The 56,867-nt window shown below is 71.1% G+C and carries 48 protein-coding genes and 3 pseudogenes (2 of these 51 running past the window's edge); 20 read left to right on the forward strand and 31 right to left on the reverse strand.

The annotated features are described in order from the left end of the window. A protein-coding gene (locus F0344_RS27190; protein WP_185301264.1) for a glycoside hydrolase family 13 protein crosses the window boundary here: on the forward strand, position 1 shows a 1-nt sliver of it. Its footprint begins 1,676 nt before the window's first position; just 1 of its 1,677 coding nucleotides falls inside the window; the start codon falls outside the window, past its left edge; the stop codon is cut by the window's left edge — 1 of its three bases falls inside, at position 1. Continuing rightward, positions 1 to 1,044: the 3' portion of a LacI family DNA-binding transcriptional regulator gene (locus F0344_RS27195; protein ID WP_185301265.1), read on the forward strand. The gene continues 15 nt to the left of window position 1, outside the view; 1,044 of the gene's 1,059 nt are visible here — the last part of the coding sequence; the start codon falls outside the window, past its left edge; its stop codon occupies positions 1,042 to 1,044. The genes F0344_RS27190 and F0344_RS27195 overlap by 16 nt, the downstream gene beginning before the upstream one ends. A gap of 419 nt (positions 1,045 to 1,463) precedes the next feature. Continuing rightward, positions 1,464 to 3,185, forward strand: coding sequence for a carbohydrate-binding module family 20 domain-containing protein (locus tag F0344_RS27200; protein ID WP_185301266.1), 1,722 nt, complete (start codon positions 1,464 to 1,466; stop codon positions 3,183 to 3,185). 160 nt (positions 3,186 to 3,345) lie between these two features. Beyond that, the gene (pulA, locus tag F0344_RS27205) at positions 3,346 to 8,604 is read left to right on the forward strand and encodes a pullulanase-type alpha-1,6-glucosidase (protein WP_185302923.1); all 5,259 of its coding nucleotides are present in this window, start codon (positions 3,346 to 3,348) and stop codon (positions 8,602 to 8,604) included. Positions 8,605 to 8,740: 136 nt separating this feature from the next. Continuing rightward, positions 8,741 to 9,091, forward strand: a complete 351-nt coding sequence (locus tag F0344_RS27210; RefSeq protein ID WP_185301267.1) for a 5-carboxymethyl-2-hydroxymuconate Delta-isomerase — start codon at positions 8,741 to 8,743, stop codon at positions 9,089 to 9,091. 158 nt (positions 9,092 to 9,249) lie between these two features. Here F0344_RS27210 and F0344_RS27215 read toward each other — a convergent pair whose 3' ends face one another. The 4 genes from F0344_RS27215 to F0344_RS27230 form a co-directional block, all read right to left on the reverse strand. Next, entirely contained in the window at positions 9,250 to 9,972 is a 723-nt protein-coding gene (locus F0344_RS27215) for a TetR/AcrR family transcriptional regulator (RefSeq protein WP_185301268.1), read from the reverse strand. Positions 9,973 to 10,007: 35 nt separating this feature from the next. Then, on the reverse strand, positions 10,008 to 11,084 hold the full coding sequence (locus F0344_RS27220; RefSeq protein WP_185301269.1) for a PDR/VanB family oxidoreductase: 1,077 nt from the start codon (positions 11,082 to 11,084) through the stop codon (positions 10,008 to 10,010). Positions 11,085 to 11,087: 3 nt separating this feature from the next. After that, the gene (locus F0344_RS27225) at positions 11,088 to 11,993 is read right to left on the reverse strand and encodes a metal-dependent hydrolase (protein WP_185301270.1); all 906 of its coding nucleotides are present in this window, start codon (positions 11,991 to 11,993) and stop codon (positions 11,088 to 11,090) included. Positions 11,994 to 12,071: 78 nt separating this feature from the next. Next, positions 12,072 to 14,048, reverse strand: a complete 1,977-nt coding sequence (locus F0344_RS27230; protein ID WP_185301271.1) for a hypothetical protein — start codon at positions 14,046 to 14,048, stop codon at positions 12,072 to 12,074. Positions 14,049 to 14,212: 164 nt separating this feature from the next. Between F0344_RS27230 and F0344_RS27235 the strand changes: the two genes are divergently transcribed. Then, on the forward strand, positions 14,213 to 14,686 hold the full coding sequence (locus tag F0344_RS27235) for a hypothetical protein (RefSeq protein ID WP_185301272.1): 474 nt from the start codon (positions 14,213 to 14,215) through the stop codon (positions 14,684 to 14,686). A gap of 34 nt (positions 14,687 to 14,720) precedes the next feature. On the opposite strand, the gene F0344_RS27240 is transcribed toward F0344_RS27235, so the two are convergent. Both F0344_RS27240 and F0344_RS27245 read right to left on the reverse strand, forming a co-directional pair. Further along, positions 14,721 to 16,169: a DUF1996 domain-containing protein gene (locus tag F0344_RS27240; RefSeq protein ID WP_185301273.1), complete on the reverse strand. Its 1,449-nt coding sequence runs from the start codon at positions 16,167 to 16,169 to the stop codon at positions 14,721 to 14,723. 121 nt (positions 16,170 to 16,290) lie between these two features. After that, the gene (locus tag F0344_RS27245) at positions 16,291 to 16,842 is read right to left on the reverse strand and encodes a carboxymuconolactone decarboxylase family protein (RefSeq protein ID WP_258050305.1); all 552 of its coding nucleotides are present in this window, start codon (positions 16,840 to 16,842) and stop codon (positions 16,291 to 16,293) included. 84 nt (positions 16,843 to 16,926) lie between these two features. On the opposite strand from F0344_RS27245, the gene F0344_RS27250 reads away from it, so the two are divergent. After that, complete coding sequence (locus tag F0344_RS27250) at positions 16,927 to 17,400, forward strand: MarR family winged helix-turn-helix transcriptional regulator (RefSeq protein ID WP_185301274.1); 474 nt, start codon at positions 16,927 to 16,929, stop codon at positions 17,398 to 17,400. Positions 17,401 to 17,588: 188 nt separating this feature from the next. On the opposite strand, the gene F0344_RS27255 is transcribed toward F0344_RS27250, so the two are convergent. From F0344_RS27255 to F0344_RS27265, 4 genes and pseudogenes are all read right to left on the reverse strand, one after another. After that, on the reverse strand, positions 17,589 to 18,143 hold the full coding sequence (locus F0344_RS27255; protein WP_185301275.1) for a winged helix-turn-helix domain-containing protein: 555 nt from the start codon (positions 18,141 to 18,143) through the stop codon (positions 17,589 to 17,591). A 354-nt stretch (positions 18,144 to 18,497) separates the two neighbouring features. Next, positions 18,498 to 19,532 carry a glutamine synthetase gene (glnII, locus tag F0344_RS27260; RefSeq protein ID WP_185301276.1) on the reverse strand — a complete coding sequence of 345 codons (1,035 nt, stop codon included), beginning with the start codon at positions 19,530 to 19,532 and terminating at the stop codon, positions 18,498 to 18,500. A gap of 195 nt (positions 19,533 to 19,727) precedes the next feature. Next, positions 19,728 to 20,047, reverse strand: a pseudogene (locus tag F0344_RS36175) (ARPP-2 domain-containing protein); the annotation flags it as partial. Between the two features lie 36 nt (positions 20,048 to 20,083). After that, positions 20,084 to 20,309: pseudogene (locus F0344_RS27265) on the reverse strand (hypothetical protein); the annotation flags it as partial. A gap of 172 nt (positions 20,310 to 20,481) precedes the next feature. On the opposite strand from F0344_RS27265, the gene F0344_RS27270 reads away from it, so the two are divergent. Then, positions 20,482 to 21,411, forward strand: a complete 930-nt coding sequence (locus F0344_RS27270) for a Gfo/Idh/MocA family protein (protein ID WP_185301277.1) — start codon at positions 20,482 to 20,484, stop codon at positions 21,409 to 21,411. A 99-nt stretch (positions 21,412 to 21,510) separates the two neighbouring features. Here the strand turns inward: F0344_RS27270 and pdxR are convergent, their stop codons facing one another. Next, on the reverse strand, positions 21,511 to 22,914 hold the full coding sequence (gene pdxR / locus F0344_RS27275) for a MocR-like pyridoxine biosynthesis transcription factor PdxR (protein ID WP_185301278.1): 1,404 nt from the start codon (positions 22,912 to 22,914) through the stop codon (positions 21,511 to 21,513). Positions 22,915 to 22,961: 47 nt separating this feature from the next. Here pdxR and F0344_RS27280 point away from each other — a divergent pair, with 47 nt between their 5' ends. Then, on the forward strand, positions 22,962 to 23,459 hold the full coding sequence (locus F0344_RS27280; RefSeq protein ID WP_185301279.1) for a carboxymuconolactone decarboxylase family protein: 498 nt from the start codon (positions 22,962 to 22,964) through the stop codon (positions 23,457 to 23,459). Between the two features lie 73 nt (positions 23,460 to 23,532). On the opposite strand, the gene F0344_RS27285 is transcribed toward F0344_RS27280, so the two are convergent. Continuing rightward, a complete protein-coding gene (locus tag F0344_RS27285) occupies positions 23,533 to 23,892 on the reverse strand; it encodes an arsenate reductase family protein (protein WP_185301280.1) in 360 nt (119 codons plus the stop codon). 119 nt (positions 23,893 to 24,011) lie between these two features. Here F0344_RS27285 and F0344_RS27290 point away from each other — a divergent pair, with 119 nt between their 5' ends. The 5 genes from F0344_RS27290 (at position 24,012) to F0344_RS27310 (ending at position 28,994) form a co-directional block, all read left to right on the forward strand. Beyond that, entirely contained in the window at positions 24,012 to 24,293 is a 282-nt protein-coding gene (locus tag F0344_RS27290) for a hypothetical protein (RefSeq protein WP_185301281.1), read from the forward strand. A gap of 437 nt (positions 24,294 to 24,730) precedes the next feature. Then, positions 24,731 to 25,594 (forward strand): HalD/BesD family halogenase, encoded by an 864-nt coding sequence (locus F0344_RS27295; protein WP_185301282.1) that lies wholly within the window; start codon positions 24,731 to 24,733, stop codon positions 25,592 to 25,594. 59 nt (positions 25,595 to 25,653) lie between these two features. Continuing rightward, positions 25,654 to 26,454, forward strand: coding sequence for a class I SAM-dependent methyltransferase (locus tag F0344_RS27300; RefSeq protein ID WP_185301283.1), 801 nt, complete (start codon positions 25,654 to 25,656; stop codon positions 26,452 to 26,454). A gap of 39 nt (positions 26,455 to 26,493) precedes the next feature. Beyond that, the gene (locus F0344_RS27305; RefSeq protein ID WP_185301284.1) at positions 26,494 to 28,302 is read left to right on the forward strand and encodes a choline/carnitine O-acyltransferase; all 1,809 of its coding nucleotides are present in this window, start codon (positions 26,494 to 26,496) and stop codon (positions 28,300 to 28,302) included. A gap of 446 nt (positions 28,303 to 28,748) precedes the next feature. Then, positions 28,749 to 28,994, forward strand: coding sequence for a hypothetical protein (locus tag F0344_RS27310; protein ID WP_258050306.1), 246 nt, complete (start codon positions 28,749 to 28,751; stop codon positions 28,992 to 28,994). A gap of 95 nt (positions 28,995 to 29,089) precedes the next feature. Here the strand turns inward: F0344_RS27310 and F0344_RS27315 are convergent, their stop codons facing one another. Beyond that, positions 29,090 to 29,452: an MmpS family transport accessory protein gene (locus F0344_RS27315; RefSeq protein ID WP_185301285.1), complete on the reverse strand. Its 363-nt coding sequence runs from the start codon at positions 29,450 to 29,452 to the stop codon at positions 29,090 to 29,092. 262 nt (positions 29,453 to 29,714) lie between these two features. Here F0344_RS27315 and F0344_RS27320 point away from each other — a divergent pair, with 262 nt between their 5' ends. Then, positions 29,715 to 30,272 (forward strand): hypothetical protein, encoded by a 558-nt coding sequence (locus F0344_RS27320; protein ID WP_258050141.1) that lies wholly within the window; start codon positions 29,715 to 29,717, stop codon positions 30,270 to 30,272. Here F0344_RS27320 and F0344_RS27325 read toward each other — a convergent pair. Further along, complete coding sequence (locus F0344_RS27325; RefSeq protein WP_185301286.1) at positions 30,220 to 30,561, reverse strand: hypothetical protein; 342 nt, start codon at positions 30,559 to 30,561, stop codon at positions 30,220 to 30,222. The genes F0344_RS27320 and F0344_RS27325 overlap by 53 nt on opposite strands. Positions 30,562 to 30,644: 83 nt before the next feature. Next, the gene (glnA, locus tag F0344_RS27330; RefSeq protein ID WP_185301287.1) at positions 30,645 to 32,054 is read right to left on the reverse strand and encodes a type I glutamate--ammonia ligase; all 1,410 of its coding nucleotides are present in this window, start codon (positions 32,052 to 32,054) and stop codon (positions 30,645 to 30,647) included. Between the two features lie 282 nt (positions 32,055 to 32,336). Here glnA and F0344_RS27335 point away from each other — a divergent pair, with 282 nt between their 5' ends. Continuing rightward, a complete protein-coding gene (locus tag F0344_RS27335) occupies positions 32,337 to 32,744 on the forward strand; it encodes an RDD family protein (protein WP_185302926.1) in 408 nt (135 codons plus the stop codon). Positions 32,745 to 32,961: 217 nt separating this feature from the next. Here F0344_RS27335 and F0344_RS27340 read toward each other — a convergent pair whose 3' ends face one another. The 4 genes from F0344_RS27340 to lipB all read right to left on the reverse strand — a co-directional run bounded on the left by F0344_RS27340 (position 32,962) and on the right by lipB (position 36,133). Further along, entirely contained in the window at positions 32,962 to 33,669 is a 708-nt protein-coding gene (locus F0344_RS27340; protein ID WP_185301288.1) for a DUF4191 domain-containing protein, read from the reverse strand. A 19-nt stretch (positions 33,670 to 33,688) separates the two neighbouring features. Then, positions 33,689 to 33,889: an SCO2195 family GlnR-regulated protein gene (locus tag F0344_RS27345; RefSeq protein WP_185301289.1), complete on the reverse strand. Its 201-nt coding sequence runs from the start codon at positions 33,887 to 33,889 to the stop codon at positions 33,689 to 33,691. 272 nt (positions 33,890 to 34,161) lie between these two features. Then, the gene (lipA, locus tag F0344_RS27350) at positions 34,162 to 35,142 is read right to left on the reverse strand and encodes a lipoyl synthase (protein WP_185301290.1); all 981 of its coding nucleotides are present in this window, start codon (positions 35,140 to 35,142) and stop codon (positions 34,162 to 34,164) included. Positions 35,143 to 35,281: 139 nt separating this feature from the next. Beyond that, positions 35,282 to 36,133: a lipoyl(octanoyl) transferase LipB gene (gene lipB / locus F0344_RS27355; RefSeq protein ID WP_185301291.1), complete on the reverse strand. Its 852-nt coding sequence runs from the start codon at positions 36,131 to 36,133 to the stop codon at positions 35,282 to 35,284. 268 nt (positions 36,134 to 36,401) lie between these two features. Between lipB and F0344_RS27360 the strand changes: the two genes are divergently transcribed. Next, on the forward strand, positions 36,402 to 38,282 hold the full coding sequence (locus F0344_RS27360) for a regulator (protein WP_185301292.1): 1,881 nt from the start codon (positions 36,402 to 36,404) through the stop codon (positions 38,280 to 38,282). Positions 38,283 to 38,433: 151 nt separating this feature from the next. Here the strand turns inward: F0344_RS27360 and F0344_RS27365 are convergent, their stop codons facing one another. Then, entirely contained in the window at positions 38,434 to 39,741 is a 1,308-nt protein-coding gene (locus tag F0344_RS27365) for an NAD(P)/FAD-dependent oxidoreductase (RefSeq protein ID WP_185301293.1), read from the reverse strand. Between the two features lie 154 nt (positions 39,742 to 39,895). Next, positions 39,896 to 40,795, reverse strand: coding sequence for a TIGR01777 family oxidoreductase (locus F0344_RS27370; RefSeq protein ID WP_185301294.1), 900 nt, complete (start codon positions 40,793 to 40,795; stop codon positions 39,896 to 39,898). 114 nt (positions 40,796 to 40,909) lie between these two features. On the opposite strand from F0344_RS27370, the gene F0344_RS27375 reads away from it, so the two are divergent. After that, a complete protein-coding gene (locus F0344_RS27375; protein WP_185301295.1) occupies positions 40,910 to 41,428 on the forward strand; it encodes a GNAT family N-acetyltransferase in 519 nt (172 codons plus the stop codon). Between the two features lie 112 nt (positions 41,429 to 41,540). On the opposite strand, the gene F0344_RS27380 is transcribed toward F0344_RS27375, so the two are convergent. The 7 genes and pseudogenes from F0344_RS27380 to F0344_RS27410 form a co-directional block, all read right to left on the reverse strand. Beyond that, positions 41,541 to 42,062, reverse strand: coding sequence for a DUF4240 domain-containing protein (locus F0344_RS27380; protein ID WP_185302927.1), 522 nt, complete (start codon positions 42,060 to 42,062; stop codon positions 41,541 to 41,543). Positions 42,063 to 42,124: 62 nt separating this feature from the next. Then, positions 42,125 to 42,533: pseudogene (locus F0344_RS27385) on the reverse strand (helix-turn-helix transcriptional regulator); the annotation flags it as partial. Positions 42,534 to 42,618: 85 nt separating this feature from the next. After that, positions 42,619 to 45,324, reverse strand: a complete 2,706-nt coding sequence (aceE, locus tag F0344_RS27390) for a pyruvate dehydrogenase (acetyl-transferring), homodimeric type (RefSeq protein ID WP_185301296.1) — start codon at positions 45,322 to 45,324, stop codon at positions 42,619 to 42,621. A gap of 257 nt (positions 45,325 to 45,581) precedes the next feature. Then, a complete protein-coding gene (locus tag F0344_RS27395; RefSeq protein ID WP_185301297.1) occupies positions 45,582 to 46,205 on the reverse strand; it encodes a GntR family transcriptional regulator in 624 nt (207 codons plus the stop codon). A 148-nt stretch (positions 46,206 to 46,353) separates the two neighbouring features. After that, a complete protein-coding gene (sucB, locus tag F0344_RS27400) occupies positions 46,354 to 48,231 on the reverse strand; it encodes a 2-oxoglutarate dehydrogenase, E2 component, dihydrolipoamide succinyltransferase (RefSeq protein WP_185301298.1) in 1,878 nt (625 codons plus the stop codon). A 60-nt stretch (positions 48,232 to 48,291) separates the two neighbouring features. Next, entirely contained in the window at positions 48,292 to 49,680 is a 1,389-nt protein-coding gene (gene lpdA / locus F0344_RS27405; protein ID WP_185301299.1) for a dihydrolipoyl dehydrogenase, read from the reverse strand. Positions 49,681 to 49,979: 299 nt separating this feature from the next. Further along, positions 49,980 to 51,533 (reverse strand): leucyl aminopeptidase, encoded by a 1,554-nt coding sequence (locus F0344_RS27410; protein WP_185301300.1) that lies wholly within the window; start codon positions 51,531 to 51,533, stop codon positions 49,980 to 49,982. Between the two features lie 250 nt (positions 51,534 to 51,783). Between F0344_RS27410 and F0344_RS27415 the strand changes: the two genes are divergently transcribed. Further along, complete coding sequence (locus tag F0344_RS27415) at positions 51,784 to 52,662, forward strand: endo alpha-1,4 polygalactosaminidase (RefSeq protein ID WP_185301301.1); 879 nt, start codon at positions 51,784 to 51,786, stop codon at positions 52,660 to 52,662. Between the two features lie 24 nt (positions 52,663 to 52,686). Here F0344_RS27415 and F0344_RS27420 read toward each other — a convergent pair whose 3' ends face one another. Beyond that, positions 52,687 to 53,463 carry an adenosylcobinamide-GDP ribazoletransferase gene (locus F0344_RS27420; protein ID WP_185301302.1) on the reverse strand — a complete coding sequence of 259 codons (777 nt, stop codon included), beginning with the start codon at positions 53,461 to 53,463 and terminating at the stop codon, positions 52,687 to 52,689. A gap of 88 nt (positions 53,464 to 53,551) precedes the next feature. On the opposite strand from F0344_RS27420, the gene F0344_RS27425 reads away from it, so the two are divergent. Continuing rightward, positions 53,552 to 54,313, forward strand: a complete 762-nt coding sequence (locus F0344_RS27425; protein WP_185301303.1) for a hypothetical protein — start codon at positions 53,552 to 53,554, stop codon at positions 54,311 to 54,313. Between the two features lie 16 nt (positions 54,314 to 54,329). On the opposite strand, the gene cobT is transcribed toward F0344_RS27425, so the two are convergent. Both cobT and F0344_RS27435 read right to left on the reverse strand, forming a co-directional pair. After that, positions 54,330 to 55,481 (reverse strand): nicotinate-nucleotide--dimethylbenzimidazole phosphoribosyltransferase, encoded by a 1,152-nt coding sequence (cobT, locus tag F0344_RS27430; protein WP_185301304.1) that lies wholly within the window; start codon positions 55,479 to 55,481, stop codon positions 54,330 to 54,332. 111 nt (positions 55,482 to 55,592) lie between these two features. Continuing rightward, the gene (locus F0344_RS27435) at positions 55,593 to 56,795 is read right to left on the reverse strand and encodes a bifunctional adenosylcobinamide kinase/adenosylcobinamide-phosphate guanylyltransferase (RefSeq protein WP_185301305.1); all 1,203 of its coding nucleotides are present in this window, start codon (positions 56,793 to 56,795) and stop codon (positions 55,593 to 55,595) included. Positions 56,796 to 56,867 lie beyond the last annotated feature (72 nt).

Below are 56,867 nucleotides of genomic sequence, written 5' to 3' on the forward strand. Positions count from 1 at the left end.
ACCGTCCCCGCACCCCGGACCGGCGGAGCGCTCCGGCTCGCCGACATCGCCGGCCAGGCGGCGGTCAGCGAGGCGACCGTCAGCCGGGTGCTCAACGGGAAGCCGGGCGTCGCGGACACCACGCGTCAGCGGGTGCTCGCGGCGCTCGACATCCTCGGCTACGAACGTCCCGTACGGCTGCGACGGCGCAGCGCCGGACTGATCGGACTGGTGACTCCCGAACTCACCAACCCGATCTTCCCGGCGTTCGCGCAGTCCGTCGAACAGGTCCTGGCCGGGCATGGCTACACCCCGGTGCTCTGCACCCAGCTGCCCGGCGGTGCCACGGAGGACGAGCTCGTCGAGCAGCTCGTCGAGCGGGGCGTCGGCGGCATCGTCTTCCTGTCCGGGCTCCATGCCGACCTGTCGGCGGACCCGGCGCGGTACGCCGCACTGGCCGACCGCGGGGTGCCCTTCGTCCTGATCAACGGCTACAACGAACGGATCAGCGCCCCGTTCGTCTCGCCCGACGACGCCGCGGCCGTGCGGATGGCAGTCGGCCATCTCGCCGCGCTCGGCCACCGCAGGGTCGGCCTGGCGATCGGTCCGCAGCGCTATGTGCCCTCCCGCCGCAAGCGGGACGGTTTCATCGAGTCGGCGGTCTCGCTGCTCGGGCTGTCCCCGGCCGAGGCCGAACTCCTGGTCTGCTCCACGCTGTTCGGCGTGGAGGGCGGCCAGGTGGCGGCGGGTGCCCTGCTCGACCGGGGCTGCACCGCCATCGTCTGCGGCAGCGACCTGATGGCCCTCGGGGTGGTGCGTGCCGCCCGGGGGAGAGGGCTCGACGTGCCGCGCGACGTCTCGGTCGTCGGCTACGACGACTCGCAGCTGATCGCGTTCACCGACCCGCCGCTGACGACCGTGCGCCAGCCCGTACAGGCCATGGCGGCGGCGGCGGTGGGGGCCCTGCTGGAGGAGATCGGCGGGAGCCCGGTGCAGCGCACGGAGTACGTGTTCCAGCCGGAGCTGGTCGTACGAGGGTCCACCGCGGCGGCCCGTACGGTCTGACCGGGGGCGGAACGCGGCGGCAACGCACAGGAGAGGCACCGGAGTCGGCCCGGGACGGGCCAGCGGGGAGTGAACGACTCCAGGTGCCTCTCGCTGTCGTGACCGGCCCGGCCGGCCGGGCGCGTGGGGCCCGGCGCCGAAGCGACCGAAACCCCCGGCCGACCGGACCGGAGTCGCGTTGAACCTAACAGGGTCGCAATATCTTGCGAAAGAGCTTGCAGGAAGAAATCCGCACGGTTTCGCGGATGTTAGCGGGGGATGTCCAAAGGGTTGACCGGCGCGGGGTGGGCTCGTACGGTCTGCTCCGCGGCAAGGTTTGCATTTTTGCAGCAAGAACCTTCATGAGCCTTGAGGGCACGGCGCGTTGCCACGTGAGGCTGCCGTCACCCCCGCGTTTCCCCCACAGCAGGAGGAAAGACATGGCACGCAGATCCCTCTCTGCCGCACTCGCCCTTGTGGCAGGTGCCGCTGTTCTGGCCGTCCCCACCGGCCTCGGAACGGCAGGAACCGCCCAGGCCGCAGGCCCCGGCGACAAGGACGTCACCGCCGTGATGTTCGAGTGGAAGTTCGCCTCCGTGGCCAAGGCGTGCACGGACTCCCTCGGCCCGGCGGGCTACGGCTTCGTTCAGGTCTCACCGCCCCAGGAGCACATCCAGGGCGGCCAGTGGTGGACCTCCTACCAGCCGGTCAGCTACAAGATCGCCGGCCGTCTCGGCGACCGCGCGGCCTTCTCCTCCATGGTCGCCGCCTGCCACGGCGCCGGCGTCAAGGTCATCGCCGACAGCGTCATCAACCACATGTCGGCGGGCTCCGGCACCGGCACCGGCGGCAGCTCGTACACGAAGTACGACTACCCGGGCGTCTACTCCGTCAGCGACATGAACGACTGCCAGTCCCCGATCAACAACTACGGGGACCGCGGCAACGTCCAGAACTGCGAACTGGTCGGCCTGGCCGACCTGGACACGGGTGAGAACTACGTACGCGGCCGGATAGCCACCTACCTCAACGACCTCCTCTCCCTCGGGGTCGACGGCTTCCGGATCGACGCGGCCAAGCACATGCCCGCCACCGACCTGGCCGACATCAAGTCCCGGCTGAGCAACCCGGGCGTCTACTGGAAGCACGAGGCGATCCACGGTGCGGGCGAGGCCGTGTCGCCCTCGGAGTACCTCGGCAGCGGAGACGTGCAGGAATTCCGTTACGGCCGCAGCCTCAAGCAGGTCTTCACCAGCGAGAACCTCGCCAACCTGAAGAACTTCGGCGAGGGCTGGGGCTTCATGGAGTCCGGCAGGTCGGCCGTCTTCGTGGACAACCACGACACCGAGCGCGGTGGTGACACGCTGAACTACAAGAACGGCTCCGCGTACACGCTGGCCAGTGTCTTCATGCTGGCCTACCCCTACGGCTCCCCGGACGTCCACTCCGGCTACGAGTTCAGCAACCACGACGCGGGCCCGCCCAACGGTGGCCAGGTGAACGCCTGCTACGCCGACGGCTGGAAGTGCCAGCACTCCTGGCGCGAGATCTCCTCCATGGTGGGCTTCCGCAACGCGGCCCGCGGCGCGGCCGTCTCCAACTGGTGGGACAACGGCGGCGACCGGATCGCGTTCGGCCGGGGCGCCAAGGCGTACGTCGCCCTCAACCACGAGGGCTCCGCCCTGACCCGCACGTTCCAGACCTCACTGCCCGCCGGTGACTACTGCGACGTCCAGTCCGGAAAGGCCGTCACGGTGAACGGCTCCGGCCAGTTCACGGCCACGCTCGGCGCCGGCACGGCGCTCGCCCTGCACGTCAACGCCCGCACGTGCACCGGCGGTGGCGGCACCGGCCCCGGAACCGGGACATCCGGCGCCTCCTTCGGCGTCAACGCCACCACACAGCCCGGCCAGAACATCTACGTCACCGGCAACCAGGCCGCCCTGGGCAGCTGGAACACGGCCAACGCGCCGAAGCTCGACCCGGCCACGTACCCCGTCTGGAAGCTCGACGTGAGCCTGCCCGCGGGGACCGCGTTCGAGTACAAGTACGTCCGCAAGGACGCGAGCGGCAACGTGACCTGGGAGAGCGGCGCCAACCGCACGGCGACGGTACCCGCCAGCGGCAAGGTCACGCTGACCGCCGACGTCTGGCGCGCCTGACCTCTCCCGGACCCGAGTGCGCGCCCGGAGCCAGGGTGCGCACTCGGGGCGGCTCCGCGGACGCCATGGACGTCCCGACTCCCCGAACAACCAAGGAGACCCTTCCGTGTCCCGTACCACCCTCAGACGGGGAGCTGTCGCCGCACTGTGCGTGGCGCTCATGCCCGTCGTGCCTGCGGCGTCCGCGACCGCCGCGGCCAGGCCGCCCGCCCCGCCGTCGGACGCGAAGCTGGCCGCCGCCCCGGCCCGGCACGACCTGACCCGTGAGCAGTTCTACTTCGTCCTGCCCGACCGCTTCGCCAACGGTGACGCCTCCAACGACCGCGGCGGGCTCACCGGCTCCCGGCTGGAGACCGGGTACGACCCCACCGACAAGGGTTTCTACCAGGGCGGTGACCTGAAGGGCCTCACCGACCGGCTCGACTACATCCAGGGCCTCGGCACCACCGCCATCTGGCTCGCCCCGATCTTCAAGAACCGCCCGGTGCAAGGCACCGGCGAGAACGCCTCGGCCGGCTACCACGGCTACTGGATAACCGACTTCACCCAGGTCGACCCGCACTTCGGCACCAACGCCGACCTGTCGAGGCTCATCGACAAGGCCCACGGCAAGGGCATGAAGGTCTTCTTCGACGTCATCACCAACCACACCGCCGACACCGTCGACTACGCCGAGAAGGCGTACGGGTACAAGCCCAAGGGCGCCTTCCCGTACCTCGACAAGGACGGCCGCCCGTTCGACGACACGGCGGGCATGGAGGAGGTCGACCAGGACTCCTTCCCCTACACACCGAAGAGCACCGGCACCAAGGTCCCCTCCTGGCTCAACGACCCCACGATGTACCACAACCGCGGTGACTCGACCTATGCCGGTGAGTCCACCGAGTACGGCGACTTCTCCGGGCTCGACGACCTGTGGACCGAGCGCCCCGAGGTCGTCTCGGGCATGGCGGAGATCTACCGGAAGTGGGTCCGCGACTTCGACATCGACGGCTTCCGCATCGACACGGTCAAGCACGTCGACCTGGACTTCTGGACCGAGTGGGCGACCGCCCTCGACGCCTACGCGGCGAAGCGCGGCCGGGACGACTTCTTCATGTTCGGCGAGGTCTACTCCGCGGACACCGCGATCACCTCGCCGTACGTCACCCGGGGCCGGCTGGACTCCACGCTCGACTTCCCCTTCCAGGAAGCGGCACGCCAGTACGCTTCCCAGAGCGCGCCGGCCAACAAGCTCGCCGCGGTCTACGGTGACGACTACCGCTACACCACCGACAAGGCCAACGCCTACGAGCAGGTCACCTTTCTCGGCAACCACGACATGGGCCGCATCGGTACGTTCCTCAAGCAGGACAACCCGGGAGCGGACGACGCCGAACTGCTGAAGCGGGCCCGCCTCGCCAACGAGCTGATGTTCCTCGGCCGCGGCAACCCGGTGATCTACTACGGCGACGAGCAGGGCTACACCGGCGCCGGCGGCGACAAGGACGCCCGGCAGACCCTCTTCGCCTCGGAGACCGCCGACTACCTGGACGACGACCAGCTCGGCACGGACCGTACGCACGCCTCCGACGCGTACGACACCCAGCACCCCGTGTACCGCTCCATCGCAGCCCTGTCGAAGCTCACCAAGGAGCACCCGGCACTGCGCGACGGCACCCAGACCGAGCGCTACGCGCAAGGGTCCGTGCACGCCTTCTCCCGTACGGACGCCAAGCGCCCCTACGAGTACGTCGTGGCCTCCAACAACGCCACCGAGGCCCGGACCGTCGAGCTGGCCACCGAGTCGGCGGGCATGAACTTCCGTACGCTGTACGGCGGTTCAGGCACCGTGCGCAGCGGCAGTGACAAGAAGATCAGCGTCACCGTGCCGGCGCTCGGCAGCATAGTGCTCCGGGCCGACCGGACGCCGGGTGCCCCCGCCACCGCGCCGGCCATCACCCTGAAGGCGCCCGCCGCCGGAGCCACCGGCACCGTCGAGCTGGCCGCCGACGTCGAGGGCGGACAGCTCGACCGCGTGGTCTTCGCCGCCCAGACCGGCAACGGCAAGTGGCGCACGCTCGGCTCCGCCGACCACGCCCCGTACAAGGTCACCCAGTACGTCGACCACTCGGTCGCGGCTGGAACCCCCCTGCGCTACAAGGCCGTTGTCGTCGACCGCACGGGGCGTACCGCCAGTGCGCTCGCCTCGACCACGGCGGGCCAGGCCCCGCCGACCGAGAAGCCCGTCGCCGTCGAGCGCGACTACGCCGTCGTCCACTACAAGCGGGCGGACGGTGACTACGACGGCTGGCAGCTGAAGTCCGGTGACAAGGCCGCCGACTTCATCGGGCGGGACGCCTACGGGGCGTTCGCCTGGGTCGCCGTCGACGAGGGCGCGTCCACCGTCCCGTACACCGTCGAGAAGGCCGGCACCGCCGACGGCCCGCAGCGCTCTGTCGACCTGGCCAGGACCGGCCAGGTCTGGATCGAGCAGGGCAGGGACGGCCAGGCCACCGAGGCGCCCGACGGCGCACAGCCGCCGCAGGACACCACGAAGGCCGTACTCAACTACCACCGCCCCGACGGGAACTACGACGGCTGGGGTCTGCACACCTGGACCGGGGCGAAGAACCCCACCGACTGGGCGAAGCCCCTCCAGCCGGTGAGGAAGAACGCCTACGGCGTCACCTTCGAGGTCCCGCTCACCGAGGGCGCCACCTCACTCAGCTACATCCTCCACAAGGGCGACGAGAAGGACCTCCCCAGCGACCAGTCCCTGGACCTCGCGTCGCACGGGCACGAAGTCTGGATGCTCGGCGGAAAGCCCGGATACCTCCTGCCGCAGGCAGGCGGCGCACCCGCCCCGGACCTCACCGAGGCCGCGGCCCAGTGGATCGACGACGACACCGTCGTCTGGAAGGTGAAGTCCACCGACGCCACCAGCCAGCAGCTCGTGTACGCCGAGGACGGCGGGATCTCCGTCGTCGACGGCGCGCTGTCCGACGAGGGCCGGTGGCTGCGGCTGAACACCTCGGCGCTCACCGACGCGCAGAAGGCGAAGTACCCCCACCTCAAGGACTACCCGGCGTTCACCGTCGACGTCCGCGACCGGGACCGCGTCCGCGACTCCCTGCGGGGCCAGCTGATCGCCACCCAGCGGGCCGCCAACGGCGCCCTGCTCGCCGCCACCGGGGTGCAGACCGCCGGGGTGCTCGACGACCTGTACGGGGAGCGGGCGAGCGGCGCCGCCCTCGGCCCGGTCTTTCGCCACGGCCGCCCCACCCTGTCCGTCTGGGCGCCCACCGCCCGTACGGTCTCGCTCGAACTGGACGGCACGTCCGTCCCGATGCGGCGCGACGACCGCACCGGCGTCTGGTCCGTCACGGGCAAGAAGAACTGGTACGGCAAGTCCTACCGGTACGCCGTGAAGGTCTGGGCGCCCACCGTCCAGAAGACCGTCACCAACAAGGTCACCGACCCGTACTCCACCGCACTGACCGCGGACTCCACCCGCAGCCTCGTCGTCGACCTGACCGACCCGGCGCTGGCCCCCCGCGGCTGGTCCGGACTGAGGAAGCCTGCCGCCGCCCCGCTGCGCGACGCCCAGATCCAGGAGCTGCACATCCGCGACTTCTCGATCGCGGACCGGACGGCGAAGCACCCCGGTGAGTACCTGGCCTTCACCGACACCCGCTCGGACGGGATGAAGCACCTGGAGCGCCTCGCAGACTCGGGCACCGGATACGTCCACCTGCTGCCCGCCTTCGACATCGGGACGATCCCCGAGAAGAAGTCGGACCAGCACAAGCCCGCCTGCGACCTGTCCGTCTACGCCCCCGACTCCGAGGTGCAGCAGGACTGCGTGGCGAAGGCCGCCGCGAAGGACGCCTTCAACTGGGGCTACGACCCGCTGCACTACACCGTCCCCGAAGGCTCGTACGCCTCCGACCCGAACGGCACCAGGCGCACGGTCGAGTTCCGCAGGATGGTGCAGGGGCTCAACGGAGCCGGACTGCGCACCGTCATGGACGTCGTCTACAACCACACCGTCGCCTCCGGCCAGGACGACAAGTCGGTACTCGACAAGATCGTGCCCGGCTACTACCAGCGGCTCCTGGAGGACGGCTCCGTCGCCACCTCCACCTGCTGCGCCAACACCGCGCCCGAGAACACGATGATGGGCAAGCTCGTCGTCGACTCCGTCGTCACGTGGGCCAGGGAGTACAAGGTCGACGGCTTCCGCTTCGACCTGATGGGACACCACCCCAAGGCGAACATCCTCGCGGTCCGCAAGGCCCTCGACGAGCTGACCCCCGCCAAGGACGGCGTCGACGGGAAGAACATCGTCCTGTACGGGGAGGGCTGGAACTTCGGAGAGATCGCCGACGACGCCCGCTTCGTCCAGGCCACCCAGAAGCACATGGCCGGCACCGGCATCGCCACCTTCTCCGACCGGGCCCGCGACGCGGTGCGCGGCGGCGGCCCCTTCGACGAGGATCCCGGTGTCCAGGGCTTCGCGAGCGGTCTCCACACCGACCCGAACACCTCGAAGGCCAACGGCACCGAGGCCGAGCAGAAGGCCCGGCTGCTGCACTACCAGGACCTGATCAAGGTCGGGCTGACCGGCAACCTCGCCGACTACACCTTCACCGACAGCAGCGGCCGTACGGTCAAGGGCTCCGCCGTCGACTACAACGGGGCACCCGCCGGATACGCGGCGGCCCCCGGCGACGCCCTCGCCTACTCCGACGCCCACGACAACGAGACGCTGTACGACGCCCTCGCCTTCAAGCTCCCGGCGGACACCCCGGCGGCCGACCGGGCACGGATGCAGGTCCTGGCCATGGCGGCGTCCACGCTGTCGCAGGGGCCCTCGCTCTCCCAGGCGGGCACCGACCTGCTGCGCTCGAAGTCGCTGGACCGCAACTCCTACGACAGCGGTGACTGGTTCAACGCGCTGCACTGGGACTGCCGCGAAGGCAACGGCTTCGGCCGGGGGCTCCCGCCCGCCGCCGACAACGCGGGCAAGTGGTCCTACGCGAAGCCGCTGCTGACCAACGCCACACTCACCCCCGGCTGCCCGCAGATCGACGGCGCCTCCGCCGCGTACCGCGACCTGCTCACCATCCGGACCACCGAGAAGGAGTTCTCCCTTCCCACCACCGAGCAGGTCCAGTCCACGCTGTCGTTCCCGCTCTCGGGGACCGGCGAGACCCCCGGCGTGATCACGATGCGCCTCGGCGAGCTGGTCGTCGTCATCAACGCGACCCCCGGTACCGAGAGCCAGCGCCTCGCGGACCGCGCGGGCACGGCGTACGCCCTGCACCCCGTCCAGGCGGGGGGCACGGACGCCACCGTCAAGAAGTCCGCGTACGACAGGAAGTCCGGCACCTTCACCGTCCCCGGACGTACGGTCGCCGTCTTCTCCCTGCGCTGACGCGCACAGCCCCACCCCGCCCGGCCGCGGTCCGGTCCTCTCACAGGGGCCGGATGGCGGCCGGGCTTGTGCTGTCCCGCGGATCACCGTCAGGGTGGAGTCCGACTACCGGCCGGACCGTACACAGGAGCACCTGATGCCGCAGATCACCGTCGACTACTCCGCCGAGCTCGACGACGCCTTCGACCGCCGCGGTTTCGCCCTCGCCCTGCACCCGCTGGTCGCCGAGACCGTCACCACGCAGGTCCCCAACTGCAAGACCCGGTTCCGCCGGGTGGAGGAGTCCTTCGTGGGAGAGACGCCGGAGGGTGACGCGATCGTGCACGTCTCGATCGGGCTGCTGTCCGGCCGTACGCCGGAGACCAAGGTGCGGCTGACCCAGGCGGTCCTCGATCTGCTGGCCGGACATCTGAAGCCCGTCGATGAGCTGGTCGTGCACGCCTCGGCCGAGACCCGCGAACTCGACCCGTCCTACCGGAAGAACTAGCGCCTTTCGTTGGGATCATGCCGGGCTCGCGGGGGCCGGCACGCGCATCTGCGGCGTTGTCGTCAATCACCAACGCTCCGCGTTGCCTCGATCCTCCGCCTTGCAGCTGCACGCACCGGCCCCCGCTCCCTGATCCGGCCTGATCCAGACGAAAGACCCTAGGGCCTGCGCTGCGGGGGGACGGCGGACACCGACGGCGCCAGCGTCGACAGACGGGTCAGGAGATCCCCGAACGGGCCGTCCACCGGCTCCTCGGCGAGGACCCGCAGCACGACGCCGGCCATCTCCTGGTTGTACGCGGCGCTGACCGCGGCCAGCGCCGCGAAGTCGTGCACGAGCTGCGTCTCCAGCTCGGACCGCGGGATGCGCCGCCCGTCGAGCCAGATCAGGGCAGTCGACTCGGCGAGCGAGACCCAGGAGCGCACGACCAGCTCGAGCCGGGCGGGCGGGTCCTGGACCCCCAGGTGGCTGATGATCTGCTCGTACGCGGCCTGGCGCACCCCGTCGATCATGGCGTTCGCCGTCGAGGAGCCGACCGAGGGACCGCCGCGCATGAGCGCGGAGAAGCCAGGGCCGTGCTCCTCGACGAAGTCGAAGAACCGGCCCATCACGCGCAGCAGCCGGGCACCCAGCGGTCCTTCGAGCGGCTCAAGGAACCGCCCCGCGAGCTCGGTGGCGGCCCGCCCGAGCGCCGCCTCGTACAGGCTCTGCTTCCCCGGGAAGTAGTGGTAGACGAGCGGACGCGAGATCCCCGCGGCGGCCGCGATCTCGTCGATCGACACCTCGTCGGGGGAGCGGTGGCTGAACAGCTCCAGCGCGACGCCGATCAACTGCTGCCTGCGCTCCTCGACGCCCATCCTGCGCCGCACCCCGGTCGTCATGCCAACAGCCTAGCCGGGGCGCGTCGTCGAGGAGGTCAGAGGTCGAGGACCAGCCGGTCACCACGGCAGCGTGAGACGCACAGCAGCATGGAGTCCGTGCGCTCCCCGTCCGTCAGCAGCTCGTCCCGGTGGTCGATCTCGCCCTCCAGGACCCGCTGTCGGCAGGTTCCGCAGAAACCCTGCTCGCAGGAGTACGAGACATGGGGAAGCTTCTCGCGCACGGCCGCCAGCACCGACTGGCCGGCCTCGACCCGGACGGTGCTTCCCGAGCGGCGCAGTTCGACGTCGAAGGCCGTGGCGGACGGGTCCGTGCCGGTGGCGGCGGTGAAGCGTTCGAGGTGGAGGGCGCAGCCCTCGGGGAGCGCGGCGGCGACCGCGTCCATCAAGGGTTCCGGGCCGCAGACGTAGACCGCCGTACCGGGCGCCGCAGCCGCCAGCGCCGCGGCCGCGTCCGGGCGTCCCGCCTCGTCCTCCGCGACCACGGTGACGCGCCCGCCGTCCGCGCCGAGTTCCGCGATCTCGTCGAGGAAGGGCAGGGAGGCACGCGTACGGCCCCCGTACAGCAGCCGCCACTCGGCGCCCGCCGCGGCGACGGCCCGCAGCATCGGCAGGATCGGCGTGATGCCGATGCCGCCCGCGACGAACACGTAGGCGGGGGCCTCGACGAGCGGGAACCGGTTGCGCGGCCCGCGGACGCGTACCCGAGTGCCCTCGTGCAGCTGTGTGTGGACTTCACGGGAGCCGCCCCGGCCGTCCTCGACGAGGCGCGGTGCGATGGTGTACGCGGCACGGTCGGCCGGGTCCCCGCAGAGCGAGTACTGCCGCACCAGGCCGGAGGGCAGCACCAGGTCCAGATGCGCGCCGGGCTGCCAGGCGGGCAGGTCGTCGCCCGCCAGTCGGAGCCGTACGACGCCGTCGGCGACCGGCTCCCGCTCGGTGATCAGCAGTGGCCGGGTGGTGGTGGAGCGCCGCTCGGAGTAGCCCGAGACCGGATGCTCCAGGGCGGGCATGGGCCACAGGGGTGACGCCTCGATACGGCGGCGCACCGCACGCCGGGCGAGTACGGCGGCTCCGGCGACCAGGACGAGCGTGCGCAGACGGGGAGGGGCCATGGGTCAGCTCTTTCCCGGCATCCGGGCCTCGGCCGCCAGGGCCGCGGGCGAGTGGGCGAGGTAGGCGACGGCCTGGGCCGTACTGGCCTCCTGCGAGGGGTGGTACGTACGGCTCAGATAGGTGGGGATGGAGCGCGCCATCGCGGCGGTGGTGGGCAGCGTGCCCTTCCTGCCTCCCGCCCGGAGCTGGCTGAAGGACGCCTTGCCGTCGAGCAGGCTCGGGTCGTTCTCCATGAGGAAGCGGGTGCCGCGCTGCCAGAGGAAGACGAGCGCGGTGAACGCCACCGCCCAGGTGCGCACCCGCCGCCGGTAGCCGCCGTCGACATGCATGAACACGTCGAAGGCCACGGAGCGGTGCTCGACCTCCTCGGCCCCGTGCCAGCGCATCAGATCCAGCATCGTCGGATCGGCGCCGTGCCGGTCGAGCGCTTCGGCGTTGAGGATCCAGTCACCGAGGAAGGCGGTGTAGTGCTCGATCGCCGCGATGATCGCGACCCGCTCCATGAGCCACCACTTACGGGCCCGGCCGGGCGGCAGCGTCCTGTCACCGAGCAGCTTCTCGAAGAACCAGTCGATCTGCGCGGTGTACGGGGTCGGGTCGAGCCCGAGCTTCTTCAGATGCGGCAGCACGTCGTCATGGGCCTGGGAGTGCACGGCCTCCTGGCCGATGAACCCGATGACGTCCTCGCGGAGTTGATCGTCGTGGATGTACGGCAGGATCTGGCGGTAGACATGGATGAACCACCGTTCCCCGGCCGGCAGGAGCATATGGATGGTGTTGATCATGTGCGTGCTGAAGGGCTCTCCAGGCACCCAGTGCAGCGGCGTCTCCTCCCAGTCGAAAGAGACCTTCCGGGCTTTGAGCGAGGTCCGCTCCGACGCGTCCGCCGCTGGCTGCGTGTTAGACATGTTGTCAATGTACTGACGGGTATGCGCGGGGGACAGGGGTGTGCGCCGAATTCCTGTGCGTATGGCCGTCCTCGCCGCTCAGCGCAGGGCGCCGACCTTACGGCCGTCCGCCAGCAGCCCGCTGAGCTCGGCCCGGTCGCCCGCACCGGCGCGTACGGTCAGCAGTCGGCCCCGGGAACTGCCCACCACGCCACCGGAGGTGGACAGCGAGGCGAACTGACCCGAGCCCGCCGCGACCAGGTACCACCGCCCGCCCGCCGACTTCCAGAGCACCCCGGCCAGTACGTGCGGATCGCGCGGACCGCACGCCGGAGAGTCCTCGGCGCGGGCGACGACCGCTCCCGGCGCGGTCGTCGCCGCAGGCGCCTGGAACTCGGCGAGCACCCTGCTCCCCGTGCCCCGCCAGGTCTCCGCGCGGACGCAGAGCCACCGCGCCGAACCGTTGCCCTCGGGCAGCGGCTGGCGCGCGAACAGCCAGGAGTTCACCGACCGGACGCCGCCGGCCCGCACCGCGGGCAGCAGGCACGCGGTGCGCGCCCAGCTCTCCCGCTCGGCCCGCCCCGACACGTCGTGCGGGGCGGACGGGATCCCGGACGTCAGCCGGACCGGAGTCAGCTCGCCGAGATCGGTCATCCATCGGACGGACTCCGCGTCCCGGACCTCCAGGGCCTCCCAGGAGTGGCAGCCGTCCGCCGTGTCCCGCAGCCCGGCCAGGGGGCCGGTCACCCCGTCCGCGTCCCGGGGCAGGGCGCGCGGCGCCGCGTGCGGGGCGAGCAGGTCCCGTACGGCCACGGCGCGCACCCAGGGGGCCGTCAGATAGCGGACCCGGCCGCCCGCCCGCCCCACGACCAGTGCGTTCGCGGCGGCGGAGTCCGCGCCGTCCACCCGGGCGAAGTCCAGTAAGGCACCCCGGTCCGGCGCCGCGCGGCGTGACTCGGCGTACCGCACGATGCGCAGCCCGTCGTGGAGCAGCACCACCACGGCCTCGTCCACCACTCCCGCGTACAGCAGTTGCGGCGGTCCCATCGGCGGGCCCGTGGGCGTACCGGGTGTCGCGGTCGCCCGGTCGGCGTGACCCGGCAGCGTCCAGGCGGCGAGCGCCCGCCGCAGCAGTCCGGTGTCCCCGGTGCGGTTGCCGCGGGCGGGCCAGGCCGTGAAGTCGGTACGGGCCGAGTGCCGCCAGGACGACGGCGGGACCCGCTGCAACGCGGCCGGGTCCAGGGCCTGCCGGGCCGCCGGGTGGTGCGCGGACGCCGGTGGGGGCGCCGCGTCCGGGCCCCAGCCGCCGCCCGGCATCACCAGCAGTGCCCCGCACGCCGTCAGCGCCGCCAGCCCGGCCCGCGCCGCCCGCGCACGCCGGCGCCGCAGGAGCAGATCGGTGGGCCGGACCTGCAGCGAACAGGGATCGAACTCCGGGGAAGCCAGCAGTGCGTACGGCGCCGTCACCGTGTTCGCCTCCGCCAGCGCGGCACCCGGATCGGCCACTCCGGCGGCGGCGAGCAACCGGCACACCTCCGGGTCCGGGAGCCCTTCAAGGCCCCGCAGGACATGGGCGGCCCGGCACGGGCCGGAAGCGGTGGAAAGCGTCTGTTCCAGGGCGAGTTCGTCCGCACCACCGGACCGCGGGAAGAGCTGGAGCCCCCAGACCCGCGGCGCCAGGAGCGACCCCCACGCCCGCCTCGCACGGGTCGGCACCCGCAGCCACCGCGACCGGCTCCGGGGCCGCAGCGACCCCCTGGCCTCCAGCGCCGACCGCACCACCCGCAGCCGGAGATCGGCATACCCGGGGTCCACCGCGGCCGCCCCTTCCGGCCCGCGCGGCTGCGGCACCCCGCCCACCGCCTCCACGGCCCGCGACCGGGGCAGGGACCGCTGAACGAGCCCGTGCGCCGTCAGCACCCGCCGACCGCGCCCGAGCGAGGACGGCAGCACCAGATATCCGATCCGTGTCAACCGGGTGTAGTGCTCTACCAGCGCGGCATCCGCCGGTTCCGGATCGGCCGACCCGACCATGCGACGCTCGGCGGCGGACGGCACTGCTCGACTCGGAGGCATGTTCAGCTGAACGAGCGAATGGTGCGATGGTCACCCCGGCCGGTGGGGTGGGCGGAGGGTTCGCTGCCCGCGTCCGTCCCACGTGGTCACCCTGGCCGTCGCACACCCACGAAGAATCCACCGTTCCGCCGCGGCGGAAGGGGCTCGCGGGGCACGATGGGTGGATGCTGACACTGCTGGAACGGCGCCGGAAGAAGGGGCGTCGGGCTGCCGTCGTCGTATGTGCCGGACTGGTGCTGCTGGCCGGGTGCGGCGGGGGAGCGGGCGACGGCGAACGCGAGGCGCCGCCCACCGCGATTGGCACGCTGGAGCAACTGGCCGCCAAGGCGGACTGCGAGCCCGATCTGCAGACCGATGCGGAAGAGATCCGTCAGGCCAACTGCCTTACAGCTGACGGTCGTTATGTGCTGGTCACCTTCGCCACCGACCGTGGGCAGCGGGAGTGGATCGACGAGGCCGACGACTACGGCGGCTCGTATCTCGTCGGCCGCAAGTGGGTCGCGGTGGGCGAACCGAAGGTGGTCGCGGCGCTGCGCGGCCGGCTCGGGGGGACGGTGGAGACCGCCTCGCCGCACCACTCGGGGAGGAGTGGCAGCGGGGGGAGCGAGGGAGGGCACTCCGGTCACCGCGGGAGCTGACCGCGCAGGTTCCGGGTGCCGCCGACCGAGCGGGTCAGCGGCATGTACGGCCGTCGTTGATGCAGCTCACCACCCTGTTCATCGCCTTGCGTCCGAAGACGTTGATGAAGTCACCGTGATCCGTGACGGGTTTGTGCAGCTGCTCGGGAAACGAGTCGACGGCGAAGCCGGGGCCCGGCGGGACGTCGTACACGATGCGCTGCACGAGCTGCGGAATGGCCCGGAAGCCGTCCGGGCAACTGCCGTCGTCCTGCGCGAAGGCCACATGGGTGCGGTGATTCGCGCTGTCGGTGTTCCTGCCGTCCCAGCAGCTCTGGAACGCGAACGAGCGCACCACCTGGCTGCCTTCCGGACAGATCGGGTACTTGTCCTTCAGCTGACGGTCCTCGAATCCGGTACAGCTCCAGGACGCGTTGGCGTTCGCGTCCCCATTGGTGAACGCCTTCGCGTCCCCGGTGATGATCCGCAGGAAGCGCGGCATGGCCGTCACCTTTCCCCTGGGCGACCCGACGAACTTCAGGGTGACCTGCGACGGTGTCTGGATCTCGCCGACGTTCTGGTCCTTGCCGCCGCCGTCGGCGTCCACGTCGTTCTCGTCCTCGCCGTTCTGAAGGCGCAGCACCGGCCAGTAGTACGTGGACCTGTCGCCCTGATTGCGGCAGGTCGTCGCACCCCGGGCCAGGTCGTCGTCGCTCGCGAACGCGTCGTTGGCCTGGTTGCCCACGTAGTCGTGCATGTGGTGGGCGCCATTGCTCACTCCCGGCGCGACGATGACGTTGTCCGGGTTGAACTTCCCGTTCTCGTTGCGCCCGCAGTCGGTCGTGAACGTACCGCGTGAGGCGCCCCGTCGCTGGCGGGGGCGTTCGACGTTGGGCTGGACCGACTGGATGTCGACGAAATCGGACGCCTCGGGCCCGTTGCCCTCCTGCGCAGGGTCGGGATCTTGGTTCTCGTCCTCACCGGGTTCCTGGCCCTCGTCCTCCTCGCCTCCGCCGCCGGCTCCGGTGTCGTCCGCGCGCAGGGTGCACGGGGCCAGTCCTTCCAGCCCCTCCGGCCGGTCCGCGCCGCTGCGCTCGACGGCGATCCCGATACGGTCGAGGCCGGCCGTCCTCTTGGCCCTCAGCGGGCCGAGCACCGCGTTCTCGGCGAGATCCGGGTCCTGGGCGATCTGCTCCCTGCGGTCGGCGAACTGCCGATACGCGTCGGTGATCTGCGTATCCATCGCCGCCAGTTCGAGGTCGACCTCCCCGCGTGCTTCTTCGGGCACGTCGGCAAGTTCGTTCCCCACATCGGGACAGTCGATGGTGGACATCTGGGGACCCTCGTTACGGGTCTGTTCGGGAGGCGAGCCGGACCAGCCTTCTCCCGCGCTTGCGTAGACATTGAGGGCGACCAGCCCGCCTCCGCCCAGAATCAGTGCGGCCGAGGCGGCAATCGCCCGATTGGCCAGTGAGCTTCGTTTCTTGCGCGATGTGCGTCCCATGGAACTCCTCTGCTTCGAGGGAGAAGCGTCACGTCCCATACGCACCGGGCGCGCACCCTGTTCAGACGCTCGTGGAATTCGTGGAGATCCCCATGCGTAAAACGACCGGAATGCTCAACTCTCAGGCGAACGCCGCCATTTGCGCGTCGACGGGTGCCCCCGTCAGCCGGTTCGCGAGCGTCGACATCGTGTACGCGCCGACGCCGAGCACCACCTCCAGCGCGTTCTGCGGGGTGTAACCGTGCGCCTGGAAGCTCTCCAGGGACGCGTCGTCGACCGCGCCCGACGTGGCGAGAACGTCGAGCGTGAACCGCCGTACCGCTTCCATCCGTTCGTCAGGAAGCGCCGGTGCGCGGTCGTCGCGCAAAGCGGCGATCAGGTCCTCGTCCGCGCCGAGCGCGGTGAGCTTGGCCGTGTGCATCGCCACGCAGACGTGGCAGGCGTTGCGGGTGGCGATCGTCATGATCACGACCTCGCGGGAGAGCGGATCCAGCGTGGTCGACTCGAATACCGCGCTGATCTTCAGGAAGCCGTCGAGCAGGTGGGGCGACGTGGCGAGTCGTGCGACGGCGGAGGGCAGATAGCCGGACCGCCGCGCCACGGCCTCCATGGTGCCGCGGGCGGCGGCGGGTGCGGTGTCGAGGGTGTGCTCGGGGAACGCGGACAGGGTGATGGCTGACATGGATACCTCTCGGCTCTCGCGGTAAACTCGACAACATGATTGACGAAAAGGTAAACCAGGTTGTCGAGATGCGCAATGGCTGAGCCGGAGGAAAGGGCGGGCTTCGAGCTGCCGCTGCTGCTGTTCGCGGGGTTCCGGTCGATCATCGACGAGCTGCACGGCGAGCTGGCCGCGCACGGTCACCCGGACGTGCGGCCCGCCTACGGCTTCGCCCTCCAGGCGGTCGGGCGGGACGGTGCGAGCGCCGGCGGGATCGGGCGGCGGCTCGGGGTGTCCAAGCAGGCCGCGGGCAAGACCGTCGAGAAGCTGGAGGCCCTCGGTTACGTGGAGCGCGTCGACGATCCGCAGGACGGCCGGCGCAAGGTCGTCCGGCTCACCCCGCGCGGCACGGACGTGCTGGTCAGGTCGGCCCGGGAGTTCGACCGCATCCGGGCGGAGTGGGTGGCGTCCCTGGGCGCCGAACGCATGGCCGCGATGGAGGCGGGTCTGCGGGCGATGGCGCCCGCGAGTGCGTTCCGCCTCGACGCGGCGGGGTGGTTCACGGGCTGAGCGAGCCGGAGCCGGCTGTCCCCGGCCCCCTCTTCCGGCTGCCGGGCCTGGAACCGGTGAGTCCGCCGCCGGGCCCGGGCGGGCCGGGGACCCGGTGGGGCGGGCGGGAGGTCGCGGCTGACGCGGCAGCCGAGAAGGACCCCGGACCGGTGTCCGGGGGCCGTCTCGTGGCGGGGCGCGGTTGCGGTTCAGGGGGCGTACGTGTAGCCCACGCGCCGGACGGTCCGGATCGTGCCGCGGTGTTCCGCGCCCAGCTTGCGCCTCAGCCGGGCGACATGGACGTCCACGGTGCGCCCGTCGCCCACGTGCCCGTACCCCCACACCGTCGTCACCAGCTGATCACGGGTGTGGACCCGGTGGGGGTGCGCCACCAGGTGCGCGAGGAGCTCGAACTCCAGATAGGTGAGGTCCAGCGGGACGCCGTCCACCGCGGCGGTGCGCCGGGCTGAGTCGATACGGACGGGCCCGCTGCCCGGACCCTCCGCGTCCGGCTGCGGATCGGCCGGTACCAGGACGAGGTAGCCGATCATCGGGGGCTGCCCCGGCAGCGTGGGCAGGGAGTGCTGCGGCGCGGGCAGCCAGGTGGCTCCCGGCGGCAGCAGACCGGCCAGATCGGAGAACTGGACGATCTCGTCGGGGTCGACGGAACGCAGCCGGTGGCGGGGGGAGGAGAAGGGGCGGACGGTGGAGGTGGCCGCAGCGGGCGCCGATGATGCCGCGGAGAGGGTACGAGTGTTCGCCATGAGGGTCAGCTCTTTCGCGCGAGGAGTCGTCGAGGACGGACGTACGTCGTGCGCGCGGGGCCGAAGACCGGGGTGAGCGGCTTTAGAGGGCCTGCGCGTTCCACGCGCGGCAACACACCCGGTCGAAGTCATCATGCTGGCGAGAGGGCCAGAACGGCTCGAGGTCGCTGCGACCCGGTGAGATGTGCTGGAAGCCGACCATGCCCCCATTGAAGCAGACAACGCGTCAGCGCAGCAGGGGCCCTCTCACCCGTCGATAGGGTCCGTCCGGCCGAGGCGGACGGACCCTATCGACGCCGCGGGGGCGCCCACCGGAATCCGGTGAGCGCCCCCGCGTACGGACGAAGAGCGGGATCAGACCTGGTCGGCCTTCTCCAGCGCGGTGCAGCACGTGTCGACGATCAGCCGCGTGACGACGTACGGGTCGACGTTGGCGTTGGGGCGGCGGTCCTCGATGTAGCCCTTCTGGTCCTGCTCGACCTGCCACGGGATGCGGACCGAGGCGCCACGGTCGGAAACGCCGTAGCTGTACTCGTTCCACGGGGCGGTCTCGTGCAGACCCGTCAGACGGTCGTCGATGCCCGCGCCGTAGTTCTTGACGTGGTCCATCGGCTTCGAGCCCTCGCCGAGGGACTCGCACGCGGTGATGATCGCGTCGTAACCCTCGCGCATCGCCTTGGTGGAGAAGTTGGTGTGCGCACCGGCGCCGTTCCAGTCGCCCTTGACCGGCTTCGGGTCCAGGGTCGCGGAGACGTCGAAGTCCTCGGCGGTGCGGTACAGCAGCCAGCGGGCGATCCACAGCTGGTCGGAGACCTCCAGCGGGGAGACCGGTCCGACCTGGAACTCCCACTGGCCGGGCATGACCTCGGCGTTGATGCCGGAGATGGCCAGGCCCGCCTTGAGGCAGTTGTCGAGGTGCTTCTCGACGATGTCGCGGCCGAAGATCTCGTCGGCGCCGACACCGCAGTAGTAGCCGCCCTGCGCGGCCGGGAAGCCGGCCTCCGGGAAGCCGAGCGGGCGGTGCCCGTCGAAGAAGGTGTACTCCTGCTCGATGCCGAAGACGGGCTCCTGGCCCGCGAACCGCTCGGCGACCGGACGGAGCGAGGCACGGGTGTTGGACTCGTGCGGCGTCATGTCGATGTCGAAGACCTCGCACAGGACGAGGACGTCGTCACCGCCCCGGATCGGGTCCGGACACGTGAAGACCGGCTTCAGCACCCGGTCGGAGGCGTGGCCCTCGGCCTGGTTGGTGCTCGAACCGTCGAAGCCCCAGATGGGCAGGTCCGCCACATCGGCCGAGGGCGACCCGGCCATGATCTTCGTCTTGGAGCGAAGCTTGGCGGTCGGCTCGGTGCCGTCGATCCAGATGTACTCAGCCTTGAACGTCACGGAAGCCATCCTTCGAGGGGTGCTGCGGTCTCTGCTGCGCAGCTTCGCAAGACGCGATTTCCCGGCCGTTGCCCGAATGTGAACCCCGTGTTACCTAGGATTCCTCCGTATACCGGGGACACGGTGCGGGGACGCGGTGGGGCGACGCGGTGCCGGGGACACGCGCCGGTCGGTCCGCCCGGCCGGTCCGCCCGGTCACGCGCGAGCCTTCGGCAGGGAGGCGAATCCGGCGGCGTGAACCCGTCGCACCATCTCCTCCTCGCTCGTGCCCAGGGCGACGGCCGCGCGGGGGAGCGACCAGTCCGCGTCGGACAGCCTGTGCGGCAGATGGCCCCGTCGGACCTGGGCCTCGGACAGCCGGAACGTCTTCAGACAGGCGACCCGCCCCCTGTGATCGTCTCCCCGATGTGCCGGCCCTCCTGGTTGCGAAGGAACGGCGGCAGGAACCGCCACGGCGTGAAGTCCCCCATCCGGTGGACCCGGTCGAACGCGTACGAGGTGTCCAGCAGCTCGCGGCGAGAGCCCTTCGCGCACGAGGTTCCCTTCCCCTGGCCGTCCACAAAACGTGCGACCTGCCGGTCCAGACAGGTGTGCAGCGCCACCACCCCCCCCGTACGCCCCGGAGAACTAGGCGAGTTCCACCAGAGCCGGCAGATCCTCGGCGTCCCGGATCCCCGCCGTGGGCACGCTCGGAGTCAGCCGCCGCACATCGAAACCGTCCGCGTCGTATACGGGGTTCACATGGACCACCGCCGTGTGCCGGCCCGGGTCCAGCCGCTGTGAACCTCGGGCGCCACCGATCCACTTCTCGTACGTCCCTGGGGACCGATCCCGCTCGGCACCCGGGTAACCGCCCACGACCCTGCCCCGCCACCGCGTTCACCCCGCCACCGCGTTCACGGACAGGGCGAAGTCATCGCGGCGCGCACGGGGCGGCACACTGGCTCCCATGACGACACCTCCTGCTCCCCACACGCCGCTGCGGATCGGCCTGCTCGGTACGGGCCCCTGGGCCCGCAACACCCAGGCCCCCGCCCTCGCCGCCCACCCCGGCGTCCGGCTGAGCGGTGTCTGGGGTCGTCGGCCCGAGGCCGCGGAGTCACTGGCCGCCGCCCACGGCACCGAGGCGTACACCGGTGAAACCGGCATCGATGAGCTCTTCGCGGCGAGTGACGCGGTGGCCTTCGCGCTGCCGCCGGACATCCAGGCCCCGCTGGCGGTCCGCGCCGCTGCCGCCGGCTGCCACCTCCTGATGGACAAGCCCGTCGCCACCACTGTGGCGGGCGCACGGGAGCTCGCCGGGGCGGCGGAGCGGGCCGGGGTCGCGTCCGTGGTCTTCTGCACCCTGCGGTTCGCCACCGGGACGGCACAGTGGATCACCGAACAGGCCGCGCTGGACGGCTGGTTCACCGCCCGCGCCCAGTGGCTCGGCGCGCTGTACGCACCGGAGGCGTCGAGCGAGTACGCCGCCTCGCCCTGGCGCCGGGAGAAGGGCGGCCTGTGGGACGTGGGCCCGCACGTGCTCTCCGTCCTCATCCCGGTGCTGGGCGAGGTCACGGAACTGACAGCGGCCCGCGGCCCCGCCGACACCACCCATCTGGTGCTCCGCCACGCCTCCGGGGCTTCGAGCACGGTGACGCTCGGCCTGGGCGCACCCGTGGCTGCGGTGGGCATGGAGATCGAGCTGCGGGGCGAGAGGGGTGTGGTGACCCTGCCGGACTGGGGCGACGCGGTGGGCGCGTTCCGGAGCGCGGTGGACGCGCTGACGGAGTCCGTGCGTACGGGAGTGCCGCACCCCTGCGACGTACGGTTCGGGCTGCGCCTGACGGAACTGCTGGCGGAGGCCGAGGCAGGACTGCTGGTTTCCCGGCGCCTCTGACCTGCGCTCCGGCGGGGGCGTCCGATCTCGGCGCGCGGTACCTCCGCAGCCCCAGACCCTTCTCAGCCGGGCGGCACCCCCGCAGCCCCAGGCCCTCTCTCACTCGGGCGGCAGCGCCCGGCACAGTGCGTCCAGGGCGGGTGGATAGGCGTGCTCGGCCGGGGTCGAGTACCCCACGACCAGCCCGTCCCGGCCGCCTTCCGTCGCGGCCGGGTGCAGATAGTCGGAGAGGCCCTCGACCGCCAGCCCTTGCCAGGCCGCCGCCCGGACCACCGACTGCTCCGTCCCGGCCGGCAGTTCCAGGACCGCGTGCAGACCCGCGGCGATCCCGGAGACCCGGACGGATGGCGCCCGTTCCGCCAGGGCGGCCACCAGCAGGTCGCGCCGGCGTCGGTGGCGCTGCCGCATCCGGCGCACCTGGCGGTCGTACGACCCCGACTCGACGAAGTCGGCGAGTGTGAGCTGCTCCGTGGCGCTCGACCACTGCTCGCGCTCGCCCTTGGCCGCCACGACGTCCTCCACCAGCCGTTCCGGAAGCACCAGCCAGCCGATCCGCAGCGCGGGGGAGAGGCTCTTGCTCACGGACCCCAGCAGCACCACGTGCTCCGGATCGAGACCCTGCACCGCGCCGACGGGCTGCCGGTCGTAGCGGAACTCGCCGTCGTAGTCGTCCTCCACGACGACGCCCCCGGTCGCCCGCGCCCAGTCGACCACGGCGGCGCGCCGCTCCGGATGCAACGGCCCACCGGTCGGGAACTGGTGCGCGGCGGTGAGCAGAGCGGCCCGGTCCGTGCCCCTCAACTCGGCGACGCGCGCGCCGTCTTCGTCCACGCCGATCGGACGGGTGCCGACGCCCTGGCCGGTGAGCAGCGCCCGGTGGAACGGCAGTCCGTACGCCTCCACCGCCCAGGGGCCGCCCAGCACGTCCGCCAGCAGGCGCAGCCCGTGCGCGGCGCCCGAGCACAGGACGATGCGCTCTGGTGCGGTCCGTACGCCGCGTACCCGGGCCAGATAGCCGGCCAGGGCCTGCCGCAGCTCGGGCCGCCCGCGCGGATCTCCGGGTCCGAAGGCGTCGTTGGGCGCCTCGGTGAGCGCCCGCCGGGCCGAGGCCAGCCACGCGGTCCTGGGGAACACCGAGGGGTCCGGCTTCCCCTGGACCAGGTCGTGGACCGGGCGGGCGGTGCGCGGCGGGGTCCGCTGCCGGTGTACGGGGGTGACGGGCGCGGCCCGCTCCGCGACCCGGGTGCCGGAACCCTGGCGGGCGGTCAGCCAGCCCTCGGCGACGAGCTCCGCGTAGGCGTCGGCGACGGTGTTGCGGGCCAGGCCCAGATCGACGGCGAGCGAACGGTACGGCGGCAGCCGGGTGCCCGGTGCGAGCCGCCCGCTCCGCACGGCCTCGCGCAGCGCCCGCATGAGGACGGCCCGCCTGTTCCCCGTACCCGAAAGGGCCAGCGGCAGATCGCTGCCCAGGACCTCGGCCGAATTGACCCATGAATCAACCATCGAAATGCACCCCGTAGCCGGTCGCTGGTTCCCATAGATTCGTACTCATGACGACGACAGAGATCAAGACCGACGCCCCGTCCGCCACGACCGGAGCCGCCGTCCGGCTCAACTTCGCGAAGGCCGCACCGAAGGCGTTCCGAGCCGTGATCGGCCTGGACGCGGCGGCGCGGGAAGGACTCGACCCCACGCTGGTCGAGCTGGTACAGATCCGTTCCTCGCACCTCAACCACTGCGCGTACTGCCTCCACATGCACACCACGGACGCACGGAAGGCCGGCGAGAGCGAGGAGCGGCTGCACATGGTCGCCGTGTGGCAGGAGGCGACGCACTTCTTCACGGAGAAGGAGCAGGCGGCGCTCGCCCTCACCGACGCGGTCACGCGGGTCGCGGACGGCGGCATCTCGGACGAGGTGTACGGGCGGGCCGCGGCGCACTTCGACGAGCCGGAACTGGCCCGGCTGCTCGCCCTGATCTTCACCATCAACACCTGGAACAGGATCGCCCTGGCCACGGGCAAGCGCGCCGGCACCGACGAACGCTGACCGGCCGGGGCGGGGCCGACCTCGGCGCCCGCCCCCGGCATCCGCCCGCGTGCCCCCACTCCGGACCGGCGTCTCACCGCCCCAGCGCGTCCCGTACCGCCTCGTCCGTACGCCCCACGACGGCCGTCCCGTCGTCCGCGGTGATGATCGGCCGCTGGATCAGCTTCGGGTGCGCGGCGAGCGCCTCGATCCACCGCTCCCGTGAACCGGCCTCCCTCGGCCACTCCTTGAGCCCGAGCTCCTTCGCGTCGGCCTCCTGGGTCCGTGTGATGTCCCACGGTTCGAGCCCCAGCCGTTCGAGCACGGCCCGGATCTCGTCGCGCGACGGCACGTCCTCCAGGTAGCGGCGGACGGTGTACGCCGCCCCCTCCGCATCGAGCAGATCCACTGCGCTGCGGCACTTGGAACAGGCCGGATTGATCCAGATCTCCATGGGGCCCAGGTTACGCGAGGGGATCGCGAAAGCCCGTCTGGCCAGGGGCGATTGTCAGTGGGGGGTAGTAAAATAAAGGGAGTTCGTGAGGGTTCCACCACCGTGCCAGGAGGTTGCCGATGGCCGTTGCCGCAGTCACGACCAAGCCGCTCCACCACCAGTTCACCAAGCCGCTGCAGAGGAAGCGACTCCCCGCGGGCCGCCCCCGCGAGTGGTACGTCTCCCACAACCGCCGCCTGAAGGCCATGCGCCTGGCGATCGCCCTGCTCGACACGGGCGTCTACCAGCCGTCGAGCGCCACCAACGCCCGTATACGCACCATGGCCGAGCGCCTGGGCATCCACCCGCCGTCCGACACCACCTGCCGCATGGTCCGCACCCTGATCCGCTACGGCCGCTGACCACGGCCTCCCGCACCTGACACCTGTGCCGTTGCTCTGATCATCAAGCGATCTCAGCAATCCCGGTGTTTCCACCGGAATGGTCCGCAACGGGTCACCAGAGCGCGAGTTGCGCTCTGGTGACCCGTTGGCGGTCTCCCGTTTCTGTCCCGGCCCGGGGGCTGGGGATCGTGCCACCTGCCCGCCCCGTCCCGGCCTTGCGGCGCGGGTTGGGCTCCTCGCCGAGAACACCGTCGCTGTCCGCGAGAACCGCCAGTGTCTCGAGCCCGAGATCGGTGCCAGCCGCTGCGTCCGGGCGAGGGTGACCCGCCCCGGTAGTCGTCTCGGCCGACGAGCGTCAAGGTATGACGTGTCACAGACAATATGGCGGCGCTGTGGGAACTTCAACTCTGTTACCCGTCAGTTGAGTTATCGACGCGCGCGTGGAGAGGGTCGAATTGAGCACGCTGCAAGCCATCACGCTCGACCTGGTGGTCGACACGGACCGCTACCCCCTGTCGGACCCAGGGAGCGTCGAGGGACAGACGGTGATCGACCGGGCCCGGCACGAACTGGCCACGGTCGGCTGCACCGTACTGCCGGACTTCATCCGCCCGTCACTCCACGAGGTCCTGCGCCAGGAGTGCGCAGCCATCGCACCCCAGGCGTACTTCGACGTCGAGACCGTCAACGTCTACAACATCGCCGTGGACGCGGACCTGCCCGAGAACCACCCCGGCCGGCGCACCTTCCAGCGGGGCAACGCGTTCGTCGCGCGCGACCACATCCCCGGGGGCGCCCTCATCAGCCGGCTCTACGCGCACGAGGTGTTCCAGCGCTTCGTCGCCGACTGCTTCGGACTGCCGCAGCTGCATGAGCTCGCCGACCCGCTCTCCGGGCTCGTTCTCAACGTCGTACGGCCGGGTATGGAGCACCCATGGCACTTCGACACCAACGAGTACACGGTGAGCATGCTGACCCAGCAGGCGCAGGCAGGCGGTGACTTCGAGTACTGCCCGAACATCAGGTCCGCCGAGGACGAGCGCTTCGACGCCGTCCGCGACGTACTGGACGGCAGCACCCGGGGCGAGCGCCTTCTCCTGCGGCCGGGCGACCTGCAGCTCTTCAAGGGCCGCTACTCGCTGCACCGCGTCAGCCCCGTGCAGGGCGACGTGGCACGCCACTCCGCGATCTTCGCCTACAGCGAGCGCCCCGACGTCATCGGGAGTATGTCCCGCACCCGGCAGCTCTTCGGCCGCGTCCTGCCCGCACACCAAGCTGCCGAAGGCCGGGCCGTACGGGGCGACAAGCTGCTGGACTAGCGGGCGGCCCGCGCAGACCGCTCCTGCCCCGCCCCGCGAACCACGGAGGAGTAAGCCCCTTGCGTTTCGACGCGAACGGAAAAGTCTCGCTCGACCACATCTACACCGCTCCCGACCCGCGCACGTACTTCCAGGTGCTCCGACCCCTCGGCTACTGCGTTCCGCAACAGGCCAAGCCGTACTTCGAGAAGCTCATCAAGGAGTACCGGGAGTCGGAGGAGGTGGCGGTCCCGACCGTCCTGGACATCGGCTGCTCCTACGGGATCAACGCCGCCCTGCTGAAGTACGACGCGACGATGGACGAGCTGTACGCGCGCTACGGCGATGCCGCCCGGATGTCCCGCGAGGAGCTCCTGGCCCGCGACCGTGACCTCTCCCGTTCCCGCAGACCCGCGCACGGCCTTCGCTTCACCGGGCTGGACGCGTCCACCAGCGCACTGGCCTACGCGCGCGAGGCCGGGTTCCTCGACGAAGCGGTCCACGCCGACCTGGAGAGAGACGACCCCACACCGGAGCAGCACGCCCGGCTCGCCGGGACGGACATCGTGATCTCGACGGGCTGCATCGGCTACGTCACCGAGCGGACCCTCACCCGCGTCGTACGGGCACAGGGCGAACGGCGCCCCTGGATGGCGCACTTCGTCCTGCGGATGTTCCCCTTCGACCCGGTCGAGGACGCCCTGGCCGGACTCGGATACCGCACCGTCAGGGTCGACGACGTCTTCAAGCAGCGGAAGTTCGCCGATCCGCACGAACAGACACGCGTGCTGGACAGCATGGCGGCGGCCGGAGTGGATGCGCGGGGCCTGGAGGAGGAAGGCTGGATGTACGCACAGCTCTACCTCTCCCGCCCGAACTGAGACCAGCCACCCTTCCCACCAACCGAAAGCAGAGCCGAATTGAACGTCAGCCAGGAAGTTGCGGTCAGCGCCACCTTCGCCCGGGAGGGCAGCCTGCCGCGCGTGCCGCTGCCCACGCTCGAGGCGAGCTGCGAGAGGTTCCTCGCCTGGAGCGCACCGCTCCTGACCGCGGAGGAGCGGGAAGCGACCGAGGCCGAGGTCGCTGCCTTCCTGCGGCCCGACGGACCCGGCCGGGTCCTGCACGCGGCGCTGGAGGAGTACGACGGCACGGAGGGCGTGCACAGCTGGCTCGACACCTTCTGGCCGTACCGCTACCTCGGCCGCCGGGACCGGATCGCGCTCAACGCCAACTTCTTCTTCCTGTTCCAGGACACCGGCCAGGGGCAGCTCGACCGGGCGGCCGGGCTCGTCGCCGGGGCGCTCAACTACAAGCGGCAGCTCGACGAGGGCCTCATCGCGCCGGTGGAGCAGCGCGGAGTGCCCCAGTCGATGGTGCAGAACAAGTACCTCTTCTCCACGACCCGTATCCCCGGTGTCCCCCTGGACACGGTGCGCGCCCCGTACAGCGACAGCGCGCCCGGTCCCTCCACGGCCCGGCACATCGTGGTGTTCTTCCGGGGCAGCATGTTCCGGCTGGTCGTGCTCGGTGAGGACGGCGCCCCGCACAGCCTCGACGAGATCGAAGCCGGGCTGCGCGCCGTGACCAAGGCCGACGTGCACACGGACGAGGCGAACCGGGCGGGCCACCTCACCACCATGGCGCGTGCGGAGTGGGCGGCTGCCCGGGACGCCCTCCTCGCCCACCCCCGCAACGCCGAGACGCTGGACGAGATCGAGACCGCGCTGTTCTGCGTCTGTCTGGAGGACTTCGCACCCGAGGACACCAAGGCCACCTGCGACGAACTGTTGTACGGAGACCGGGGCAACCGCTGGTTCGACAAGGCAGTCTCCTTCGTCGTCTACAGGAACGGCCGGGCCGGCATCAACGTGGAGCACTGTGAGCTCGACGGGACGACCATCCTCAGCTTCACCGACGCACTGCTCAGCACCCCGCCCGAGGAGCACGCCCGCCGGTCCGGCGCACGCTCGCAGGGCCAACCGGTCCCGCAGCCCCTCGTGTTCGAGCTCGACGCCACCCAGCGGGCCCAAGTGCACACGGCTGCTGAGGCGTTCGCCGCGTACGGGCACAACACCGCAACCAGCACCGTGTCGTTCGACGACTTCGGCAGCACGGCGGCCAAAGCGCTCGGCGTATCCCCGGACGCGTTCGTCCAGGCTGCCTACCAGCTGGCCCACCAGCGCGCCAAGGGGCACCTCGGCGCCACGTACGAGTCGATCGCGACCCGCCAGTTCCGGCACGGGCGGACCGAGGCGATGCGCGTCGTCACCCCCGAGATGCCGGCCTTCGTAGCCGCGATGGAGGACCCGACGGCGGACCGCGAAACCCGCCGCGCCGCCTTCCGTGCAGCCGCGGGCGCCCATGTGGCCCGGGCGAAGGAATGCCAGGCCGGGGACGCCCCCGAGCAGCACCTGTGGGAGCTGGAGCTCATCCAGCGCCGGCGCGGGGACGAACTCGGGATCACCGAACAGCCCGCCCTGTACCGCTCACCGGGCTGGCTCACAATGCGGGACGACTACCTGAGTACCAGCTCGGCGCCGTCGGAGAACATCCAGTACTTCGGCTTCGGCTCCACGAGCAGCAAGTGCATCGGCATCGCCTACGTCTTGCTGCCCGACCGCTTCAACCTCTACCTGAGCACCCCGCTTCCGGTGGCGGCCCAGATGCACGCCTTCGCGGACCGCCTCCGCGAGGCGGTCGTGGAACTGCGCGAGCTGCTGGCGGGCTGACACCGCACAGCGGGCAGGTGGCGAGCCGCCGGTACGGCCCAGCTCGCCGCCTGCCCGCTCGGGCGGGCCTTCACCGCCATGACGACCGGCATGTGCGTTTCGCCGCCCACGCCCGTCGCCCGGCGAGGTGGCCGGGGTTCGCTGGAGGCCATGCTCGGCGATGCCCGTCATGGCCTCACGGTGCGGGAACTCGCCATCGGCCCAGCCATCCGTCAGGGGCCGATGGCCGCTGCCGGGAGGCCGAAACGCTGCGGTCCCCAGTGGGCAGTCAGCCCGTATCCGCGGACACCTCAGACATCGGCATGCGCAAGCGCATCGTTCCAGACGCCCGAACCAGCACCCATCCAGCTCGACCAAACACATAGGGGCAACCCCCCAAGTAGCGAAGGACGGGCTTCACCAACGAAGTGGAGTTCCGGCGCTGCCCTCATCGCCGAGCACTCAACATCGTCCGCGACGCCTACTTCGTGTGCGTTTCCTGCGACGGCGATCTGCCCCGCGAGTGGTACGTCTCGCACAACCGTCGCCTGAAGGCCATGCGGCTGGCGATCGCCCTGCTCGACACGGGCGTCTACCAGCCGTCGAGCGCCACCAACATCCGAATACGCACCATGGCCGAGCGCCTCGCTATCCACCCGCCGTCCGACACCACCTGCCGCATGGTCCGCACCCTGATCCGTTACGGCCGCTGACCACGGCCTCCCGCACCTGACACCTGTGCCACCGGGAAATCGAAACCGGGGGCACAGGCATGTCGTGACGGCCCGCCAAGGGTGCTGCCGGCGCTTCAGAATCCGGTGCAGGTGGCCGTCGCGGACGGACCGGACGCCGTGGCAGTACGGCGCGAACCGTCGTCCACGGTCACCGAGCACCTGACGTTTCCGCCCGCCGCGCCGACAGTGACGGCCAGGGTCCCGCCCTTCACGAAGCCGGTGGCCTCGACATCGCGCCTCCACGGCAGACTCTGCCCGGTCTCCTGGCTCGTCGAGAGATCACCGTCCCGCCAGGTGGTGTAGGCGATGGTCACACCCTTCGCGGTGCCCGTGACCTCGTACCGCACCCGGACCGTCCGGTCGCTCTCCTCCGACACCCCGTTGACGACCAGTGCGACGACCGCGACGCAGCCGCCGGTCAGCAGGAGAACGACCACTAGCAGGACCCAGGGCCACCTACGACGCCTCCGAGGAGCAGGAGGGTAATGACCGTACGGCGGAGGCTGCTGCGACCGGTCTCCCCACTGGGGCTGACCGGGCCGGTGCTCTGGATTCCCGTCCGGGGGCTGTTCGCTCATGCCCTCCAGAGTTGGCCCTCCCGTTCCTTCGCGCGACTCCGTGACACGTACGGCGTACACGGCATGCGGCCCCGTCCGGCTCCGCCTTGACTGAGACCATCGCGAGTGCTGGGAGGCGCAGATGACAGGACGCGGCGTACGAGGGGCACGGGCCCTGCTGTTGGCGGCGGCAGTGGCGGCAACGGCCGTCGGCTGCTCGGACGAAGACGGCGGTGGCGCGTCGGACGCGGCCTCCAAGGCGGCGTCCGCCGCCTCGTCACTGGCGTCGAAGGGCTCGGACTTGGTCGCATCCGCCACCGCCGCCGCCCAGGAGAAGCTGGCCGGCTTCAAGGACGGCGTGAACGCCAAGGGCGACGTCCGGCTCGGGGACGTGAGCAAGGACGCCGACGGCCGCTCCACGGCGAAGTTCACGGTGACCAACGGCTCCGACTCCGCCCAGTCGTACGCGGTCCAGATCAACTTCCGCGACAAGGGCGACAAACTGGTCGAGACGGTCGTCGTCTCGTCGACGACGTCCAGCCCGGCAAGAAGAAGGACGCCACGGCCCGCAGTAACCGCACACTCGACGGAGACGTCACCGCCGAGGTCGGCACGGCGCTGCGCCACTGATACGGGCCCGGGAGCACTCATCCCATCTCAAGGGCTCTTTCCGCGCTGTCGATCAGTTCCTGGCAGGTGAGGACTTCGATCCTGTTCAGATGTGACGTGTGAATGCGCAGCGCGTCGTTGATTTCCTTTTCGGTGACTTCCGGCTGACTCATCGGGTGACCGATGAGGACGAGGGCGCTCGCGCGGTGGGTGTCGATGCCGAACTCCTCGTATATGCGTTCCTTTTTTCGGCTTGAGCGGCCGCAAGCCGTGCCGAGGAGTTCCGTGCGCCGCTTGCCGCCTCTCCGCCTCCCACCTGGGCCGGACCGCACGTGGCTCAGGGCGAGGTCGACCGCCTTCTCCCCCGGCGCGCAGAACACGGACAGCTGACCGCACACGAGCAAGGGCCGCCACCCCCGGTCAAGGGGTAACGGCCCTGGCTCATACGTCCGGCGTCACATCTTTAGAGGTCGAAGTACAGCTCGAACTCGTGCGGGTGCGGGCGGAGCTGGATGGGGGCGATCTCGTGCACGCGCTTGTAGTCGATCCACGTCTCGATCAGGTCGGGGGTGAAGACACCGCCGGCCAGCAGGTAGTCGTGGTCCGCCTCCAGGGCCTCCAGCACGGCCGGCAGCGAGGTCGGGACCTGCTGGACGTTCGCGTGCTCCTCGGGAGCCAGCTCGTACAGGTCCTTGTCGATCGGCTCCGCCGGCTCGATCTTGTTCTTGACGCCGTCCAGGCCGGCCATCAGCAGCGCCGAGAAGGCGAGGTACGGGTTCGAGGACGGGTCCGGGGCACGGAACTCGACGCGCTTGGCCTTCGGGTTCGAGCCCGTGATCGGGATGCGCATCGCGGCGGAGCGGTTGCGCTGCGAGTAGACCATGTTGACCGGGGCCTCGAAGCCGGGCACCAGGCGGTGGTACGAGTTCACCGTCGGGTTGGTGAACGCCAGCAGCGACGGGGCGTGCTTCAGGATGCCGCCGATGTAGTAGCGCGCCATGTCCGACAGGCCCGCGTAACCCTGCTCGTCGTAGAACAGCGGCTCGCCACCGGCCCAGAGGGACTGGTGGACGTGCATGCCCGAGCCGTTGTCGCCGAAGATCGGCTTCGGCATGAAGGTCGCGGTCTTGCCGTTGCGCCAGGCGACGTTCTTCACGATGTACTTGAAGAGCATCAGGTCGTCGGCCGCGGCGAGCAGCGTGTTGAACTTGTAGTTGATCTCCGCCTGGCCGGCGGTGCCGACCTCGTGGTGCTGGCGCTCGACCTGGAGGCCGTTCTTGTCCAGCTCCAGGGAGATCTCGGCACGCAGGTCGGCGAAGTGGTCGACCGGCGGCGTCGGGAAGTAACCGCCCTTGTAGCGGACCTTGTAGCCGCGGTTGTTCTCCTCCGACCCGGTGTTCCAGGCGCCTGCCTCGGAGTCGATGTGGTAGAAGGACTCGTTCGCCGAGGTCTGGAAGCGGACGTTGTCGAACACGTAGAACTCGGCCTCGGGGCCGAAGTACGCCGTGTCGGCGATGCCGGTGGAGGCCAGGTACGCCTCGGCCTTCTTGGCCACGTTCCGCGGGTCACGGCTGTACTGCTCGCCGGTGATCGGGTCGTGGATGAAGAAGTTGATGTTGACGGTCTTGTCGCGGCGGAACGGGTCGACACGAGCGGTCGAGAGGTCCGCGCGGAGCGCCATGTCGGACTCGTGGATGGCCTGGAAGCCACGGATCGACGAGCCGTCGAACGCGAGCTCCTCGGTCGGGTCGAAGACCGCCGCCGGGATGGTGAAGTGCTGCATCACACCGGGCAGGTCGCAGAACCGGACATCGATGAACTTGACGTCTTCGTCGGCGATGTACTTCTTCACGTCGTCGGCGTTCTGGAACATCCAACTCCTCCTACTCCCGACCCGGAGAAGGGCGGGGTTGCAGCTCTGTCGTGCGGCCAGTGCGGTGGCACACGCTGGACCCGACCATAGGCAGACGGGATTTCTCAAGCATGACCCATTTGTTTCGCCCAAGTTAACCGGGCGAACTGGGCGCGGCACCTCAGCGACGTCTTCCGTGCCCCGCCCGGCCGGGCGCAAACGCGGGCGCAGTACCGTGGACGGGTGGACAACAGGCAAGTAATCGGATCGTGGCTGTCCGGGCCCCGCGCGGCCGCCGAGGACATGGGCGTCGACTTCGGCTACCGGGGAAAGCGACTCGGACTGCCCGAGCAGGGCCCGGGGTCCGTGGCCCGGGTGGGCCGGCGCTTCGCGGCGGTCTTCATCGACTGGGCGCTGTGCATGGTGATCGCATACGGGCTGCTCGCTCGCGGTGACCAGCAGGCCGCCGGAAACTGGGCGCTCGGCGTCTTCCTCGTACTCAGCGCGCTGACCGTCGGAACCATCGGCAGCACGCCCGGCAAGCGCATCCTGGGCCTGCGGGTCCTCGCCGAGAACGGCGAGCGGCTCGGTGCCGGACGCGTGATCACCAGGACCGTGCTGCTCCTCCTGGTCATTCCGGCGCTGGTCTGGGACCGCGACGGCCGCGGCTTGCACGACCGGCTGGCGCGCGCCGTGCAGGTCAGGATCTAGGACGGTCGCGCAGGTCAGGGTTCTGGATCTGGGAACGTCCCGCCAAGGGCCGCCCCGCCGGGCCGGCATCCAGACCGTCGGCGGCGGCGATGTGACGACGACGTGACGAAGGGGCGGCCGGGCCTGTCGGTCCGGAGCCGCCCCTTCTTGTACGAGGAACCAGTACGGGGAACGTGTACGAGGAAACGAGCTGTACGGGTGAGCTGTACGGGTGGAGTCAGCGCATCTTTCCGCCGCGCGGCATCCGCATGCCCTTGGGCATCGGACCCTTCGGCAGCGGCATGTTGCTCATCAGGTCGCCCATCGCCCGCAGCCGGTCGTTGGCCGCCGTGACCTGCGGGCCGGTGAGGACGCGGGGGAGCTTCAGCATCTTGGTACGCACCTTCTTCAGCGGCACCTGCCCCTCGCCGTCACCGACGATGATGTCGTGCACCGGCACGTCCACCACGATGCGTGCCATCCGCTTCTTCTCGGCCGCCAGCAGGCTCTTCACCCGGTTCGGGTTGCCCTCGGCCACCAGCACGATGCCCGCCTTGCCCACGGCGCGGTGAACGACGTCCTGGCTGCGGTTCATCGCGACCGCGGGAGTCGTGGTCCAGCCACGGCCCACCCGGTCCAGTACGGCCGCTGCCGCGCCCGGCTGCCCCTCCATCTGTCCGAAGGCCGCCTTCTCGGCGCGCCGCCCGAAGATGATCGCCATCGAGAGGAACGCCAGGAGAAAGCCCAGAATGCCCGCGTAGACGGGGTGGTCGATCAAGAAACCGATCGCGAGGACGACACCGAAGGTGACGATTCCCACACCCGCGATGACAAGACCGATCTTGGGGTCGGTCCGCCTGGTCATCTTGTAGGTCAGGGCGATCTGCTTGAGCCGCCCCGCGTTCTCGGCGCTGTCCGCGCCTTCCGTGTTTGCCTTCCTCGCCATGTACCCGAGTTTACGTGGCCTAGGAACGATGGTCGGCCACGGCCTCCAGTACATGCTGGACCTCGACCCGGTCCTTGGCCCTGCGGCGGTCCTCCAGGACCGAGGTCCAGGCGTTACGACGGGCGGTGCGCTGGCCGCTGCTCAGCAGCAGCGACTCGACGGCACGGAGGGCGATGGTGACGGACGGGATGGCGTTGGCGCGTACCGGCACGGCCTGCATGGTGGTGTTCCCTCTCGGAGCGGATGCGCTGACTGGCGCGGACTGAGTGCGGGAAGGGGTGGCACGCGGCGGCCCGACGGAACTGCAGCCGTGTGTGTACCCAGGGTCACTGCTTGGTGTTACCAGCGCATGACCAGGTGGTCAAACACCAATGAAACCTGGAATTCGGCGCCGTGCACGCCGACGCGGCCCATACGCGTCCCCGACCTGCGAGGAGCGCATGAGCCGCGTCGAATCGAGCGGTACCGCTCAGTAGTCGCCTGTGCCCGGTTTCACATGTTCGGCGTGGTCGTCGCCGACGCCGCCGCCAGCGCCTGACGCCGCTCGATCGCCTGCTGGAAGAGGCGTCCGGCACGGTACGAGGAGCGGACGAGCGGGCCCGACATCACGCCGGAGTAACCGATCGCGTCGGCCTCGTCCTTCAGCTCCACGAACTCGTGCGGCTTCACCCAGCGCTCGACCGGGTGGTGCCGCACGGACGGCCGCAGGTACTGCGTAATCGTGATGAGCTCGCAACCTGCGTCGTGCAGATCCTGGAGCGCCTCACTGACCTCCTCGCGGGTCTCGCCCATGCCGAGGATCAGGTTGGACTTCGTCACCAGACCGGCCTCGCGGGCCCGCGTGATGACTTCCAGGGAGCGCTCGTAACGGAAACCGGGGCGGATCCGCTTGAAGATCCGCGGAACCGTCTCGACGTTGTGCGCCAGCACCTCGGGGCGCGAGGAGAAGACCTCGGCGAGCTGTGCGGGCTCCGCGTTGAAGTCGGGGATCAGCAGCTCCACCTTGGTGGCGCCCGCCTCCCGCTCCGCGGTCAGGCCGTGGATCTGGCGGACCGTTTCCGCGTACAGCCAGGCTCCGCCGTCCTCCAGGTCGTCGCGAGCGACGCCGGTGATGGTGGCGTAGTTCAGGTCCATCGTGACGACGGACTCGCCGACGCGGCGCGGCTCGTCGAGATCGAGATCGGCGGGCTTGCCGGTGTCGATCTGACAGAAGTCACAGCGTCGGGTGCACTGGTCGCCACCGATGAGGAACGTGGCCTCGCGGTCTTCCCAGCATTCGTAGATGTTCGGACAGCCGGCCTCCTGGCACACGGTGTGCAGGCCCTCGCTCTTCACGAGTTTCTGCATCTGCGTGTACTCGGGACCCATCTTCGCCCGCGTTTTGATCCACTCGGGCTTGCGCTCGATGGGGGTCTGGCTGTTCCGGACCTCCAGGCGCAGCATCTTGCGCCCGTCGGGTGCGACAGCGGACACTCCGGCTCCCCTTTGCTTTCGCTGCATTCGAATCTTCGGTAAACACCAGGGTACGCCCGTAGTTAGAACGGCCTTACGTCTGGCCAACCTGGGGCCGACGGGGCGTATTCCCCGCCCGGGGGCGGGGCCGGGACCCGTGTCAGGCGGGCGCCGGGGCGCTTGCCGGCTCCACGGCGGGCACGGAGGCCGGGACGGCGGCCTCCGTGGGCGCTACGGCCCGGGGTGCGAGTGCCGCGTTCTCCAGGACGTCCCTGAGGTGCTTCTCCAGGACCGGAAGGACCTCCGCGATCGTCAGGTCGCGGCCCAGTTCGTACGCGAGTGAGGTGACGCCCGCGTCCCGGATGCCGCACGGCACGATCCGGTCGAACCAGGTGTTGTCCGGGTTCACGTTGAGCGCGAAGCCGTGCATGGTCACACCCTTGGCGACCCGGATGCCGATCGCGGCGAGCTTGCGGTCCTCGCGTCGCTGGCCCGCGTTGGACGGCGCGTACTCCGGGCCGTTCATCCGCGGGTCGAACTCCTCGTCCTGAAGGCGCGGATCGAAGTCGAGGGAGAGCCCCCCGAGCGCCGCCCGCTCCTCGACCGGGTCGCCCAGGACCCAGACCCCGCTGCGGCCCTCGACCCGGGACGTCTCGACGCCGAACTCGGCCGCCGTACGGATCAGCGCGTCCTCCAGGCGACGGACGTGCGCGACGACGTCGACCGGGCGCGGAAGCTTCTGGATGGGATAGCCGACGAGCTGGCCCGGGCCGTGCCAGGTGATCTTGCCGCCACGGTCGACGTCGATGACCGGGGTGCCGTCCAGGGGGCGCTCGTTCTCCGCCGTGCGCCGGCCCGCCGTGTAGACGGGCGGGTGCTCGAGGAGCAGGCACGTATCGGGGACCGTGTCCTCGAAGCGAGCGGCATGCACCTCGCGCTGCTTCTGCCAGGCCTCCTGGTACTCGACGGAATCCTCGCCGAATCCCAGACGGACGAACCGCAGCTCACTCACTTCAGGTGCCTCCCTACTCGCGGTGCCGGAGGCCCGGGGGGTGTCCCCGGAACCACGTCACCCTGCACTGGTGTGCGCCCCCAGCCACTGTACGACCGCCGTCGTCGGTGCGGCCCGGCAGGTCGTTTCCGTCAGCGCCGCCGACAATCCTCACACGATCGGATGAATGTGGGGCGAAGGCGGCCGGGGGTATGGCCGGGGCGGCTAAGTTCGCGCCGTTCCATAAGGGCTGCCCGCCCGGCCCCGAAGGCAGGAGACCGTACAGCTGATGTCGGAACGACCTCCGCAGCGCACCCCCAACCGCCGGCTCGCCTCGCTCATCGCCGAAGCCGGGTTCTCCCATGCGGGTCTGGCCCGCCGGGTTGATCAACTCGGTCTGGAGCACGGCCTCGATCTGCGGTACGACAAGACCTCCGTGACCCGCTGGCTGCGGGGCCAGCAGCCTCGGGGAACCACTCCCGCGCTGATCGCCGAGGTCTTCACCCGACGGCTGGGGCGGCGGCTCTCCGCCCAGGATCTCGGGCTCGACGCCTGCGCTCCCGTCTACGCCGGTCTGGAGTTCGCGGCGACGCCCGCCGAGGCGGTCGACATCGTCAGCGGGCTGTGGCGGAAGGATTCGGGAAGCCATGCGGAGTTAAGGAAGATCGCGTTCACGCCCGCGGGGCTCGTCGTCCCCAGCCGGGACTGGCTGATCGGGCGGGCCGACGAGCGGGTGGGCAGCACCGAGTCACCGGCGACGGCCGCAGCGCCGCGTGGTGCGGCAGGGACGGGCGGTGCCGCCGGTGCTGTCGGCTCGGTCATGAGCGGTGGGGCTCATGGTGCGTCAGGGGCGGCGGGGGCGGTCGGTCCGCCCGGGGCGAGCGGTACGGGCGGGCTGGGTGCTCCCGAAGGAGCGGGACGGGCAGGAGGGGCGGGATCGGTGACCGTGGCGGGCGGTTCCCACGCCCCTCACGCCCCTCACGCCGCCCACGCCCCTCACGCCCCTCACGCCGCCCACGCCCCTCACGCCCCTCACGCCGCCCACGCCCCTCACGCCCCTCACGCCGCCCAGGCCGCCCAGGCCGCCCAGGCCGCCCACGCCCCCCACGCCTCCTCCTATGCGCCGCACAAGGCCACCACGGTGCACGGGCAGGCCGGCCGGAACAGTGCCCGCCCCGGTCCCGCGCGCCCGCCCACGCATCCGGCCCCGCCGCCCGCCGCCCTCTCGACCGTGCCGCGCCAGCGGCAGATCGACCGGGGCCCGGGCCAGCGGGTGAGCAGTGGAGACATCGCCGCCCTGCGCTCGGTCGGCGAACTCTTCCGCACCCTCGACGACGCCTACGGCGGCGGTCACGCCCGGCAGGCCCTCGTCCGCTATCTGGAGCACGAGGCGGAGCCCATGCTGCGAGGGAGCTACGGCGAGGCCACCGGCCGACGGCTGTTCTCCGCGGCCGCCGACCTGACCAGGCTGGCGGGCTGGACCTCGTACGACATCGCCGCCCACGGTCTCGCCCAGCGGTACTTCGTCCAGGCGCTGAGGCTCGCGCAGGCCGCGGGGGACCGGGGGTACGGCAGCTACGTCCTGATGACCATGAGCAGGCAGGCCGTGTATCTCGGCCACGGCAGGGAGGCCGTCCAGCTGGCGCGCGTCGCCCAGCAGGGCATCGGTTCGTCCGCGCCGCCCGTCGTGCAGGCCATACTGCACGCGGTCGAGGCCCGGGGGCACGGTGTGCTCGGTGAGGCCAGGACCTGCACCGCCGCGCTCGCCCGGGCGGAACGCGCCCTGGAGGCCGCCAGGCCCGGGGACGAGATCCCGCACTGGGCCAGGTACTTCGACGAGGCCCAGCTCGCCGACGAGTTCGGACACTGCCACCGTGACCTCCAGTCCTACAGGACCTCGGCCCAGCACGCGGAACGCTCGCTCCAGCTCCGCGCTCCGGCGTACGCCCGCAGCCGGCTGTTCTGTCAGGTGGTGCTCGCCTCCGCGCGGCTCGGGCTCGGAGAGCTCGACCAGGCGTGCTCCCTGGGCGCCGATGCGGCGCAGCAGGCATCGGAGATGAGATCGGTACGGGCCACGGAGTACGTACGTGACTTCGAGCGCCGCCTGGAGCCGTACCGGGACGCGGCGGCCGTACGCCACTACCGGGACCGTGTCGCCGCCCTCGGCTGACGCGGCCCGGTAGATGAGCTGACGGTCACTCACCCCTTGCGGGCGCTCCTCACCCGGGAGCGGCAATCCGCGGGCCGTACGCGATGTGCACGGGTCATGATGGGAGAGGTCCGATGCGAGTGCTCCCCGGCGCGAGGCCTGGGCGGACCCCTCAGGCGGCCGTGGTGAGCGGCGCCCCCGCCTCGCACCCTTCGCGCACCCCCAGGTCGGCGAGGATCGCGGATGCGGCACGGCGGCCCGAGTGCAGGGCCCCCTGGACCGTGCTCGTATCGCGGTGGTCGCCGCACACGTACAGCCCGGCGAGCATCCGGACCGGGCGGCGCGGATCGTGCGGGGCGGGCATCGCGGGGACCGCCTCCGGATCGTGATGGGCCGCCAGCAGCTCCCAGTCGTCCGTGGAGGTTCCGTACAGCGCCGCGAGGTGCCTGCGGACCGTGCGGTCGAGGTCCGGTGGAGGCGTGCCGAGCACCGTCGACGTGATCAGCGACCGGCCGTGCGGGGCGCGTGAGGGGTCGACCTCGCTCATCACGGCGGTGTGCGAGACCGGTCCCGAACGGTCGGCGTCAAGCAGCAGTGAGGTGCCGGCCGGCGGGGGAGCGGGCGTCGTGTGGTGCAGCACCGTCACCGGGTGGAACGACGGTATCCGCAGCCCGGGCAGCAGCTCGGCGGCGGCGCCGGCCCCGGTGGCCAGCAGCAGGGAACGGCAGCGCAGTTCACCGTGCTCCTTGGTGCGCACCGAGGTGATTCCGGCGGCGGTGACATGGACGCCGGTCCGTACGGTGCCGGGTGGCAGCGTGGCCGCCAGGATTTCCGGCAGGGTCGAGGAACCGCCCGCCGGTACGCACAGCCTGCCGCGCGCATAGCCGCGCAGGGCGAGATCGGCCACACGGCTCGATGTGGTGAGCGCGGGGTCACTGAGCAGCGCGGAGAGCAGTGGGCGCAGGAATCCGTTGACCGTACGGGACGGGAGGCCGCGGGCCGCCAGGGCGGCGAGGGCGGTCCGTTCCGGCCGGGCCAGGAGGCGGGGGACGGGCGTGGAGGCCAGTCGGCCCAGTGCCGCGCCCAGGCGGGCCTGCTCGATCGCCCCGCCCAGTGGTGCATGGGGGGCGCTCGATCGGGAGCGCACTGCTCTGAGAGCGCCCCTCGCGCTCCGTATGGTGCCGGTGCGGTACTGGCGGCCCTCACTGTGGACCAGCAGCCCGGGTGCGAAGTCCCGCAGCACCAGCCCTTCGAGAGCGGGCGCGAGGCCCAGCTCCGGGCAGGAGGAACTGAGCAGAGGTCCCAGGTGGTCGAGCCGGAATCCGTCCACGTCATGCGTGGCCATCCGGCCGCCGACACAGGGGGCTGCCTCCAGGACGCTGACGCTCACCCCCGCGCGGTTGAGCTGATGGGCCGCCGACAGGCCGGCTGGCCCGGCCCCGATGATGATCACATCTGCGTGGTGTGCCGTGCCGATCACGTCTGCCCCTCCCCGAGTCGGTGCGACTGGTGGGAGGCTCTTGCCCCCAACAGGCCGCCGGAATGCCCGAGTTCGGGTCGAGGCTAGGAGGATGGCTGATACGGGCGCAGCAGCGCGTGCCCCGGGCACCGGGGCACGGGGTCGCACAGCGGCGTCAGCGCAGGGCTGCCCGGATCGCCCCGTCGATGCCGGGGAACGCGAACGAGAAGCCCGAGCCGAGCAGTTGGCCGGGCAGCACCCGCTGGCTGCCCAGCACGTCCGTCGCGAAGCCGCCCAGCGCGATCCGCAGCGCCGGCGCCGGAGCGGTGAGCAGGGTCGGGCGGTGCAGCACCCGTCCCATCGCGGCCGTCACCTCCCGGTTGGTGACCGGGTCGGGCCCGGTCAGATTGACCGGGCCCGACAGCGCCGGGGTGTCGATGATGTGCCGCAGCGCCGCGATGTGGTCGTGCAGCGCGATGAAGCTCCAGAACTGGCGACCGTTTCCGAGCCGCCCGCCGAGACCCGCCCTGAACAACGGGAACAGCCGCCCCCAGGCCCCACCCTCCCGTGCCACGACCAGGCCCGTGCGCCCGAACACGGTGCGGACGCCCGCCTCCTGCGCGGCGGCCGCGGCCTCCTCCCACTCCACGCAGACGGACGGCAGAAAACCTTCGCCGGGAGGGGCGCTCTCGTCGACCGCGCGGTCCCCGGTGTCGCCGTAGTAGCCGATGGCCGACCCGGACAGCAGCACCTTCGGCGGAGCGTCGAGGGAAGCGACGGCCTCGGCGATCGCCGCCGTGCCCAGCACCCGGCTGTCCCGGATCTCGCGTTTGTACGCCTCCGTCCAGCGGCGGTCGCCGACTCCGGCACCGGCCAGGTGGACGACGGCGTCACAGCCCACGAGCCCCGCCACGTCGACGTACTGGCGCTTGGGATCCCACTCCACCTCGTCGCCCGTGGCGGGCGGGCGGCGCACCAGGCGGACCACCTCGTGCCCGTCGGCGAGGAGCGAACGCACCAGCGCCGCTCCGATGAGTCCGGTCGAACCGGTGATGGCGATACGGGAGTGCGACATGGGGCCATCCTGCCTCAGACGTGCTCCGCGCCGCCGTGTTCCGGCCGTGCGGCGGGCGTCCCGGTCCGCGAAAGTGCGCTGACCGGACGGGGGCGGCGTGCCACAGTGGAACGCATGCCCGAACTGCGTACCCGCCCCGTCCGTCAGGCCGCTCTCGCCGACGGTGAGGCGCTGGCTGAACTCGACCGGGCCACCTGGTCGACGCTGCACGCGGTGCAGCCGCGGCCCCAGCCCCCGTACGACCCCTTCTTCGGCGCGGGGCACCGGCCCGCGGACTTCCTCGTCGCGGAGGCCGAGAACGCCGACGGCGAGGCGGTCGTCGCCGGATACATCCGGCTGGTCGCGCCCACCCCGCTCGCCTGCAACGCACATGTGCGCCAGATACAGGGCCTCGCCGTGGCCGACTGGGCGCGCGGGCGCGGTCTCGGGCGGAACCTGCTGCGCGCCTCGTTCGCCGAGGCGCGGCGCCAGGGCGCGAACCGCATCACCCTGCGCGTCCTCGGGCACAACACCCCCGCCCGCGCGCTGTACGCGGCGGAGGGCTTCGCCGTCGAGGGTGTGCTGCCCGGCGAGTTCTTCCTGCACGGACGGTACGTCGACGACGTGCTGATGGGGCGCTCGCTCACCCTCTGAACAGCCTGCTTGGAGCGGAAGTACCGGTGGAAGGTGCGCAGCGCGACGCGCACCGGCGAGCGAGTACGGCGAGCAGGGCCTGCGGGTGGTCGCGCCGCCCGAGGCCCGGGTCTCAGGACGGGCCGAAGCGGTCCCGGAGCGAGGGAAAGCGCGTGGCCAGCTGGGAGTCGCCCTCCAGGCTGAAGGGCACGCCCTCCGGCTCGGTGGGCTGGGGCGGGACACCGAGGTCCGGCGCGACCACTCCGGTGAGTTGCTCGTACGCCTCGTCGGCGGCGTAACCGAGCTCCTCGCCGTCCCCGTCGAACTCCTCGTCGAAGTCGTCGAGGAGCTCGGCGAGGCTGTCCGGATCGTGCAACGCCCCTTCGAAGACCTCCCGGCCCTGGCCGATCAGCCAGCACCGGAAGTAGTCGAAGGCGTCGTCGCTCGCCCCGCCGAGCAGCACCGCGGCGGCGCCCCACAGATCCCAGCGGTACGCGCGGTTGTAGCGGACCTCGAAATGCCGGGCGAAGTCCAGCACGGAGTCGGGGTCGAGCTGCACCAGCCGTTCGACCAGCAGATCGGCATGGTCCTCGGGGTCGCCCTCGGCGGCCTCGCGGGTGCTGTCGATGATCTGCCAGAACTCCGTCTCGTCCATCACGGGACAAGCATCGGCCCTGACGGCGGGCGATGCACGCGGAGACACCGAAATGAAGCCCTTCACCGGTAGAGATCGCGCAGCCGTTCGGCCGCGTCGGCGAATCGTGCGCGCGGGCCGGCCGGTTCGAGGACTTCCAGCTCGGGTCCCAGCGCCGGCAACTGGCCGTACGCGATGTCGAGCGACTTCACGGGCAGGGTGACCGTGCGCCGGCCGTCGGCGCCGGGCACCCGCCTCGGAGACGCGTACGGTCACCTCGGTACTCGGTACGGAGGATGGACAGGCGAACCGCGCGGAGCGGGCGTCCCGGAAGCCGGGCAGGCCGAAGTCCTCGTCGCGTACGAAGCGCTCGTCGGTCGCCGTGACGGCGGAGAACCGGTCGATCCGGTACACCCGGAGGCTGTCCTCGGCCCGGGCGCAGGGATATCAGGTCCCACCCTTCAGGACGAGCCCGTACGGGGCCGGCGGCCGCCGGGCAGGTCCAGCGGAGCCCTCGATCGCCGGGCAGGCTCGAAGGATCGAGCCCGCCCGGCGATCGAGGGCAAGAACGGCCAGGTCAGAGACCGTACCGCTCTCGTGCCTCCTTCACCGCGGACGCCGGCACCTCGCCGCGCCGCGCCAGCTGGGCCAGCGCCGCGACCGCGACCGACTGCGCGTCGACCCCGAAGTGGCGGCGGGCCGCCTCACGCGTGTCGGAGAGGCCGAAGCCGTCCGTGCCGAGTGAGGACCAGTCCTGCTCCACCCACTGGCTGATCTGGTCCGGAACCGCGCGCATCCAGTCGCTGACGGCCAGCACCGGACCCGGCGCACCGGACAGCGCCTGCGTCACGTACGGCACCCGCTGCTCGCCGTGCAGTATCGCCTCGTCGGCCAGGAGCGCCTCGCGCCGCAGCTCGCCCCACGAGGTCGCGGACCAGACGTCGGCCGTGACACCCCAGTCCGCCGCCAGCAGCTCCTGCGCCTCCAGGGCCCAGTGGATCGCCGTACCGGAGGCCAGCAGCTGGAGCCGCGGTGCGTCCACGCTCGCGGGCGTGCCCTCCTTGAAGCGGTACAGGCCCTTGACGATCCCGTCCTCGACACCTTCCGGCATCGCGGGCTGCCGCTTCGGCTCGTTGTAGACCGTCAGGTAGTAGAAGACGTTCTCGGCCTCGGGGCCGTACATCCGGCGCAGACCGTCCTTGACGATCACCGCCACCTCGTACGCGAACGCCGGGTCGTAGTTCAGCGACGCCGGGTTCGTCGACGCGATCAGGTGCGAGTGACCGTCCGCGTGCTGGAGGCCCTCTCCCGTCAGCGTCGTCCGGCCGGCCGTCGCGCCGACGATGAAGCCCTTGCCGAGCTGGTCGGCGAGCTGCCACATCTGGTCGCCGGTCCGCTGCCAGCCGAACATCGAGTAGAAGATGTAGAACGGGATCATCGTCTCGCCGTGCGTCGCGTACGACGTCGCCGCGGCGATGAAGTCGGCCATGGCGCCGGCCTCGGTGATCCCCTCGTTGAGGATCTGACCGTCCTTGGCTTCCTTGTAGTACATTAGCTGGTCGCGGTCGACCGGATCGTACGTCTGGCCCAGCGGCGAGTAGATGCCCGCCGACGGGAACAGCGACTCCATGCCGAACGTGCGTGCCTCGTCCGGGACGATCGGCACCCAGCGCTTTCCGGTCTGCTTGTCCCGCATCAGGTCCTTGGCCAGGCGCACGAACGCCATGGTGGTGGCCATCTCCTGCTTGCCGGACCCCTTGTACAGGGCCTGGAACGCGCGCTCCTCAGGCTCCGGCAGGGCCACCGCGTGCACCCGGCGGGCCGGTGCGGGACCGCCGAGCGCGGCACGGCGCTCCTGGAGGTAACGGACCTCGGGGGAGTCCGCGCCCGGGTGGCCGTACGGCACCAGGCCGTCGGCGAAGGCGCTGTCCGGGATCGGCAGGCCCAGGAGCTCGCGCATGTCCTTGAACTCGTCGACCGACAGCTTCTTCATCTGGTGATTGGCGTTCTTGGACTCGAAGCCCTTGCCGAGCGTGTAGCCCTTCACCGTCTGCGCGAGGATCACGGTCGGCGCGCCCTTGTGCTCGACGGCCGCCCGGTACGCCGCGTACACCTTGCGGGCCTCGTGGCCGCCGCGCGAGGTGTAGAAGCACTCGGCGATCTTCGCGTCGGTGAGCAGCTTCGCGAGCTCGGCGAGCGCGGGCTCGGCGCCGAAGAAGTGCTCACGTATGTACGCGACGTCGCGGGTGGCGTACGTCTGGAACTGCGCGTCCGGGACCTCGCGGAGCCGGCGCAGCAGCGCACCCGTGGTGTCCAGCTGGAACAGCTCGTCCCAGGCGTTGCCCCAGAGCGTCTTGACGACGTTCCAGCCGGCGCCGCGGAACGCGCCCTCCAGCTCCTGGACCACACGGAAGTTGGCGCGGACCGGGCCGTCGAGACGCTGCAGGTTGCAGTTGATGACGAAGGTCAGGTTGTCGAGCTGCTCACGGGCCGCGAGGGCGAGGGCGGCGGTCGACTCGGGCTCGTCCATCTCGCCGTCGCCCAGGAAGGCCCAGACGTGCGAGTTCGACGTGTCCTTGATGTTGCGGTTGGCCAGGTAGCGGTTGAAGCGTGCCTGGTAGATGGCCGAGAGCGGGCCGAGGCCCATCGACACGGTGGGGAACTCCCACAGCCAGGGGAGCCGCCGCGGGTGCGGGTAGGAGGGCAGACCCTCGCCGCCCGCCTCCTGGCGGAACTTGTCGAGCTGCTGCTCACTGAGCCGGCCGTCGAGGAAGGCGCGGGCGTAGATGCCGGGGGAGGCGTGGCCCTGGATGTAGAGCTGGTCGCCGGAGCCTCCCCCGTTCTCGGCTCCGCTCGAACGGGAGGTGCCACCTCCCTCCTTCCCGCGGAAGAAGTGGTTGAAGCCGGTCTCGTACAGCCAGGCGGCCGAGGCGAAGGTGGCGATGTGGCCGCCGACGCCGTAGCGGGCGCCGCGGGTGACCATGGCTGCCGCGTTCCAGCGGTTCCACGCGGTGATGCGGGACTCCAGCTCCAGGTCACCGTCGAAGGCGGGCTCCGCGGCGGTCGGGATGGAGTTGACGTAATCGGTCTCCAGCAGTTTGGGCAGCGTGAGACCGGCACCCTCGGCGTGCTGGAGCGAGCGCCGCATGAGGTACGCGGCCCGGTGCGGGCCGGCGGCCTTGGTGACGGCGTCGAGGGAGGCCGCCCATTCAGCGGTCTCCTCGGGGTCACGGTCCGGGAGCTGGTCGAGCTCGCTCGGGAGCTTTCCTACGGGGTCGGTCATGATCGCCGCCTTCCGGAGAGGAGGGGGGTGGAGAAGGCCCTGGCTGGCAGGACAGGGCGATGGGGCCGGTGGGCCCGCGGAGTGAACTGTAAATGGCTGATCGATGATCGATCAAAGGGTTGAAGGGGAAAACTTCTCGATATGAAGAAAGTGGCATTCGGTGCCGCGAAAGGGGGCACGCAGTGACGTCACAAAGAGGGCAAAAGGGGCGCTCGACTGCGCAGTCGAGCGCCTGGTGCCGCAGATGGGCAGAGGGGTCACGCGCGGGGCGCGCAGCCCAGCACATGTGCCTTGACCAGCGTGCCGATCTGCGGGTCCTTCCGCAGGAACGCCTCGATGAGCGCCTCGTGCTCCTCCGCGTACGACTTCTGGACCGTGCCGAGCCACCGGATCGACAGGGCCGTGAACACCTCGATGCCGAGCCCTTCCCAGGTGTGCAGCAGGACGGCGTTCCCGGCGGCCCGCACCATCTCCCGGTGGAAGGCCACGGTGTGCCGTACCTGGGCCTCGCCGTCGGCCAGCCGGTCCGCCTCGTAGAGGGCCGCCACGTGGGGTGTGAGCGCCGAACAGTCGTCGCCGAGCGCGGGGGCCGCCAGCTCCGCCGCGATCTGCTCCAGGCCCGCCCGTACCGGATAGCTCTCCTCCAGATCGGCCGCGGTCAGATTCCTCACCCGCACGCCCTTGTTGGGCGCCGACTCGATCAGACGGAGGGTCTCCAGCTCGCGCAGCGCCTCCCGGACGGGCGTCTGGCTCACCTCCAGCTCGGTCGCGATGCGGCGCTCCACGATCCGCTCGCCCGGCTTCCAGCGCCCGCTGACGATCCCGTCCACGATGTGCTCGCGGATCTGTTCGCGCAGCGAGTGGACGACGGGCGGGGTCATGAGGGGCTCCTTCTGAGCGATCCGGCGCTGCCTGCGCCGGCACGGCCGCCTGGGCGACCGCCGGCTGTCTAGACAATACGGCGGCGCCCCCGCCCGGAGGTGTTCCGGACGGGGGCGCCGCTGGTGAGGCTGGTTACAGGTACGTCGCTCAGAGGCCGAGCTCGACCTCGAACTCACCGGCCTCCAGGATCGCCTTGACCGTCGTCAGGTAACGGGCGGCGTCCGCGCCGTCCACCAGACGGTGGTCGTAGGAGAGCGAGAGGTACGTCATGTCGCGCACCGCGATCGTCTCGCCGAGGTCCGGGTGGTCGATGATCACCGGACGACGGACCGTGGCACCGATGCCCAGGATGGCTGCCTGGTTCGGAGGCACGATGACGGTGTCGAACAGCGCACCGCGCGAGCCGGTGTTGCTGATCGTGAAGGTGGCACCGGACATGTCGTCCGGGGTCAGACCGCCACCGCGGGCCTTGCCGGCCAGCTCGAAGGTCTTCTTCGCGATGCCGGCGATGTTCAGGTCGCCCGCGCCCTTGATGACCGGGGTCATCAGGCCCTTCTCGGCGTCCACGGCGATGCCGATGTTCTCCGAGTCGAAGTACGTGATGGTGCCTTCGTCCTCGTTGATCCGGGCGTTGACGACCGGGTGGGCCTTCAGCGCCTGGGCAGCAGCCTTCACGAAGAACGGCATCGGGGACAGCTTGACGCCCTCACGGGCGGCGAAGGAGGCCTTCGCCTGGTTGCGCAGCTTCATCAGCTTGGTGATGTCGACCTCGAGCACCGAGGTCAGCTGGGCCTGCGAGTGCAGCGCCTTCATCATGTTGTCGCCGATGACCTTGCGCATGCGGGTCATCTTGACCGTCTGACCGCGCAGCGGGGACGCCTCCAGCTTCGGCGCCTTCGCGGCCGGAGCAGCGGCGGCCGGAGCCGGAGCGGCGGCGGCGGCCTTGGCGGCCTCCGCGGCGGTGACGACGTCCTGCTTGCGGATGCGGCCACCGACGCCGGTGCCCTTGACCGCGCCCAGGTCGACGCCGTTCTCGGCGGCGAGCTTGCGGACCAGCGGCGTGACGTACGCGCCGGAGTCGTCACCGGAAGGCGCGGCCTGGGCGGCCGGTGCCGGGGTGGCGGGCGCCGGAGCGGCGGCTGCCGGAGCCGGAGCGGCCGGAGCGGCGGCTGCCGGAGCCGGAGCCGGAGCGGGTGCCGGAGCGGGTGCCGGAGCCGGAGCCGGAGCGGGTGCCGGGGTGGCGGCTGCCGGAGCCGGGGCGGACGGAGCCGGGGCGGACGGAGCCGGGGCAGCGGCGGCGGGTGCCGGGGCAGCCGGGGCCGGAGCGGCGGGTGCCGGGGCCGGGGCGGACGGAGCCGGGGCAGCCGCCGGAGCGGCACCCGGGGCACCGATGACGGCGAGCTTCGCGCCGACCTCGGCGGTCTCGTCCTCGCCGACGACGATCTCCAGCAGCACACCGGAAACCGGGGCCGGGATCTCGGTGTCGACCTTGTCCGTGGAGACCTCGAGGAGGGGCTCGTCCTCGGTGACCTCCTCGCCGACCTGCTTCAGCCAGCGGGTGACAGTGCCCTCGGTGACGCTCTCACCGAGTGCCGGGAGGGTGACGTCGGTGCCGGAGGCGGACGAGGCACCGGTGGTGGCCTCGGCCGTCGGAGCCGCGGCCGGGGCCTCGGTCTCGGTGGACGGCGCGGTCGGCGCCTCGGCCGCGGCCGGGGCCGGAACCGCGGCGGGCTCGGCGGCCGGAGCGGCGGCGGGCTCGGCGGCCGGAGCCGCCGCGGGCGCGCCGGAACCGTCGTCGATGACGGCCAGCTCGGCGCCGACCTCGACGGTCTCGTCCTCGGCGACCTTGATGGAGGACAGGATGCCGGCGGCGGGCGACGGGATCTCGGTGTCGACCTTGTCGGTCGAGACCTCGAGCAACGGCTCGTCGGCCTCGACGCGCTCGCCCTCGGCCTTCAGCCAACGGGTGACGGTGCCCTCGGTGACGCTCTCGCCGAGCGCCGGAAGGGTTACGGAAACCGGCATGGTTTCAGTTGCTCCTTACGAAAGTGCGGAAGTGGTCGGTCGTCGCGCCCGTTCGACTGGTCAGTCGTGGGAGTGGAGGGGCTTGCCGGCCAGGGCCAGGTGGGCCTCGCCGAGCGCCTCGCTCTGCGTCGGGTGGGCGTGGATGAGCTGCGCGACCTCGGAGGGCAGCGCCTCCCAGTTGTAGATCAGCTGGGCTTCGCCGACCTGCTCGCCCATACGGTCACCGACCATGTGGACGCCGACCACGGCACCGTCCTTGACCTGGACGAGCTTGATCTCGCCCGCGGTCTTCAGGATCTTGCTCTTGCCGTTGCCCGCGAGGTTGTACTTGAGGACGACGACCTTGTCCGCACCGTAGATCTCCTTGGCCTTGGCCTCGGTGATGCCGACGGAGGCGACCTCGGGGTGGCAGTACGCCACCTTCGGCACGCCGTCGTAGTCGATCGGCACGGTCTTGAGACCGGCCAGCCGCTCCGCCACCAGGATGCCCTCGGCGAATCCGACGTGCGCGAGCTGGAGGGTCGGGGCCAGGTCGCCCACGGCCGACACGGTCGGAACGTTGGTCTGCATGTACTCGTCGACGAGGACGTAACCGCGGTCCATCGCGACGCCGGCCTCCTCGTAACCGAGGCCCTGCGAGACCGGACCGCGGCCGATGGCGACCAGAAGCACCTCGGCCTCGAAGGTCTTGCCGTCGGCGAGGGTCACGCGGACGCCGTCCTGCGTGTACTCCGCCTTGTCGAAGAAGGTGCCGAGGTTGAACTTGATGCCACGCTTGCGGAACGCGCGCTCAAGGATCTTCGAGCTGTTCTCGTCCTCGACGGGGACCAGGTGCTTCAGGCCCTCGATGATCGTGACGTCGGTGCCGAAGGACTTCCACGCCGAGGCGAACTCGACGCCGATGACGCCACCGCCCAGGATGATCGCGGACTTCGGTACGCGGTCCAGCGTCAGCGCGTGGTCCGATGAGATGACGCGGTTGCCGTCGATCTCCAGGCCCGGCAGCGACTTCGGCACGGAGCCGGTCGCCAGCAGGACGTGGCGGCCGGTGACGCGCTCGCCGTTCACGTCGACGGAGGTGGGGGAGGAGAGCCGCCCCTCACCTTCGATGTAGTGCACCTTGCGCGAGGCGATGAGTCCCTGCAGACCCTTGTACAGGCCCGAGATCACCTCGTCCTTGTACTTGTGGACGGCCTCGATGTCGATGCCCTCGAAGGTGGCCTTCACGCCGAACTGACTGGCCTCGCGGGCCTGGTCGGCGATCTCGCCGGCGTGCAGCAGCGCCTTCGTGGGAATACAGCCGTTGTGCAGGCAGGTGCCGCCGACCTTGCCCTTTTCGATCAGGGCGACGTCCAGACCCAGCTGCGCTCCGCGCAGGGCCGCGGCGTACCCGCCACTGCCACCGCCGAGGATCACTAGGTCGAAAACGGTGCTGGCGTCGTTCGCCACGTCACGTCCTCCATGCATGTGCGCCGGATGCCGGGCCCCGTAGCTGGGGTGTGACCGGCCGGTCGGCTGGTGTTCGGCCGCTTCGTTGTTCGGCCCTGTGGTGGGGGCCCTGTCCTGCCGAGAACCCATCTTCGCACTTGTTGACGGTGGGCGGGACGCGGGGCCCGGGTCGGAGGCGGATGATCAGCCGCCTCCGGGGGTTACTGCTGCGTACAAATCGGGGTGAAGCCTTCCGGCGCCCCTGTGTGAACGCGTACGGCCCCGGACGTATGCCCGGGGCCGACGTCACATCCTCACTGTCAGCCGAGGTCGCCCGCGGCGGTGTGCTCCGCCAGCGCGACCAGCGTGCGGACCGCGGAACCGGTGCCGCCCTTGGGCGTGTAGCCGTAGGGCGCGCCCTCGTGGAAGGCCGGGCCCGCGATGTCCAGGTGCGCCCAGGCGATGCCCTCGCCCACGAACTCCTGGAGGAACAGACCGGCCACCAGGCCGCCGCCCATCCGCTCGCCCATGTTGGCGATGTCGGCGGTGGGGGACTCCATGCCCTTGCGCAGGTCGGCGGGGAGAGGCATCGGCCAGGAAGCCTCGCCGACCTCCTCGGCGATCTCGTGGATGGAGGTACGGAAGGCGTCGTCGTTCGCCATGATGCCGAAGGTGCGGTTGCCCAGGGCGAGCACCATCGCACCGGTCAGCGTGGCGACGTCGACGATCGCGTCCGGGTTCTCCTCGGAGGCACGGGTCAGCGCGTCCGCGAGGACGAGTCGGCCCTCGGCGTCCGTGTTGAGGACCTCGACGGTCTTGCCGCTGTACATGCGCAGCACGTCACCGGGGCGGGTGGCGTTGCCGGACGGCATGTTCTCGGCGAGCGCGAGCCAGCCGGTGACGTTGACCCTGAGGCCGAGACGGGCGGCGGCGACGACGGCCGCGAACACGGCGGCGGCGCCGCTCATGTCGCACTTCATCGTCTCGTTGTGGCCCGCCGGCTTGAGCGAGATGCCGCCCGAGTCGTAGGTGATGCCCTTGCCCACGAGGGCCAGGGTCTTCTCCGCCTTGGGGTGCGTGTAGGCGAGCTTCACCAGACGGGGGCCGTGGGCCGAGCCCTGACCGACACCCAGCAGACCGCCGAAGCCGCCCTTCACGAGCGCCTTCTCGTCGAGGACCTGCACCTTGATGCCGTGCTCCTTGCCCGCGGCGGTGACCACGGCGGCGAAGGACTCGGGGTACAGGTCGTTCGGCGGGGTGTTGATCAGGTCGCGGGCGCGGTTGATCTCCTCGACGAGCGCGGTGGCGCGCTCGGCGGCGGCCTTGAACGCCTTGTCGCGCGGCTTGGTGCCGATCAGGGCCACCTCGGCGAGCGGCAGCTTCGGGCCGTTGTTCTTGGCGCCCTTGGGGGCGAGCGAGTTCTCGCCGCCCTGGTAGGCCGTGAAGGCGTACGCGCCCAGGAGCGCACCCTCGGCGACCGCGCCGGCGTCCTCGACGGACAGGACGGGCAGCGCGAAGCCGGCCTTCTTCGAACCGGCCAGCGCGCGGGCTGCGGAACCCGCGGCCTTGCGCAGCGTCTCGGGGTCGTACGCGTCGTCGCCGTCCGGGACCTTGCCGAGCCCGACCGCGAGGACGACCGGGGCCTTGAGGCCGGACGGCGCGGGGAGCTTGGTCACTTCGCCCTCGGCACCGGAGGCACCCAGGGTCTCCAGGACGGCGGCGAGCTTTCCGTCGAACGCCTTGTCCACGGCCTCGGCGCCCGGCGCGAGGACCAGGTCCCCGGACTTGGATCCAGCGCCCTTGGCGACGCCGACGACGAGAGCGTCGGCGCGCAGCGTCGCCGCACCGGCGGTGCTGAGAGTGAGAGCAGTCACGGTGGTGGAATCTCGCTTCCGTTGAGTTCTGTTGTCGGTCGAGGGGTGGGCCGACCGTGCCCGGCGCATCGTAGACGGCGCCGCAATGTGCCGGGAATGAGCCTACGCGCGCCTTTCCTGGTGCCTCACAGCGGCGGGCCGTCCTGGGCCCTCCCGGGTGTACGGACATCCGCCGGGCGGCCCCGGTCCGGCGGGAAGGGCGCGCGCCAGTAGGGTCGTTGCCGGTGAAGGTGCGAGCGGGGGGAGAGCGATGCGGTGGCAAGGCCGGCTGCGCGGTACGGGGCCGCGGACACCGCTGTCCGCCGCCGTACCGGTTCTTCTGCTCGTGCTCACCGCCTGCACCTCGGGGGCACCGGCCCCCGCCCCTGTGCCCTCACAGGCCACCGCACCGGTCCCCTCCCGAGCTTCCGAGCGGGCTCCGGGCACCCACTGGCGCCCGGAGCCGGGCACCGACTGGCAGTGGCAGCTCTCCGGTCGGCTGGACCCGTCCGTGGACGCGCCGGTCTACGACATCGACGGCTTCGAGAACGGTGCGGCGGACGTGGCGGAGCTGCACCGCCGGGACCGCAAGGTCATCTGCTACCTCTCCACCGGTGCCTGGGAGGACTTCCGCCCGGACGCCGGGAAGTTCCCCGCGTCGGTGCTCGGCGAGGGCAACGGCTGGAAGGGCGAGCGCTGGCTCGACATCCGCCGCACCGATGTCCTGGAGCCGCTGATGGACGCCCGGATCGCGATGTGCGCGAAGAAGGGCTTCGACGCGGTGGAGCCGGACAACATGGACGCCTACCTCAACCCGTCCGGCTTTCCGCTCACGGCGGACCACCAGCTGCGCTACAACCGGCTGATCGCCCGCCTCGCCCACGGGCACGGTCTCTCCGTGGGCCTGAAGAACGACCTGGACCAGATCCCGGAACTGGAGCCCGACTTCGACTTCGCGGTCAACGAGCAGTGCGCCCAGTACGAGGAGTGCGACGCCGTCACCCCGTTCACCGAGGCGGGCAAGGCGGTCTTCCACGCGGAGTACGAGCTGGCCCCGGCCCAGTTCTGTGCCGAATCACGGCGGCTGAAGCTGAGTTCCCTGCGCAAGGAGTACGCGCTCGACCCCTGGCGCGAGACCTGCGCGCCCTGAGGGTGTCCGCGAAGTCCCGCCTGGCTAGAACGCCAGCACCACCAGCGCCGCCGTCGCGGCCGTCTCCTCCAGTGCGCCGAACACGTCCCCGGTCACCCCGCCGAAGCGCCGTACACAGTGCAGCATCAGCAGCTGGGCGACGCCCAGCGCGACCACCACGGCCAGCGCGTGGTGCACGGCCCCGTAACCGCCCAGCAGGGCCCCCGCGCCCGCGCAGACCGCGACGGCCAGTACGGTCACGGCCATCGCACCGATCCGGGGGACCGTGCCCGCCACCGCCGCTCCCAGGCCCTCGGGGCGGGCGGGCGGGACGCCCTGACGGGAGGCCAGGGTGAGCGCGAGCCGGGCCGCCACGCCGGACACGACCGCCCCGGCGGCGCCGTGCGCCCAGCCCTGCCCGTACAGCTCGAAGAGGGCGGCGACCTGGGCCAGCAGGACGAGGAGCAGAGTGATGACACCGAACGGGCCAATGTCCGACTGCTTCATGATGCGCAGCGCCTCCCCGGCGGGCTTCGCGCTGCCGAGTCCGTCCGCGGTGTCCGCGAGTCCGTCCAGGTGCAGCCCCCGGGTGACGGCCGCCGGCACGGCGACGGAGGCCACGGCGGCCAGCAGGGGCCCCGAGCCCAGCAGGAGCGACAGGGCGCCCGGCACGGCCGCGAGCAGGCCCACCAGGAGCCCGGCGAGCGGGGCACACAGCATCCCGGTGCGGGCGGTCGCACGGTCCCAGCGGGTCACGCGGACGGGGAGTGCGGTGAGGGTGCCGAAGGCGAAACGCAGGCCGTGGCTGTTCAGGGAGGTCACCGCGCGCAGGCTAGCCGGTGCCCGCCACCGATAGATTGGGCGGATCACCTCAAATCCCCCGTGAGGTGACCTATCGGGAGTGGGTGGCATGGGTCACTGGTTGCACGAGAACTTCGTCGAGCCGGGCAAGCTTCCGATGCTCCTCGCCCTGAGCGCCTTCGTGCTCACGTTCGGCGTCACCCGTATGATCACCCGGCTGATCCGGGCCGGCAAAGGCCCCTTCCGCAACGTCACGCCCGGGGGTGTGCACGTTCACCACGTGGTGCCCGGGGTGGTGCTCACCGTGCTCGGCGGCTTCGGCGCGGTGGCCAGCGGCCGGGAGGGCGTCGGAGCCTCGCTCTGCGCGGTGATCTTCGGTGTGGGCGCCGGTCTGATGCTCGACGAGTTCGCGATGATCCTGCACATGGACGACGTGTACTGGACCGAACAGGGCCGGCAGAGTGTGGAGGTCGTCGTCCTCACCGCCGCGCTCGTGGGGCTCTTCCTGGCCGGTTTCTCGCCGCTCGGGGTCGACGAGCTGAGCGACGACGAGCAGCAGGGGCGGCTGAGCATCGTCCTGACGCTCGTCGTCAACTTCGCCTTCGTGCTGATCGCCCTCTTCAAGGGCAAGGTACGCATGGCGGTTCTCGGCGCGCTGATCCCGTTCGTCGCCCTGGTGGGCGCGGTCAGGCTGGCCCGGCCGGCCTCGCCGTGGGCGAAGCGGTTCTACCGGAACAGGCACCGGGCCAGGTCCAGGTCGGTGCTGCGCGCCTACCACCACGACCGGCGGTGGGCCGGTCCACGGCGCAGGTTCCAGGACCTGATCGGCGGCGCCCCCGACCGGGTCCCGCTGCCCACCGGCAAACCCTGACCGCCGGTGGGCGGGCTCAGGCGCCCGAGGCCTTCTCGGCAGTGACCTCAGTGACCTCAGTGACCTCAGTGGCCTCCTCGGGCTCCTCCGCCCCCTCCGCCCCCTCGGTCCCCTCCGGTTCCTCCGCCTCCTCCGCACGCTCCGGCAGTTCCGCCGCCAGCGCCGCCGCGGCCTGCACCAGGGGAAGCGCGAGGATCGCCCCGCTGCCCCCGCCCACGGTCACCCCGTGATCGAGCAGCGGTGTGAGCGCCATCCGGTCCAGTGCCTTCGCCTGCGCCGGCTCACCGCTCGCCTGCCCGGCCAGCCACCAGTCCGGCGCACGGAACGCGGCCCGCTGCGCCACCAGCGCGCAGGCCGAGCCGACGACCCCGTCCAGGATCACCGGCATCCGGCGGACCGCGCTCTGCAGCAGGAAGCCCGTCATCGCCGCCAGGTCGGCGCCGCCGACCGCGGCAAGCAGCTCCAGCTGGTCACCCAGCACCGGTCGCGCCCGGCGCAGCGCGTCGCGGATCGCCGCGCACTTGCGCATCCACGCCAGGTCGTCGATCCCGGTGCCGCCTCGGCCCGTGACCACCGAGGCGTCCGTGCCGCACAGTGCCGCGATCAGGACGGAGGCCGCCGTGGTCCCGCCGACGCTCAGGTCGCCGAGCACCACCAGATCCGTACCGGAGTCGGCCTCCTCGTCGGCGATCGCCGTACCCAGCCGCACCGCCCGCTCGGCTTCCTCGGCCGTCAGCGCGTCCTCGATGTCGATGCGCCCGCTGCCGCGCCGCACCCGGTGCCTTACGACGGACTCGGGCAGCAGCTCCGGATCGCAGTCCAGCCCGGCGTCGACGATCCGTACGGGAACCGAGAAGCGGCGGGCCAGTACGGCGACGGCGCTCGCACCGTCCAGGGTGTCCCGCACGAGCTCGTACGCGGTGCCCGCGGCGCGGCCGGAGACATTCAGTGCCGCCACCCCGTGGTCCGCGGCGAAGACCACCACGCGGGGACGCTCGACCGGCCTGACCGGTACGGACTGCTGGGCGGCCGCGAGCCATTCCCCCAGCTCGTCGAGGCGTCCGAGCGCCCCGGGCGGCACGGTCAGCCGTTCCCGTCGTTCCTCGGCATCGCGCCGTACGCCGCCGTCGGGGCGTTCGATCAGGTCGGAGAAGTCGTCCAGATTCACGGGGGTCTGCCTCGCGGGGTCGGTACGTGATGGCCGGGAACCCGGCGGCGGGCTCCCCGACGGAACAGTACCCGGCACCCTTCTGACGCGACGTCAGAAAAGGGCTGCGGCTCACCCCCGCAGCACCAGCGCCTGCCCCGCCACCACCATCAGCACGTGCTCGCACTCCGCGGCGAAGGCGGCGTTCAGCCGCCCGAGCTCGTCCCGGAAGCGCCGCCCGGCAGCCGTCGCGGGGACCACCCCCGAACCCACCTCGTTCGTCACCGCGACCACGGTCCGCCGGGTCCTGCGCACGGCCCGCACCAGTTCGGCGACCCGCTTCCGCAACGCCTCCTCACCGCTGCCCGCCCACGTCGCGTCGTCCCAGGCGCCCACCCGGTCCATCGCGTCCGTCAGCCACAGCGACAGGCAGTCGATCAGCAGCGGGGGACCGTCCGACGCCAGCAGCTCCGCCAGCTCGCAGGTCTCCTCCGTACGCCAGGCGGCCGGCCTGCGCTCCCGGTGCAGCCCGACCCGGGCCGCCCACTCCCCGTCCCCGTCCCGGCGTCCGCCGGTCGCCACGTACACCACCTCGGGGAAGGTCTCCAGCCGCTGCTCGGCCTCCAGCGACTTCCCCGACCGGGCGCCACCGGTCACCAGCGTGCGCCGCGGGACGTCGGGGACGGCGTGGTACTCGCCCACCACCAGCGTCGTGCCATCGGGCACGGCCCGTGCCCCGGCCGCCGCGAGCCGCCGGTCCAGCGCATCGCCGGGCGGTGCGTCGTGGTCCAGATGGACGGCGATCACCTCGGTCGTCGGCCCTGCCGCCCCGACCGCCCTCAGCCGGGCCACCGCGTCGGGACGCCCGATCACATCGCCCACGACCATGTCGTACGGTTCCGCCACCCGGTCGGCGAGACCGCTGGGAGCGGCCATCGGCGGCAGGTACAGCAGCCGTTCGCCCTCCGGTGACATCACCTCGTAGCCGGTCCCCGGAGCGTCCATCGCCACCGCCCGCACCCGGTGGCCGCTGATCAGCGTCAACACCTGACCGTCCGGCACCCGGCCGGCCGGTGGCAGCCCGGCGGGCAGTTCGAGGGCCGGTCCGTCGTGGGGATGGGTCAGCAGCACCTGGCGTACGGCGGTGAGCGAATGCCCCGAGCGGGCGGCGGCGAACACGGCCCCCGGAGTCAGGTCGAGCAGCAGGGCGTCGTCGACCAGGAGCGCGGTCGCGGCACGCGCCAGCGCACCGCGGGCCGAGGCGCAGACGGCGCAGGGACATTCGGGCCGCGGCAGCCCGTCGGGGGCTCCGGTGCCGAGCAGAGTGAGTTCCACGTGCTGATCCTCCCGCGTCCGGGCATCCCGTGCGCGCCCGGCCGAGGCACTAGGCTCTGGGCAGCAACGTGA

The organism is Streptomyces finlayi (assembly GCF_014216315.1).
Taxonomy (GTDB): Bacteria; Actinomycetota; Actinomycetes; order Streptomycetales; family Streptomycetaceae; genus Streptomyces; species Streptomyces finlayi_A.

What these genes read in the sequence shown, in the direction of transcription:
- F0344_RS27210 (WP_185301267.1), top strand. Translation starts at nt 8,741, where the DNA reads ATGCCGCAGATCACCGTCGACTACTCCGCCGAGCTCGACGACGCCTTC.
- F0344_RS27225 (WP_185301270.1), bottom strand. Translation starts at nt 11,993, where the DNA reads ATGTCTAACACGCAGCCAGCGGCGGACGCGTCGGAGCGGACCTCGCTC.
- sucB (WP_185301298.1), bottom strand. Translation starts at nt 48,231, where the DNA reads ATGCCGGTTTCCGTAACCCTTCCGGCGCTCGGCGAGAGCGTCACCGAG.
- F0344_RS27235 (WP_185301272.1), top strand. Translation starts at nt 14,213, where the DNA reads ATGCTGACACTGCTGGAACGGCGCCGGAAGAAGGGGCGTCGGGCTGCC.
- F0344_RS27270 (WP_185301277.1), top strand. Translation starts at nt 20,482, where the DNA reads ATGACGACACCTCCTGCTCCCCACACGCCGCTGCGGATCGGCCTGCTC.
- F0344_RS27255 (WP_185301275.1), bottom strand. Translation starts at nt 18,143, where the DNA reads ATGGCGAACACTCGTACCCTCTCCGCGGCATCATCGGCGCCCGCTGCG.
- F0344_RS27380 (WP_185302927.1), bottom strand. Translation starts at nt 42,062, where the DNA reads ATGGACGAGACGGAGTTCTGGCAGATCATCGACAGCACCCGCGAGGCC.
- glnA (WP_185301287.1), bottom strand. Translation starts at nt 32,054, where the DNA reads ATGTTCCAGAACGCCGACGACGTGAAGAAGTACATCGCCGACGAAGAC.
- pulA (WP_185302923.1), top strand. Translation starts at nt 3,346, where the DNA reads ATGCCCGTCGTGCCTGCGGCGTCCGCGACCGCCGCGGCCAGGCCGCCC.
- F0344_RS27320 (WP_258050141.1), top strand. Translation starts at nt 29,715, where the DNA reads ATGACAGGACGCGGCGTACGAGGGGCACGGGCCCTGCTGTTGGCGGCG.
- F0344_RS27360 (WP_185301292.1), top strand. Translation starts at nt 36,402, where the DNA reads ATGTCGGAACGACCTCCGCAGCGCACCCCCAACCGCCGGCTCGCCTCG.
- F0344_RS27250 (WP_185301274.1), top strand. Translation starts at nt 16,927, where the DNA reads ATGGCTGAGCCGGAGGAAAGGGCGGGCTTCGAGCTGCCGCTGCTGCTG.
- F0344_RS27345 (WP_185301289.1), bottom strand. Translation starts at nt 33,889, where the DNA reads ATGCAGGCCGTGCCGGTACGCGCCAACGCCATCCCGTCCGTCACCATC.
- F0344_RS27425 (WP_185301303.1), top strand. Translation starts at nt 53,552, where the DNA reads ATGGGTCACTGGTTGCACGAGAACTTCGTCGAGCCGGGCAAGCTTCCG.
- F0344_RS27230 (WP_185301271.1), bottom strand. Translation starts at nt 14,048, where the DNA reads ATGCCTCCGAGTCGAGCAGTGCCGTCCGCCGCCGAGCGTCGCATGGTC.
- F0344_RS27240 (WP_185301273.1), bottom strand. Translation starts at nt 16,169, where the DNA reads ATGGGACGCACATCGCGCAAGAAACGAAGCTCACTGGCCAATCGGGCG.
- F0344_RS27340 (WP_185301288.1), bottom strand. Translation starts at nt 33,669, where the DNA reads ATGGCGAGGAAGGCAAACACGGAAGGCGCGGACAGCGCCGAGAACGCG.
- pdxR (WP_185301278.1), bottom strand. Translation starts at nt 22,914, where the DNA reads ATGGTTGATTCATGGGTCAATTCGGCCGAGGTCCTGGGCAGCGATCTG.
- F0344_RS27220 (WP_185301269.1), bottom strand. Translation starts at nt 11,084, where the DNA reads ATGGCCCCTCCCCGTCTGCGCACGCTCGTCCTGGTCGCCGGAGCCGCC.
- aceE (WP_185301296.1), bottom strand. Translation starts at nt 45,324, where the DNA reads ATGACCGACCCCGTAGGAAAGCTCCCGAGCGAGCTCGACCAGCTCCCG.
- F0344_RS27290 (WP_185301281.1), top strand. Translation starts at nt 24,012, where the DNA reads ATGGCCGTTGCCGCAGTCACGACCAAGCCGCTCCACCACCAGTTCACC.
- F0344_RS27200 (WP_185301266.1), top strand. Translation starts at nt 1,464, where the DNA reads ATGGCACGCAGATCCCTCTCTGCCGCACTCGCCCTTGTGGCAGGTGCC.
- F0344_RS27370 (WP_185301294.1), bottom strand. Translation starts at nt 40,795, where the DNA reads ATGTCGCACTCCCGTATCGCCATCACCGGTTCGACCGGACTCATCGGA.
- F0344_RS27285 (WP_185301280.1), bottom strand. Translation starts at nt 23,892, where the DNA reads ATGGAGATCTGGATCAATCCGGCCTGTTCCAAGTGCCGCAGCGCAGTG.
- F0344_RS27280 (WP_185301279.1), top strand. Translation starts at nt 22,962, where the DNA reads ATGACGACGACAGAGATCAAGACCGACGCCCCGTCCGCCACGACCGGA.
- F0344_RS27395 (WP_185301297.1), bottom strand. Translation starts at nt 46,205, where the DNA reads ATGACCCCGCCCGTCGTCCACTCGCTGCGCGAACAGATCCGCGAGCAC.
- F0344_RS27215 (WP_185301268.1), bottom strand. Translation starts at nt 9,972, where the DNA reads ATGACGACCGGGGTGCGGCGCAGGATGGGCGTCGAGGAGCGCAGGCAG.
- F0344_RS27375 (WP_185301295.1), top strand. Translation starts at nt 40,910, where the DNA reads ATGCCCGAACTGCGTACCCGCCCCGTCCGTCAGGCCGCTCTCGCCGAC.
- F0344_RS27335 (WP_185302926.1), top strand. Translation starts at nt 32,337, where the DNA reads ATGGGCGTCGACTTCGGCTACCGGGGAAAGCGACTCGGACTGCCCGAG.
- F0344_RS27415 (WP_185301301.1), top strand. Translation starts at nt 51,784, where the DNA reads ATGCGGTGGCAAGGCCGGCTGCGCGGTACGGGGCCGCGGACACCGCTG.